The sequence below is a fragment of the Gillisella taibaishanensis genome (assembly GCF_001938985.1).
In the GTDB taxonomy this organism is placed as follows: domain Bacteria; phylum Pseudomonadota; class Alphaproteobacteria; order Rhizobiales; family Rhizobiaceae; genus Allorhizobium; species Allorhizobium taibaishanense.
Genome location: NZ_MKIN01000022.1, coordinates 1,201,902 through 1,259,572 on the forward strand (window position 1 = coordinate 1,201,902; position 57,671 = coordinate 1,259,572).

A 57,671-nucleotide genomic window follows, 5' to 3' on the forward strand; every position below is an offset into this window, starting at 1 on the left:
CTGGAACATGGCGAGCATGCGCCGCGTCACGAGGAAGCCACCGACGATATTGATCGTCGCAATCAGTACTGACAGAGCCGCCAGCAGCACCACCAGCCATTTGCTGGAACCGATCTGCAAGAGCGCGCCAAGAATGACGATGCCTGAAATCGCGTTCGTCACGGCCATCAGCGGCGTGTGCAGCGAATGGCTGACGCTCCAGATGACCTGAAATCCGATGAAGCAGGCGAGCACGAAGACGATCAGATGGCTCATGAAGCTCGTCGGCGCGAAAGCGCCAACCACCAGCAACACCACCGTCAGGGCCGCCAGCAGCTTGACCTGGTTTGCGGTCTGCGCCTTGAAGTCGGCCGTTTCCTTGGCGCGCTTTTCCTCAGGCGTCGGTTCCTTGACCTTTTCCTTGGGCTTGGCGGCGGCAATCGCCTGGATCTTCGGCGGCGGTGGCGGATAGGTGATCGCGCCTTCGAAGGCAACCGTCGCACCCCTGATAACGTCGTCTTCCATATTATGGTTGAGAACGCCGTCCTTGGCCGGTGTGAGGTCTGTCATCATATGGCGGATATTGGTGGAATACAGCGTCGAGGCCTGCGCCGCCATCCGGCTGGGGAAATCCGTATAACCGACGACGATCACGCCATTGTCGGAGACGACGCGCTGGTCGGCCACCGTCAGATCGCAATTGCCGCCACGCTCGGCGGCCAGGTCGATAATCACGGAACCGGGCTTCATCGCGGCGACCATGTCGGCCAACCACAGCTTTGGCGCATCGCGACCAGGGATCAGCGCCGTGGTGATGACGATATCGATCTCAGGCGCCAGTTCACGGAACTTCTTCAGCTGCGCTTCACGAAACTCCGGCGAAGACGGCGCGGCATAGCCGCCTGTGGCGGCGCCATCCTGCAGCTGTTCCTTGAAGTCGAGGAAGACGAATTGCGCGCCCATGCTCTCGATCTGCTCGGCCACTTCAGGGCGAACGTCGAAGGCATAGGTGATGGCGCCGAGCGACACGCTTGTACCAACTGCGGCAAGTCCGGCAACACCGGCGCCGACCACCAGAACCTTGGCCGGAGGGATCTTGCCCGCGGCCGTTACCTGTCCCGTAAAGAAACGTCCGAAATTGTTGCCGGCCTCGATCACGGCACGGTAGCCGGCGATATTGGCCATGGAAGACAATGCATCCATCTTCTGGGCCCGCGAAATGCGCGGCACCATATCCATGGCAATCACATTGGCGCCTTTGTCCTTGGCGCTTTCCAGAAGCTCTGTGTTCTGGGCGGGGTAGAAGAAGGAGATCAGCGTCTTGCCCGGTTGAAGCAAGGCGATTTCAGAGGGCTCCGGTGGCCGTACCTTGGCAATCACATCGGCCCCGGCATAGAGCGCCGCAGCCGTCTCGGCCACGGTCACGCCAGCGGCGCGATAGGCATCGTCGGAAAAGCCCGCCGCCTTGCCCGCGCCTGTTTCGATCAGGCAGGCATAACCCAGTTTTTGCAGTTGAACGGCGCTATCGGGCGTCATCGCGACGCGCGCCTCGCCAGCATATAATTCTTTTGGTGAGCCTATAATCAAACTCATAACGACCTCCTGACCCTCATCGAAGCATGGCCCTCATCAACGATGGGACGGCACCAACCTAATGCGCCGCCTACCCCTCGTCCCCGTGACATGATGACCTCATGCTCGCGGCATTTAAGGTGCGTCATGATTGCAAGACAAGCCTTTGTTAACGCTTTCGGTACGTTTCACTATCCGATATCGGCAGGTTCAGCATCAAACCCGAGGATTCACCAGTGCCACACTTCTGGCATTGCCATAACTCCCTCAGAATAAAGGGTATCAGCGCGTTACGAATTCTTGCAGAACGAGATCACGGAGCCGGGCAGCCAGCGTAGACATGCGCCGGTTCTTCATGCTGATCATGTGATAAGGCAGAACCACGATCGACCTGCGGATGTTAAGCCGGCAAAGCCCAGCCCCCGTGGTCTGCCGACAGAGCAGGTCGGAGACTTCGCGCGACAGCGGCGTGATCGCATTGGAGGCGGCGATCATGGCGATCATGACGAGCAGCGACGTCGTATTGACCACGTCAGCCGGCAACGCGGTGCCTGCATCGATAAAGGCATTTTCCACCGCCTGGCGCACCGGCGCGCCAGGCCCCTGCATAACCCAGGGGAAATGCAGGAGATCGGCCATGCCAAGCCCGGTGGAATTGGCCAGCGGATGGCTCTGATGCACGATCAGGTCAACCTCTTCCGTGCGGGCATGGGTGATCTCGAATTGGCGGGCATCGACCCCGACGGGGATGCGTCCCAGAACGAAATCGAACTGCCCCGAAACGAGATTGGAGATCAGGTTGCCGCTTGGCGCCACATCCACATGAATATCGGCCGTGCGGGCTTCCATCTTCAGGGCGCTGATTGCCGGCACGATATAGCCGAGCGCTCCGCCGGTGACCGCTCCGACGCTGACGGTGCCTGACGCCCCGCGCTTGATCGCATCCACCTCGCGCATTGCCTCACGCATTTCCTGCAGAAGGATTTCCGAGCGCCGCACCAGCGCCGCCCCGACTTCCGTCGCTTCCATGCCTTTTGGTGTGCGCAGGAAGACAGGCGCACCAACGATACGCTCGATTTCCGCGAGCATCCGCGAGGCCGCAGGCTGCGTCATCGACACCTGACCGGCCGCCAAGCTGAGCTGGCCAAGCTCGCCAACTGCCTTGATGAGAGTGAAATGTTTCGGCTGCAACCGGTTTGCGGGGGTATTGTTCATGCCCCACATATCAATATTGGTATGGGTAATGTCAAATAAATCATTTGAATGACATACGGGGACGATTAAGAGTCCGCGACGGATCGTGCATCGCTTAAATTAGCGACTGCCAGATTCTTTGCGGCGAACAGAAGGAGCTGGGGCCGCTTCTGCATGACGCGCTTGTCCGGACACGGTTTGGGGGCCGGATCATGCAGCGGATTGATATGGAAACCAAGGGAGGTTCCTCGTGAAGACACTCGTAAAACTTTTTGCGTCCATCGCTTTGGGCGCTGCCGTCATGACGTCGTCTGTGTTCGCAGCCGACAAGGGTACGGTTGGTATCGCAATGCCGACCAAGTCTTCGGCCCGCTGGATCGACGACGGCAACAACATCGTCAAGCAGCTGAAGGAAGCCGGTTACACGACCGACCTGCAGTATGCCGACGATGATATCCCGAACCAGCTCTCCCAGATCGAGAACATGGTCACCAAGGGCGCCAAGGTTCTCGTCATCGCCGCCATCGACGGCACGACGCTTTCCGACGTTCTCAAGAAGGCTCATGACGCCGGTATCAAGGTCATCGCTTATGACCGCCTGATCCGCGACAGCGGCAACGTCGACTACTACGCCACTTTCGACAACTTCCAGGTTGGCGTTCTCCAGGCTGGCACCATCGTTGACGGCCTCGGCCTGAAGGATGGTAAGGGTCCGTTCAACATCGAGTTGTTCGGCGGTTCGCCTGACGACAACAACGCCTTCTTCTTCTACAACGGCGCAATGTCCGTCCTGAAGCCTTACATCGACAGCAAGAAGCTGGTGATCAAGTCGGGCCAGGAAGGCATGGACAAGGTCGGTACCCTGCGTTGGGACGCCGCAACTGCCCAGGCCCGCATGGACAACCTGCTGTCGGCTTACTACACCGACGCCAAGGTCAATGCCGTTCTGTCTCCCTATGACGGCATCTCGATCGGCATCATCTCCTCGCTCAAGGGCGTAGGCTATGGTTCCAAGGACATGCCGCTGCCGATCATCTCGGGTCAGGATGCCGAAGTACCGTCCGTCAAGTCCATCCTGGCTGGCGAGCAGTATTCGACCGTCTTCAAGGACACCCGCGAACTGGCCAAGGTCACCGTCAGCATGGTCAACGCCCTGATGGAAGGCAAGCAGCCTGAAGTCAACGACACCAAGACCTACGACAACGGTGTCAAGGTTGTTCCGTCCTACCTGCTGAAGCCTGTTGCCGTCACCAAGGCCAACGTCGAAGACGTTCTGGTCAAGAGCGGCTACTACAAGGCCGACCAGCTGAAGTAAGCACTATCCCGGGACCGGTCTTTACGCCGGTCCCGGTTTTTTCTTGACGAAGGCGCGCCGCAGACGGGTAAAGACCGGTTTGACGGAGACGCGCTTGAAACGGTAGCTTAGATTGCGCGCGTCGGACGCCAGCGTCAGACCCAGCAGCGATCGAGTTTCGCCCGCCAGCTCAAGTGGCCGTGGCGTGGGATTTCATGATGACAGATACGATCCTTGAAATGCGGAACATCACCAAGACGTTCCCCGGCGTGAAAGCGCTATCGAACGTGAACCTGAAGGTTCGCCGTGGTGAAATCCATGCATTGGTCGGCGAAAACGGGGCCGGCAAATCGACCCTGATGAAGGTCTTGTCCGGCGTTTACCCGTCCGGCACCTATGAAGGCGATATCGTCTTCGATGGCGACGTGCGCAACTTCAAGGTCCTGAAGGACAGCGAAGAAATCGGCATCGTCATTATTCACCAGGAATTGGCGCTGGTGCCCCAGTTGTCAATTGCCGAAAACATTTTCCTCGGCAACGAAATCGCCTCCAAGGGCGTGATCAGCTGGGAACAGACCTATAAGCGTACGAAGGAACTCCTCGCCAAAGTTGGCTTGAAGGAATCTCCAAGCACGTTGGTGACCGATATCGGCGTCGGCAAGCAGCAGCTCACCGAAATCGCCAAGGCCCTCTCCAAGAGCGTGAAGCTGCTCATTCTCGATGAGCCGACAGCCTCACTCAACGAAAATGATTCTGATGCCTTGCTCAACCTGCTGATCGAATTCAGGAACCAGGGCATCACCTCGATCATCATCACCCACAAGCTCAATGAAGTTCGCAAGGTCTCCGACCAGATCACCGTCCTGCGCGACGGTCAGACGGTCAAGACGTTGAACTGTCATGAGGAAGAAGTGAGTGAGGATGTAATCATCCGCAACATGGTCGGCCGTGACCTGGAAGACCGCTATCCGCCGCGCTCCGTGCCGATCAGCGATGTCGTGCTCGAGGTCAAGAACTGGAACGCCTTCCATCACCAGCACCGCGAGCGCCAGGTCCTGCACGACATTGGCGTCACCGTGCGCCGCGGCGAAGTCGTTGGCATTGCAGGTCTGATGGGCGCAGGCCGCACCGAATTTGCCATGAGCGTCTTCGGCAAGTCCTATGGCCACAAGATTAGCGGCGACGTGTTCATCGATGGCAAGAAGGTCGATGTCAGCACGGTGCGCAAGGCGATTGATGCGGGTCTTGCCTACGTGACTGAGGACCGCAAGCATCTCGGCCTGATCCTCGGCGACAACATCCTGCACAATACTTCGCTCGCCAACCTGATGGGCGTGTCGACGGGCGGCGTGATCGACGACATCAAGGAAGCCAAGGTAGCGACAGATTATCGTTCGCGCCTGCGCATCCGCTCGCATGGCATCTACCAGGAAGCCGTCAACCTTTCGGGCGGCAACCAGCAGAAGGTCGTCCTGTCGAAGTGGCTGTTCTCCGATCCGGAAGTGCTGATCCTCGACGAGCCGACCCGCGGCATCGATGTCGGCGCCAAATATGAAATCTACAGCATCATCAACCAGCTTGCCGCCGACGGCAAAGGCGTTCTGATGATCTCGTCCGAAATGCCGGAACTGCTCGGCACCTGCGACCGGATCTACGTCATGAACGAAGGGCACATCGTTGCCGAGTTGTCGAAGGAAGAAGCAAGCCAGGAAAGCATCATGCGCGCTATCATGCGCTCAGGGGAGAAGAAATAATGAATTCGGTCAATCATCCCACCGAAGAGAAGCACGTGGTCTCCATCGCGTCCTACATTCGCTCCAACATCCGTGAATACGGCATGTTGATCGCGCTGGTCGCCATCATGGTCTTCTTCCAGATCTATACCGGCGGCATTCTCTTCAAGCCCGTCAACATCACCAACCTGGTGCTGCAGAACTCCTTCATCGTCGTGATGGCGCTGGGAATGTTGCTGGTCATCGTTGCCGGACATATCGACTTGTCGGTCGGCTCGATCGTCGGCTTCATCGGTGGCGTCTCCGCCGTGCTGACCGTGCAGCTCGGCATGGGCTTCCTGCCGGCGCTGATCATCAGTCTGATCGTCGGTGGCGTGATCGGCGCGGCCCAGGGCTATTGGATCGCCTATCACCGCATCCCGGCCTTCATCGTGACGCTGGCCGGCATGTTGGTGTTCCGCGGCCTGACCTATATCATCCTCGGCAACAAGAATATCGGCCCGTTCCCCTCGGACTTCCAGCTGATCAGCACGGGCTTCATCCCTGACCTGTTCGACATGGGCGGCCTGCATTCCACCTCGATCATCCTGACGGTGATCGGCGCTGTGACGCTGTTCGTGCTCGCTTGGCGCCGCCGCCAGGTCAACGTTGCCCACGGCATCGATGTCGAGCCATTCAGCTTCTTCCTCGTGCAGAACCTGATCGTCTCGGGCGCGATCCTGCTGCTCGGCTACCTGCTGTCGACCTATCGCGGCATGCCGAACGTGCTGATCGTCATGCTCGCGCTGATCATCTTCTATTCCTTCGTTACCCGCCGCACCACCGTCGGCCGTCGCATCTACGCCATGGGCGGCAATGAGAAGGCGACCAAGCTCTCGGGTATCAATACCGAACGCCTGACCTTCCTGACCTTCGTCAACATGGGCGTTCTCGCCGGTCTGGCCGGCATGATCGTTGCGGCCCGCCTCAATTCGGCTACCCCGAAGGCCGGCGTCGGCTTCGAACTCGACGTCATCGCGGCCTGCTTTATCGGCGGCGCCTCGGCCTCTGGCGGCGTTGGCAAGATCACCGGTGCCGTCATCGGCGCCTTCATCATGGGCGTGATGAACAACGGCATGTCCATCATCGGCCTCGGCATCGACTATCAGCAGATGGTCAAGGGCCTCGTCCTGCTCGCTGCCGTGTTCTTCGACGTCTACAACAAGAACAAGGCTGCCTGACACTTTTGGGCCGGAACGATCCGTCGGATCCGGCCCACCCATTTGACTGCATGATGACCGACAGCAATCGCAGAAACAGTGTGAAGCGGCGTTCTGGCCGATTGCGTTGAAGGAAGTGAGAGATCGTTTCGCCGCCTCGTTTGCACCATGAAACGTTCCCATGAACCGTACCAAGGACACTGGACAATGTATCTTTCCCAATTGAAGGCTGGCGGAGTGATCTGCCGTCAAGGCGAAACCGCGCGCATCGTGCCGGGCTTTTCCTCTACCTATGACCTCGCAAAGGCCGCGATTGCCGCAAATGCAAGCATCGCCGACCTGATCGGCAAGCAGGGCGCTGGCGAAACCGTCGACCTCCTGGCCCTCGTCGCCGGTGACAAGCTGGATTGTCCAGTGCGCCATCCCGATGCAGCCCACATGTTCCTGACAGGCACCGGCCTCACCCATACCGGCTCGGCTTCGGCGCGCGACAGCATGCATGCCGACACCGCAGGCATGAGCGACTCCATGAAGATGTTCCGCATGGGTCTGGAAGGCGGCAAGCCCAAGGCTGGCGAAACCGGCGTGCAGCCGGAATGGTTCTACAAGGGCACCGGCGTCAACGCGATCGCTCCCGGCGAAGGCCTGGAATCGCCGTCGTTCGCGCTTGATGGCGGTGAAGAACCGGAAATTGCGGGCTTCTATGTTATCGATAACGATGGCACACCCGTTCGCCTCGGCTTCTCGCTGGCCAACGAATTTTCCGACCATGTGACCGAGAAGATCAACTATCTCTACCTTGCCCATTCCAAGCTGCGCCCGGCCTCCTTCGGTCCGGAACTGCTGGTTGGTGACCTTCCGGCTGACATCGTCGGCACCTCGAAGATTCTGCGCGGCGGCCAAACGGTCTGGGAAAAGCCATTCCTGTCGGGCGAGGACAACATGTCCCACACCATCGCCAACCTGGAATATCACCACTTCAAATACGGCCTGTTCTGCCAGCCGGGCGACCTGCATGTGCATATGTTCGGCACCGCGACCCTATCCTTTGCAGATGGTTTCAAGACTGAGGCCGGCGACGTGTTCGAAGTCAGCGCACCCGCCTTCGGCTTGGCCCTGCGCAACCCCTTGGTCCTGGCTGCCGAGACGCCATTTACCGTCAAAACCCTCTGACCCCTCTGGTGCCGCTTTCCGCGGCATCAGCCTTCGCTGATTGACAATAGCGGCGTCTTAGCCGCTTGAACCAACAAAACACGGGAGAAACGCCATGAGTGGTTTCACACCAAAGGCTTGGCCTCGCAAACTGAGGTCGCAGGAATGGTACGGCGGCACCAGCCGTGACGTAATCTATCATCGCGGCTGGATGAAGAATCAGGGCTATCCGCACGACCTGTTCGATGGCCGCCCGGTGATCGGCATCCTCAACACCTGGTCCGACATGACCCCGTGCAACGGTCATCTCCGCGAACTCGCCGAAAAGGTGAAGGCTGGCGTCTGGGAAGCCGGCGGTTTCCCCATGGAAGTACCTGTCTTCTCGGCGTCGGAAAACACCTTCCGTCCGACCGCGATGATGTACCGCAACCTCGCCGCGCTGGCGATCGAGGAAACCATTCGCGGCCAGCCGATGGACGGCTGCGTCCTGCTCGTCGGCTGCGACAAGACCACGCCGTCGCTGATCATGGCAGCCGCTTCCGTCGACCTGCCGTCGATCGTCGTCACCGGCGGCCCGATGCTGAACGGCTATTTCCGTGGCGAGCGCGTCGGCTCCGGTACGCATCTGTGGAAATTCTCGGAAGCCGTCAAGGCCGGCGAAATGACGCAGGAAGAATTCCTCGAGGCCGAAGCCTCGATGAGCCGTTCCTCCGGCACCTGCAACACCATGGGCACGGCCTCGACCATGGCGTCGATGGCCGAAGCCCTCGGCATGGCGCTGTCGGGCAACGCTGCTATTCCCGGCGTCGATTCCCGCCGCAAGGTCATGGCGCAGCTGTCCGGCCGCCGCATCGTGCAGATGGTCAAGGACGACCTGAAACCATCCGACATCATGACCAAGGAAGCGTTTGAAAACGCCATCCGCGTCAATGGCGCCATCGGCGGCTCGACCAATGCCGTCGTGCATCTCTTGGCCATGGCCGGCCGTTGCGGAATCGACCTGACGCTCGACGACTGGGATCGCTGTGGCCGCGAGATTCCGACAATCGTCAACCTGATGCCATCGGGCGAATATCTGATGGAAGAATTCTTCTATGCTGGCGGCCTGCCTGTAGTGATCAAGATGCTGTCCGAAGCCGGCAAGCTGCATAAGGACGTGCTGACTGTCTCCGGCCTGACGCTGTGGGACGAAGTCAAGGACGTGCGCAACTGGAACGAAGACGTCATCCGTCCGTTCGACAAGGCGCTGACCCAGCATGGCGGCATCGCCGTTCTGCGTGGCAACCTGGCGCCGAAGGGCTGCGTGCTGAAGCCGTCTGCCGCTTCCGAGCATCTGATGAAGCATCGCGGCCGCGCCGTGGTGTTTGAAGACATCGACGACTACAAGGCCAAGATCAACGACGAGAACCTCGACATCGACGAGACGTGCGTCATGGTCATGAAGAACTGCGGTCCGCGCGGCTATCCCGGCATGGCCGAAGTCGGCAATATGGGCCTTCCGCCCAAGGTGCTGCGCAAGGGCATTACCGACATGGTGCGCATTTCCGACGCCCGCATGTCCGGCACGGCCTATGGCACGGTTCTCCTGCACACCTCGCCGGAAGCCGCACGCGGCGGTCCGCTTGCCATCGTCAAGAACGGCGATTTCATCGAGATCGACGTCGAGGCACGCCGGGTGCATCTGGATATTTCCGACGAGGAAATGCAGCGCCGCCTCGCCGACTGGCGCCCGAATGTCGAGCCGCCGGCCAGCGGTTACGCCCGCATGTTCCACGATCACGTGGAAGGGGCCGATACCGGCGCCGATTTCGACTTCCTCAAGGGCTGCCGTGGTTCTGCCGTCGGCAAGGATTCGCACTGATCCCTCCCCTTCTGTCGGGCGCGTCTTCGGGCGCGCCTGACACCGTTCAAAGACCATATCTGCCTTATTGAGTTTCCAACCAGGAAACAGGGACCAAGCCATGACCTCTTCTGACAATACCGGCGCACGGATCGCGCTCGCGCTCGCCGGCGTCGGCAAGATCGCCCGCGACCAGCACATTCCCTCCTGCGAAAACGGCAGCGATTTCACCATTGCCGCAGCGATCAGCCGTAACGGCAAGATCGAAAGCGCCGACAATTTCGAAAACTTCGACGCCTTCCTCGATGCCCGCAAGGACATCAGGGCAATTGCCCTCTGCACGCCCCCTGACGTGCGCTTTGCCATGGCCAAGAAGGCGATTGCACACGGCCTCGACGTTCTCATGGAAAAGCCGCCGGCTGCCACGATCGGCGAAGCCCAGGCACTGGCCGATCTTGCCCGCGACGCCGGCGTTACGCTGTTTGCCACATGGCACTCGCGTTTTGCCAATGGCGTCGAGCCGGCACGCGAATGGCTTGCCGACAAGACCATCACCGGCATTGAGATCACCTGGAAGGAAGATGTCCGCCGCTGGCATCCGGGCCAGGCCTGGATCTGGGAAGCCGGCGGTTTCGGCGTCTTCGATCCGGGCATCAATGCGCTCTCGATCCTGACCGCTATCATTCCCGGCCAGACCATCGTCGAAAAGGCATCGCTGTCCTTCCCAGCCAACCGTCAGCAGCCGATTGCCGCAAGCCTTGCCATGCGCAGCGCTGCCGGCGCGCCGATCAAGGCCGAATTCGACTGGCGCCAGGAAGGCCCCCAGACCTGGGACATCGTGGTGACGACCGAACAAGGCCGCTTGAGGCTCGCAAAGGGCGGCGCGGAACTCTATATAAATGACACGCTGACCGTTGAAGGTCCCGACCGGGAATATGCGCGGATCTATACGCGCTTTGCGCAACTGGTGCGTAGCCGGACGAGCGATGTCGACTTCCAGCCGCTGCGCCTGGTGGCCGATGCCTTCCTCAGCGGCGAACGTCATGAAGTGGAAGCCTTCTTCGATTAAGAGGAAGGCAAGCGCTCTTTAAATCAAAATGGCAGGACATCCCGGACATCCGGGGTGGCATCCTGCGGACCGAAATTGTTGAAAGGATACCCCATGACGCTGAATCTCACCGGAAAACACCTGATCGCCGGAGAATGGGTCGAAGGCTCCACAACCTTTACCTCCAGCCCCGCCTCGGGCGAGAGCCACACCTTCTTTGCTGGCTCCGCCGCTCTGGTGGATCGCGCCATGAAGGCTGCCGAAGAGGCCTTCGTCACCTATGGCTATTCCTCCCGTGAAGAGCGTGCCAAGTTCCTCGAAGCAATTGCCGAGCAGATCGATGCACGCGGCGACGAGATCACCAAGATCGGCTCCCAGGAAACCGGCCTGCCGGAAGCCCGCCTGGTTGGCGAGCGTGGCCGCACCACCGGCCAGTTGCGCCTGTTTGCAACCCACATCCTGAAGGGCGACTATCTCGACCGCCGCCATGATGCGGCCCTGCCCGACCGCCAGCCGCTGCCGCGCCCTGACATCCGCCTGATGCAGCGCCCGATCGGCCCTGTTGGCGTGTTCGGCGCCTCGAACTTCCCGCTGGCCTTCTCCACCGCCGGCGGCGACACCGCCTCGGCACTGGCTGCTGGCTGCCCGGTCGTCGTCAAGGGCCATGAAGCCCATCCCGGCACGTCTGAAATCGTCGCTCAGGCCATCGCAGCCGCGATCAAGAGCTGCGGTATTCATCCGGGCGTCTTCTCCCTGATCCAGGGCGGCAACCGCGAAACCGGCGAAGCCATCTGCCTGCATCCGCTGACCCGTGCCGTCGGCTTTACCGGCTCGCTTCGTGGCGGTCGCGCGCTGTTTGATCTCTGCGTACGCCGTGAAGAGCCGATCCCGTTCTTCGGCGAGCTGGGCTCGGTCAACCCGATGTTCCTGCTGCCCGCTGCCGTCTCCGCACGCGGCGAAACGATCGCCAAGGGCTGGGCCGGCTCGTTGACCATGGGCGCTGGCCAGTTCTGCACCAATCCCGGCATTGCAGTGGTCAAGGAAGGCGCGGAAGCCGACGCCTTCCTCGAAACCGCCAAGACCGCGCTGGCTGCCACCAATGCCCAGACCATGCTGACCGACGGTATCGCCAATGCCTATCGCGAAGGTGCAAAGCGCATCGAGGCGACGGAAGGCGTTCAGTCCGTGCTGACCACCACTTGCGACCTGCGCAATGCCACGCCTTACCTGTTTGCCACAACAGGTGAAAACTGGCTGGCCAACCACGTGCTGGGTGAAGAAGTGTTCGGCCCGCTCGGCGTTCTCGTTACCGTCAAGGATGAAGCCGAGATGGTGCACATTGCCGAAAGTCTGGTCGGCCAGCTGACCACGACGCTGCAGATGGACGATGCGGACGCGCCAATCGCCCGCAAGCTGTTGCCGATCCTGGAACGCAAGTCCGGCCGCGTGCTCGCCAACGGTTTCCCGACTGGCGTCGAGGTCTGCGATGCCATGGTGCATGGCGGCCCCTACCCGGCCACCACCAACTTCGGCGCGACCTCGGTCGGAACCATGGCGATCCGCCGCTTCATGCGTCCGGTCAGCTACCAGAACATTCCGGTGGCGCTGCTGCCGGAAGATCTGCAGTAAGCCGGGTGACGCAGCATGGCTGATATGGCGAAGACCGGCACGCCCTTCGTGGCTTTGGCCGATTGGGGCACGAGCAATTTCCGCCTCTGGTTGGTGGATGGCGACGGCGTGGTGCTGGGCGAACGCCAGTCGGCGGACGGCATGTCAGCCTGCGCCAAGGACAACCGCTTTGCGGCCGTTCTCGAAGAACATCTGGAGGCGCTTTCAGCGCCTCTCGATCTTCCAGTAGTGATCGCCGGCATGGCCGGCGCCCGCGCCGGTTGGCTAGAGGCACCGTATGTCGAGACACCGACAGCGCTCTCCGGCCTCCACCTGCGCACCGTCAGCCCAAAGGCGACGCGGCCAATCCACATCCTGCCGGGTGTCTGCCAGATCAACACCGGCCCATTCGACGTTATGCGCGGCGAAGAAACCCAGTTGGCCGGCGTTGTCGCTGGCGGCATTGCCTCGGGCGTGATCTGCATGCCCGGCACCCATTGCAAGTGGGTGGATCTTGAAGGCGGCGTGGTGCAGCGCTTCCGCACCGTCATGACCGGCGAATTGTTCGATCTGATCGCCAAGCAGTCGATCCTGCGTCTTTCGATGCCCCAGGACGGGCTGACGCAGACGGATGAGGCCGTCTTCATCGAGGCCGTGACCGAGGCGCTGGGCAGCAATTTCTCCCTGACCACCAGCCTGTTTTCGATCCGGGCCGCCGGCCTTCTCTCCACACCCGGCCCGCAGGATGCGGCAAGCCGGCTGTCTGGCCTGCTGATCGGCGCGGAAATCGCGGGCATGCGGGACTGGGTCAACGCCGGCAAAACCGTGCATATCGTCGGCTCGAAATCGCTTTCAGCCCTTTATGCCAAGGCCATTACCCTTGCCGGTGGCAGTGCCAGCAGTCTCGACGGCAGCGCCCTGGTGCGCACCGGCCTGTTTGCCGCAGCCCAGGCGCTTTTTCAAACCGCAGAGTAAGGACAGACCATGACCACCACCCATACGCCCTGGCCGCAGTTGAAGCGCGAACTGGTCGCCATCCTGCGCGGCATCGGTCCTGACGACATCGAAAGCGTCGTCGACGTGCTGCTCGAACAGGGTTTTGAAGCGATCGAAGTGCCGCTGAATTCGCCCGATCCGTTTATCTCGATCGAAAAAGCCCGCAAGCGCGCCCCTGAAGGCGTGTTGATCGGCGCCGGCACCGTGCTTGACCCCGCTGCGGTCGAACAGCTGCACAGCGTCGGCGGCAATCTTTTGGTCACACCCAATACCGATCCCGCTGTCATCGGCCAGGCTGCCCGGCTCGGCATGGTCTCCATGCCGGGCGCCTTCACGCCAACGGAAGCGCTTGCCGCCATCAAGGCCGGCGCCTCGGCCATCAAGTTCTTCCCGGCCAGCGTGCTTGGCCCAAGCGGCATCAATGCCATCAAGGCGATCCTGCCGGCCAATTTTCCGATCGGCGCAGTCGGCGGTGTCGGCGAGAGCAATTTCGGCGAATACCTCAAGGCCGGCGCCCGCGCCTTCGGCATCGGCACCAGCCTCTACAAGCCCGGCGACAAGGCCGATGTCGTCAAGGAACGCGCCGCCAAGCTAGTGGCCGCCTATGACGCGGCTGTCGCCGCCCACAAAGGCTGATTTCAGCCCGAGATTAAGAGTGCGGCCGGCAAATCGATGCCGACCGCAAAGCCGATATAGCTGTAAAGCTGATATCATCGGCAATCAGGAGGTCGGATGCGGCTTTTGATGCTCTGCCTCGGCTGGTTCTTCGTAGCACTCGGCGTCATCGGCATCTTCCTGCCGCTGCTGCCGACCACGCCCTTCATCATCCTGGCCGCCGGCCTGTTTGCCCGCTCCTCGCCGCGCTTCGAGCAATGGCTGCTCGATCATCCCCGTTTTGGCAAGCCGCTCACCGACTGGCGCCGCGAAGGCGCAATTTCTGGCCGAGCCAAGGGTGCAGCTGTGACTGTCATGGCGATCAGCTTTATCGTGATGATGATGTTTTCCTCCGCGCCGCTCTTCGTGCGGATCGGCACCGGCGTCATCCTTTTATGCTCAGCGGCCTTCGTGCTGACAAGGCCGACACCAAGAGGATGATGGTTTACCTTAGCGCATTTCCGGACGCAAAACCGCTACACACTTTTGCTGGAAATGCTCTATTCCGGCACCGCAGGCAGCACGGTCTCGGTCTTGTTCAGCCGCTTTTCGCGGAAGAAGATGAACAGGCCCGAGCCGATGATCAGTGCAGCACCGATCACCATGCTGGTGCGCGGCAGGTCGCCGAAAAACAGCCACCCGAACAGCACCGCCCAGAGCAGCAGCGTATATTGCAGCGGCGCGACGGCAGCGGCATCGGAGATTTTCAGCGCCCTGTTGACTAGCATATGCGCCGCCATGGCGACGATGCCGAGCAGGCCAAGCATGACGAGGTCCGTGGCTGACGCGATCGGCACCCAGTCGAAAGGCGCGAAGAACAGGCCGCCAAGCAGCGCCGCCGCCGCCTGGAACAGCACCAGCAGCTTGTCCGGCGTCGCCCGCAGCGACCGGCCCGACAGCATCATGAAGGCGAAGGCGGCGCTGCCGATAATCGAGATCAGCGCCGGCGCCGAAAACATCGCCCGTGATGGTTCCAGCGTGACGATGACGCCGGCAAAGCCAATCACAATTGCGGTAATCCGCCGCCAGCCGATGGTTTCCCCCAGCAGGAAGGGCGCCGCCGCCGCAACATAAATCGGCGCGGCGAGCCAATAGGTCATGACATCGGCGAGCGGCAGGTAGCTGACGGCGTAGTAGAAGGCGATGATCTCCACGGTGGAGCAAACAACGCGGGCCAGCTGCATCCACGGCCGTTCTACTGACAGAACAGGCGCTAGACCACCGCGCACCAGAAACGGCAAGAGGATCAGCAGAGCAGCCATGCTGCGCACCACCACCACCTGGCCAAGCCCGTAATGGGCCACCAGCGCCTTGGCCATCGCGTCATTCAGCGCAAACATCAGCATGCCCGCCAGCATGATGGCGGGGCCGGCAGTGCGGATATTCACGAGATGAGGGAAAGACACGGCGCGCAGGACCTTGAGGATGGATGAGAGAATGGCGCCGTCCCTACCACAGCCGACAGCCGCCGCCCATAACATTTGTGAGACATCAAATATACGAAACGTCCACGACAGCCATTGATAAAGTCATCGGATGACTTTATCAATTCCAGAATGCGACCTTTACAGAAAACCAATCTCGCCGACAGCGCGGCGGACCGGATCAGAACAGCACTTGCCGATGGCCTCTGGCGGATCGGCGAGAAATTGCCCAATGAGCAGGGCCTGTCGGACCAGCTGCAGGTCAGCCGCGGCACCATCCGTGAAGCGGTGCGGGTGCTGGTGGCGCAGGGCCTGCTGGAAACCCGGCAAGGCTCCGGCACCTATGTCGTCACCGATAGGGTCGTGCCGCAGCCGCTGGATCTTGCCCGTCGCACCAGCCTGCGCGATCGGCTGGAGGCACGGCTGGCGCTTGAGGTGGAAGGGGCAAGGCTGGCAGCGCAAAGGGCGAGACCGGCAGCGATCCGGCAATTGCACGCCCTGCTCGATCAACGCGGCCATTCCGCCGCCGAGCCGGATCGCGCCGCCTTTATTGCCCGCGACCTCGCCTTTCATCGGGCAGTGATTGCCGCCGGCGAGAATGCCGCGATGCTGGAGCTCTATGATTTCTTCACCCGCTCGATTACCGACACAATCGAGGCAACCACCGGCGGCTTGCTGCCGGAGCCGGATCTGGCGGCCCACCGCGCCATCGTCGAGGCCATCGCAACAGGCGATCCCGACGCCGCCGATCGCACCGTGCGGGCCTTCATGCGACCCGTGCTCGCCGCCCTGACCGAAAGTAGGCCGGGTTCGGATTGAACCCAGCGCTTTTGTTATCCTTCTGTTTTTGCTTTTCTTTTGGAAGAGCGAGCTTTCCGATAGGCTTTAAAGGACATGACCATGTCGCTCATCTCTTCAGAACCTGCTCATTCCGGGCACGGTCAAGACCTCGGCCTTGCCGACGAACTGCTGATCGATGCAGATCCGGACGATGCGCCAACCTCAGCACGGGCTAAGCCTCAGACGGCAGCGCAGCGGTCGTCTGTTGCGCGCATCATCCTCGGCATCAGTCTTGTGATGATCGCCTTCAATCTGCGGCCGGTATTTTCCAGCGCCTCGACGCTGCTGCCGGAGATCCGCGATGGGCTGGGGCTTTCGGCACTTGGCGCCAGCCTGCTCACTACCCTGCCGGTCCTCTGCCTCGGCGTCTTCTCGCCACTGGCGCCCAAACTGTCGGATCGGTTCGGCGCGGAAAAGACGTTGCTGGCGGTCATGGCGCTGCTGGCAATAGGCACCGCGCTGCGGGGCATCCCGAGCATTCCACCGCTATTTTTCGGCACCGCGCTCGCCGGTGCCTGTATCGCCGTCGGCAATGTGTTGCTGCCCGGTCTGGTGAAGCGCGACTTCCCCCAGCAAGCCGCGCTGATGACCGGCTTTTACACAATGGCGCTGTGCGGCGGGGCGGCGGCTGCCGCCGGGCTAACCCTTCCCATTGAGGCCGCAAGCGGCGGCTCGATGGCGATAGGGCTTGCCGTCTGGGCACTGCCGGCCGCCGTGGTCTTCCTGCTTTGGCTACCCCAGGCCTTTTCAGCCCATGGTCATCGCCCGGGCCTGCGCGTTCAGGTTCAGGGACTGTGGCGCGACCGGCTGGCCTGGAACGTCACCCTCTACACCGGCCTGCAATCGGCGCTCGCCTATTGCGTCTTCGGCTGGCTGGTGCCGATCCTGCGCGAGCGTGGGCTGGATGGCGTCACCGCTGGCGCTGTCGTCTCCGTGTCCGTCATGGTCCAGGCCGCCGCCTGCATTTTTGCGCCGCATCTTGCCGTGCGTGGCCGGGATCAACGGCTGGTCAATGCCGCTGTCGCCATTCTCGCTGTTATAGCGCTGTTCGGCCTGCTGTTTGCTCCGCTCTCTACCCTCTGGATCTGGGCGGTATTGCAGGGCATTGGCCAGGGCAGCCTGATTGCGCTTGCCATGACCGCAATCGTGCTGCGCTCCGGCAATCCGCAAATTGCCGCGCATCTCTCCGGCATGGCCCAATGCGTCGGCTATTGCCTTGCCGCCGTCGGTCCGCTGCTTGTCGGCCTCATCCATGGCTTTACCGGCAGCTTTGCCTGGTCGGGCCTGCTGTTCGCAGCTCTTGGTCTCGGAGCGGCCTGGCATGGATGGCGCGCCGGCCGCGACCTCCAGGTCAATGTCGTCCTGAGCGAAAAATCGCATTGACACCAAATGGTTAAATCAGAAGAGTAGAATGGTCGGCAGGAGGAGAAACGGATCGCCAGAGGACCCGTTTCCATTAAAATAATAGGGGACAACGATCATGGGTTTGCAACGGATTTTCGCCGCGACGGCGCTTGCGATCCTGTGTCTTGGCCAGCCTCTCTTCGCGTCTGACACCATGGCGGCCGATGCCGGCCGCAGCATCGCCCTGACGAAGGACAGCGATTACGCGGGCTTCGATCTGCGGACTCAACAGAATGTCACGCTTGATCAGTGCCAGGCGAGCTGTATCGACGACAAATCCTGCCGGGCCTTCACCTATAATGTCAAAGCGCGCTGGTGCTTTCTGAAGTCGGATTTCGGCCCGCTAAATCCTTTTGTCGGCGCCGTTGCCGGCCGCATCGTCACCAATACGAGCGAGCCTGACATCGGCGTTGCGCCAAAGCTCGACTTCGTTTCCGCCAGCGTGAACGGCCAGGCCCAAAGCTTTCGCGACCGCCTGATCAAGACGGGCACGACAAACGCACAAGGTCTCAGCCAGTCCATTTTGCGGGCAGAGATGGACCTCTCGGCAGGGCGCACCAAGGATGCCGTTGGCGGCTTTCTCGCTGCCGCAGCGCTCTCGCCCGACGATAGCTCGCTTTGGCTGCGTGCCGCCCGCGCCGCCAACCTGATCAAAAACGACAGCGAGGCGACGAGCCAGGGCCTCTATGCAGCCGTGATCGGCTATGACGTCAGCCGGACGACCAAGGTCCGGGCCGAGGCGCTGGCCGTCATGGCGAAGGCACTGGAAAAGAGCGAGAGCTATCGCCAGGCGCTGAGCGCCTACAAGGCCAGCCTCGAGATCTCAGCAGACAAGACCGTGCGCGCCGCCTATCTGGCGCTGAAGGCCACCAAGGGATTCCGCATCACCGGCAACACTGTCGATGCCGACGCCACCACCCCGCGCGCCTGCGTGCAATTTTCAGATCCCCTCGTGAAGCGCGGCGCCGATTACAGCGCCTTTGTCACGGTCAACGGCAAGCCGCCGAAGTCCGTCGAAGCCAAGGAGAGCCAACTCTGCGTCGAGGGGCTGGACTATGGCCAGCGCTATACGATCGGCCTGCGCGAAGGCCTGCCCTCCTCCGTCGATGAGCCCTTGCAGGCCCGTTCGGATATCGAGGTCTATATTCGTGACCGCAGCCCGGTGGTGCGCTTTACCGGCGACCGCTTCGTGCTGCCGGCAGCGATGCGGCGCGGCATTCCGCTGGTTTCGGTCAATACTGAAAAGGCCAATCTGAAGCTCTACCGCATCGGCGAGCGATCGATTTCGCCGCTAATGGCCAATTCGCGCTTTCTCAGCCAGTTGAGCGGCTATACTGCCGCGCGCATCGAGCAGGACAATGGCGAACTGGTCTGGCAAGGCACGCTAGACATCGCCAGCGAGCTTAACCGCGAAGTCACCACCAGTTTCCCCGTGGATCAGGCACTGCCGGAGCGCAAGCCCGGCATCTATGTGCTGACGGCCTCGGCCACCGGCGGCAAGAGCCAGGAATGGGATGATCAGGCCACCCAATGGTTCCTGGTTTCCGATATTGGTCTTTCCACTTTTGCCGGCACCGATGGGCTGCATGTCTTTGCCCGCTCGCTGAACACTGCCAAGCCCATTGCCGGTGTCGAGCTGAAGCTGCTCGCCCGCAACAACGAGATCCTCGGTACGGCGACCACCGACGACCAGGGCCGCGCCACGTTTTCGGCGGGCCTGATGCGCGGCGGTGCGGGCCTTGCCCCGACAGTGCTGACGGGAGAGATCAAGGCCGATGGCAAGGCCGCCCCGGATGGGAAGGCGGCCCCCGATGGGAAGGCGACCCAAGCGGATTTCGTCTTCCTCGACATGACCAAAGCGGGCTTTGACCTTTCCGACCGTGGCGTCACCGGCCGTGCCGCCCCCGGCGCCATCGACATCTTCGCCTGGACCGAGCGCGGTATCTACCGCCCGGGCGACACCGTGCATGTCGGCGCGCTTGCCCGCGATATCGATGCGGAAGCCATCGATGGCCTGCCGCTCACCTTCATCTTCACCCGGCCCGATGGCGTCGAATATCGCCGCATGGTCAGCACAGGCGCCGGCCTCGGCGGCCATGTCCTCGACCTGGCTCTCGACAAGAGTGTCATGCGCGGCACCTGGACGCTTGGCATCCATGTTGATCCGAAAAAGCCGGCGATTGCCGAACAGACCTTCCTCGTCGACGATTTTCTGCCTGATCGGATCGAGTTCGACATGAAGGCGCAGGCCGGCGTGCTGAAACCGGGTACGCCGCTGTCGGTCGATGTCGATGGCCGCTATCTCTACGGCGCCCCTGCGGCTGGCCTGACGCTCGAAGGCGAGATGCTGATCAAGCCGGTCAGGACGCGCGACGACAAGCCGGGCTTCCTGTTCGGCCTTGCCGACGAAGAGGCTGGCGAATCAAACAGCGTGACCCTCGATGACCTACAGCCACTGGACGACAAGGGCCACGGCACGATCGATTTGCAGCTCGGCGACCTGCCTTCCACTACCCAGCTGTTGCAGGCGGAACTGTCGGTGCGGCTCAAGGAAGGCGGCGGCCGCGCCGTGGAAAGGCAGCTGACGCTGCCGATCAACAATGGCCAGCCTGCCATCGGCATCAAACCCGGTTTTTCAGGTTCGCTTGCCGAAAACAGCACCGGCCATTTCCAGCTGATCGCCCTGGATGGTGAAGGCAAGGCCCAGACGCTCTCGGGCGCCAAATGGAAACTGGTGCAGCTGGACCGGAACTATCAATGGTACCGCGATGGCAATTCCTGGCGCTATGAACCGGTTACCTCGACCAAGCTCGTTGCGTCAGGCACAACAGACATCGGCACTGACGGCACCGACCTCTCCATGCCGGTCGGCTGGGGCCGTTTCAGGCTCGAAGTCGACGCACCCGGCGTCGATAGCGCCGCATCCAGCGTGGAATTCGATGCCGGCTGGTTCTCCGCCGGCGGATCGAGCGACACGCCCGATGCCCTGGAAATCGCGCTCGACAAGCCAAGCTACAAGGTGGGTGAAACCGCAAAGCTGAAGATATCACCGCATTACGCTGGCGAAGTTCTGGTCACCATCGGCTCTGAAACCCTGGTTGCTACGGAAACCGCAAGCTTGGCTGCGACCGGCGGCGAGATCGATATCCCCGTCACCGACAGTTTCGGTGCCGGCACCTATGTCACCGCGACGCTTTACCGGCCGGGCGAAGGCCAGGAAAGCCGGATGCCGATGCGCGCCATCGGCGTCACCTGGCTTGGTGTCGATCCGGCCGCCCGCAAGCTGGCGATCAAGCTCACGCCGCCCGCCCAAATGGAGCCGCGCCGAAAGCTGACCGTACCGGTCGCCGTGACCGGCGGCGGCAATGACGCCTATGTCACCGTCGCGGCCGTCGATGTCGGCATCCTCAACCTGACGCGCTATCAGGTGCCGGATCCCGACGGCTGGTATTTCGGCCAGCGCCGACTCGGCATCGAAATGCGCGACCTCTATGGCCAGTTGATCGACGGCTCGCTTGGGGCGTCGGGCACTCTTCATACCGGCGGCGATGGCGGCATGAGCTCGCTCTCGGCAAGCCCGCCCAAGGAAAAGCTGGTGGCGCTGTTCTCCGGCCCCGTCCATCTCGACCATAATGGCAAGGCGCAAATCAGCTTCGACATTCCCCAGTTCAATGGCACTGTCCGGCTGATGGCGGTCGCCTGGAGCCGCACCGGCATCGGCCATGCGCAAACCGATGTCATCGTGCGCGATCCCGTCGTCATCACACCGTCGCTCCCGCGCTTCCTCGCACCGGGCGACAATGCACGGCTGCAGCTTGATCTTGCCTCCACCGATGCGCCTGACGGCGACTATCTCCTCTCCGTCAAGGGCAACAACTCCGTCGGCATCGAGCCCGGCAAGCAGCAGATCCCGCTGAAGTTGAAGGCTGGTGCCAAGACAAGCCTGGACATCGGGCTGACAGCACTCGCCCCCGGCGATAGCAGCCTGACCGTGACATTGGCCGAACAACCGAAACCAGGCGCAGGCAATGGCGCTCCGGCAGACGCAACACCGGCCACGCCGCCCGCCCGCCAGCCGCTGACGCTCACCCGTGTTCTCGATCTTCCCGTGCGTCCTGCGGCTCTGCCGCTCACCACCCGGCGCGAATTGCCGCTTGGCCCGGGCAAGAGCCTGATCGTGGATGAAAACCTGCTGGCCGATAGCATCCTGTCTGGCGCCTCCATCAGCCTCTCGGTCTCGCGTGGCCCGAGCTTCGACATTGCGGCGCTGCTGACCAGCCTCGACCGCTACCCCTATGGCTGCGCCGAACAGACCACCAGCCGAGCACTGCCGCTGCTCTATTTGAACGAGTTGGCATCGGTTGCCGGCCTGCCGGATGATGCCGCGATCAGCAAGCGCATTCAGGATGCCATCTACCGGGTGTTGTCCTACCAGGCGTCGCAAGGCAGTTTCGGCCTTTGGGCGCCCGGCTCCGAGGACCTGTGGCTGGACGCCTATGTCAGCGATTTCCTGACGCGGGCACGCGAAAAGGGTTTTGACGTGCCCGACGCCGCCATGGTGCAGGCTCTGGATAACCTTGCCAACAAGCTGTCCTATGAGACGGATGTCGAAAGCCAGGGCAACGACATCGCCTACGCGCTCTACGTGCTCGCCCGCAACCGCCGCGCCGCGATCAGCGATCTGCGCTACTACGCCGATACGATGCTCGACCGCTTCCCGACACCGCTGTCGAAGGCGCATCTAGCCGCTGCCCTGTCGCTCTATGGCGATCCGGCGAAAGCTGGTACGATTTTCGAAAAGGCGGCTGCGGATGTCCAGAAGGGGTCGGTCACACCGGTCAGCCTGTCGCGTTCGGACTATGGTTCGCAGCTGCGCGACGGCGCTGCCATCCTGGCGCTTGCCGCTGAGGCCCGGCCCGTACCGCCGATCGTCTCAGCCTTGAGCCGCACGGTGATCAGCGACTGGAATGCCAAGACCTATACCAGCACCCAAGAAGAAAGCTGGATGCTGCTGGCCGCCCGCGCGCTCGACAAGAGCAATGCCGGCCTGACAGTCAGCGTCAACGGCAGCCAGAAGACTGATGGCTACCGGGCGCGGATTGAGGGTGAAGAGCTGCTGCGCCAGCCCGTGACGCTCACCAATCCCGGCACGGAAGCCCTCACCGCGACAGTGACGACCGTCGCCGTGCCAACCTTTCCGCTACCGCCGTCCGCCCAGGGCTTTACCATCGAGCGCAGCTATTATGCGATGGATGGCACGCCGGTAAACATCAGCGAAGCCAAGCAGGACCAGCGTTATGTCGTGGTGCTGAAAGTGGCCCAGACCGAGGACATGCCGACCCAATTGCTGGTGACGGATCTGTTGCCCGCCGGTCTCGAGATCGACAATCCGGCACTCGTCGGCAGCGCCGATCTGGATAATTTCAGCTGGGTTGGCAAGACGAAGCCCGCCCATCTGGAGTTCCGCGACGACCGCTTCGTGGCTGCCATCGACACGGAACACAGCCAGGCGACATCGGATGATGACGCTGACTCCAGCAGCGCCGATGATACCGACGACACCGACAATGGCGACATGGTGCTTGCCTATGTGGTGCGCGCCGTCACGCCAGGTGTCTATGATCATCCCGCCGCAACTGTTGAGGACATGTACCGGCCGCAGCGTTTTGCGCGCACGGCGGTTGGGCGCATGGAGGTCAGGGCTGAACAGTGATCCGGCGTGGTACGGCAATCGGTCTCGTTGTTGCGGCCTGCCTGTCAGTGGGCGCGGCCTGGCTGGGGCTTGGCGCGCTAGACCGGGCTTTCCCGCCACCACTTGAGGCCGCCGGCAAACCTTCGGCCGAGCTGCTGGATGCCGATGGCAGGCTGTTGCGCGCCTTTGCCACCCGCGAAGGCCGCTGGCGGCTGAAGACCCATGAGGCCGATGTCGATCCGCTGCTGGTGAAAATGCTGATTGCCTACGAGGACCGGCGTTTCTACAGCCATGCTGGCATCGACAGCCTGGCGCTCGGGCGTGCCGCACTGCAATTGGTTGGCCGTGGCCGGATCGTGTCCGGCGCATCTACGTTGTCGATGCAGGTGGCACGGTTGATCGAACCCCGACAATCGCGGTCTTTTCTCGCCAAACTGCGCCAGGCGGCACGTGCCGTGCAGATCGAGCGCCGGCTGGATAAGCACGCCATTCTCGACCTTTATCTCACCCATGCGCCCTATGGCGGCAATCTTGAAGGCGTGCGGGCGGCATCGCTTGCCTATTTCGGCAAGGAGCCGATCCGCCTGACACCAGCGGAAGCAGCGCTACTGGTGGCCCTGCCGCAATTGCCCGAACGGCGACGCCCCGACCGCTTTGCCGGCAATGCTCTGGCTGCCCGAGACCGGGTGCTGGCCCGCATGGAAAAGGCCGGCGTTATCTCATCGCAGGATCGGCAGACGGCCGAAATGGCGCCCCTGCCGAAGCGCCGGCTGGAGTTGCCGATGCTTGCCGCCCACCTCGGCGATGCCGAACGGCGCCGCCAGCCGGATGCGCTGACCTATCCGACCCGGCTGAAAAAGGATGTGCAGGCGGCGCTGGAAACGGTGGCGCGCCAGGCCGCCCAGCGGCTTCCCCCAAAGGTCGCGGTCGCCATCATCGCCGCCAATATCGGCAGCGGCGACATCATCGCTCGCGTCGGCTCCGCCGGCTATCTCGATGCCAGCCGCTCCGGCTGGATCGACATGACCCGTATCAAGCGTTCGCCGGGTTCGACCCTGAAGCCGATGATCTACGGGCTGGCCTTCGAACAGGGAATGATTGCCCAGGACACCGTCATCGAGGACCGGCCTGCCGATTTCGCCGGCTACAGGCCGAAGAATTTCGACACGCATTACCAGGGCGACATTTCGATCCGCAACGCGCTGCAGCTTTCGCTGAACGTGCCGGCGGTCCGGTTGCTGGAAGCGGTCGGGCCGCTGCAGATGCTGACGCGGTTAAAGGCGGCAGGCATCAGGCTAGATCTGCCCCAGGCCGGTACCCCGGGCCTCGCCATCGCGCTTGGCGGCGTCGGCACGACGCTGAAGGATCTGGTGGCGATGTACGCGGCCTTGGCGCGACAGGGCGAAGCGATCAGCCTGAATGATAGCTTACCATCGGACACCGCACGGCCAGATCCTGTCCGGCTGCTGGAACCGGCCGCGGCCTGGAATGTCAGCGATATTCTCTCAGGTGTAGCACCGCCAGCCGGCGCACGAACAGGACGGATTGCCTACAAGACCGGCACCAGCTACGGCTACCGGGATGCCTGGTCGATCGGCTACGATGGCCGCACCGTCATCGGCGTGTGGATTGGCCGGGCCGACAATGGCGCGGTGCCGGGCCTGACCGGCTATGGCAGCGCCGCACCAGTCCTGTTTGAAGCCTTCGCACGCTCTGGTCTTGCCCCATCAGCCTTGCCGACAGCACCGTCAGGCACGGTTCGGCTCGCCAAAGCCGAGCTTGGTCCCAGCCTCCGGCGCTTTTCGCGCGAGACAAGCGGGCTGATTGCGGTTAATTCCGGCGACAAGCCGCCGGTGATCGTCTTTCCACCTGAAGGCGCGCATGTAGAACTCGACCGCACGGCCGAAGGCTCCACCATGCCGCTGACGCTGAAACTGCAAGCGGGCCGCGCACCCTTCCGCTGGCTCGCCAATGGCAAGACGCTGCCCGATCTCGCCCGCACCCGCACGACGCATTGGCTTCCTGATGGCGACGGCTATTCGACCCTGACGGTGATCGACGCGGCCGGACGCAGTGCGACTGTCGGGATCTTTCTTCGCGAGAATTAAATCTAACTTATGTAGTTGATTTTGATATACCCTTGATAGAAAGGGGAAAAATCAGGATTTAAGGCCATCTTAACAAACAGCTTCTAAAGTGACGGTTCGACGATGACGTCGCTCGACCGCCAGCGCTTGCACAATGATTGTGAGGGGCCTGACATTTCCGGATGCCGTGCCGCAGTCTCTAAGCTTGAGACGCAAAACCGAGCATCGGAAACAGCTTTGCATGTGCAGCCCCTTGCTCGACCCTCGCTTGAAGCTTGGCCGGGCCAAAGGGCTTTGGAGGAGCCGGAACCATGTCCATCGATCGTTTGCTCTCGCGTTTCCGCATCCAGACAAAGGTCTTGATTTTTATCCTGCCCTTTGTCGTCACCATCGGTGCGGTCGGCTTTACTGGGCTCTATGCGTCTGGATTGCTGCAGGGACGGATCGAAATATCCAATAGCGTGCTGCAGTCGCTGAGCGGCTTCCGCGACGTATCCGCCGCCATGGCCGACTTCCTCGACAAGACCACAGAGCAGAGCCGCAACGCGGTGACCGACAAACTGAAGCAACAGCAGCAGGTGCTGAAAAGCACGCTCAGTCAACTCGGCCCCGATGCCGAAGGTCGTGGCGAGCTCGAAAAAGCTTCAACCGCCGTGGACGGCGTCGTCAACCATATGAGCACGCTCTGGTCTCTGCATGAGACGGAGGCCGGCCTGATCAAGAACATGCAGCAGGGCACAGCCGCTGTCGTCTCCGCCCAGAACGACCTCACCGAGGCCCTGAAGAAGATCACCATGTCGATCCAGGCTGACGAGACCGCCGCCAAGCAGATGCTGCGCGACGCCGACAAGATCGCCCTGACTGCAACCTTCCTGACAGATACAAACCGCAAATTCGGCAGCCTGCAGACGCCGGAAGAAAAATTCGACTTTGTTGCCGCCAGCCTGCCTGAGATGAAGGTGCGCCATCCGGCGCTTGCCGCGGCCTTGCCGGAAAAGAATAAGTCCGCCGCCCGTACGATCGAAGGCATCATCAAGGATCTCGGCGATATGGTAACGGCCGGCGACAAGTCGCCCGAGGTCGCCGATGCCATGGCGACCAAATTGCGCAATTTCGTCCAGCTGTCCGCCTATCTGGGCCTCGCTGCTCAACAGAAAATGAAGGAAGCCACTGCCCGCTTTGGCGAAATGGACGTACCGCTCGAAAAGGCCCAGGCCTTGCTGTCTGACGGCCGTCAGCTGATCGACGCCGCCTACGTCTTTCAGATCACCACGGCGAGCTTCATGCTTGCACCGACCAACGAGAACCTGACGAAGCTGCGCCGCGACCTCAACGGTTTGCGCACCACCTTGGACGCCCTGAAAAACACCTCCGGCTCCTCGGACATCTATACCTCGCTTGAGGCCAAGCTGACCCCAGCCATCGCTACGATGGACAAGGCTGGTGGCGATCTCGTCAAGATCAGTCAGGACCGCGTGTCAAATTTCGAGACCGCCGGCAAGGACCTCGATAATATCTGGCAGCTGCTGACCTCTTTTGCCGAAATGCAGAAGGTGAGCGCAGGTGAAGAACGCCGCGACGCAAACTCGATTTCGATCGGTGCCATGACGCTTGGCCTTCTGATCTCCCTCTTTGCCGGCATCGGGCTGGTCTTGACCTTCAAGGGACCGATCGGCCAGATCACGGCCGCCATGCGCCGGCTCGCCGATGGCAAGCTCGATACCGGCATCCAGGGCGAGGCCCGCGTTGACGAAATCGGCGAAATGGCCCGTGCACTCGGCGTCTTCAAACAGAACGCCCTGTCGAAGATCGAAATCGAACAGCGCAGTGAGGAAGAACGGGCGCAGGCAGAAGAAGAACGACGCCGCAACGACGCCGAAAAGCAGGAGACCGACCGGCAGATCGAATTTGCCGTCAACGCCCTCGCCTCAGGACTCGGCCGGCTTGCGACAGGGGATATCTCGGCAATGATCGATACGCCCTTTACCGGTCGCCTCGAGCAGTTGCGCCGGGACTTCAACACTTCGCTGGAGAACCTGCAGCAGACCATGCGCCAGATCCGCTCCAATACGTACATGATCCAGCGCAATGCCGGTGAAATGACCGCGGCCGCCGACGATCTCGCCAAGCGCACCGAGCAGCAGGCCGCTTCGCTGGAGCAGACGGCAGCGGCCGTCGACGAGATCACCGTGACGGTAAAATCCTCCGCCGAACAGGCGCAGGAGGCCAATACGATCGTGTCCGAAACCAAGACGGCAGCCGATACCTCCTCCAAGGTCGTCGCCAGCGCCATCGATGCGATGGGCCGGATCGAGAACGCCTCAGGCCAGATCGTTCAGATCATCGACGTGATCGATGAAATCGCCTTCCAGACCAATCTGCTGGCGCTCAACGCCGGCGTTGAGGCCGCGCGTGCGGGTGAGGCCGGCAAGGGTTTTGCGGTTGTTGCCCAAGAAGTGCGCGAACTGGCCCAGCGTTCGGCCAATGCAGCAAAGGACATCAAGTCTCTGATCCATACATCGAGCACGGAAGTTGCCGCAGGCGCCAAGCTGGTGCAGCGCACCGGCGAAGTCCTGACGGAAATCTCCACCAAGATCGTCAGCGTTTCCCAGCGTGTCGAAGCCATCGCGCTGGCCAGCCTCGACCAGTCGACGGCGCTCGGTGAAGTCAACTCAGCCGTTAACGGCATGGACCAGATGACCCAGCGCAATGCCGCAATGGTCGAGGAAACCAATGCCGCAACCCGCCAACTGGCCGACGAAGCCGATACGCTGATGAGCCTGGTCGATCAGTTCAAGCTCGGCACCGAAGACACGTCCCGCCGCAGAGCTCACGCGGCCTGACCCTGAGCCAAAACGTGCAACGACTGCGTGAACCGGCGGGCAACCGCCGGTTCACGCATTTTAAGCCTCTGTTTCAGGCTTTTACCGTGCATCCCGCCCCTGCCCTCACTTCAACAGAAACTTGGCCTTGACTTGGCTTCGCCGCAGCGCCTTAACACTGTGGCTTCCTCGATCGGAAAAGTGAGTTCTCCCTTGCGCTATTTCATTACCGGCACCGCAGGTTTCATCGGTTTCCATCTCGCCCGCCGCCTGCTTCAGGAGGGTCATACCGTAACCGGCTTTGACGGCATGACCGCCTATTACAATCTGCGCCTCAAGGAAGCACGCAATGCTGCTTTGGCGCAATTTGGCAATTTCACCGGGGTCACCGCCATGCTGGAGGATCGGGCCGCGCTGGAAAAGGCGGCAGAAGACGCCAAGCCCGACGTCATCATCCATCTCGCCGCCCAGGCGGGTGTGCGCTACAGCCTGGAAAATCCGCGCGCCTATCTCGATTCCAACCTGATCGGCTCCTGGAATATCGTCGAGATCGCCAGGCAAATGCAGATCAGCCATCTCATGCTGGCCTCGACGTCTTCGATCTACGGTGCCAACCCGCAAGTGCCCTTCCGAGAAACCGACCGGGCCGACGAGCCGATGACCTTCTATGCGGCCAGCAAGAAGGGCATGGAGCTGATGGCCCATAGCTACGCGCATCTCTACAAGGTGCCGACCACGGCCTTCCGCTTCTTCACGGTCTACGGTCCGTGGGGCCGGCCGGACATGGCGCTGTTCAAGTTCATGAAGGCGATGCTGGCGGACGAAGCCATCGAGATCTATGGCGAAGGCAAGATGAGCCGCGACTTCACCTATATCGATGACCTCATCGACAGCATCATTGCGCTCTCGGCCATAGCTCCCGGTGAAGACAACCGAGTGCGCGAGCCTGATGGCCTCGACACGCTGTCGCACAATGCGCCCTTCCGGGTGGTCAATATCGGCGGCGGTCAGCCCATCGCGCTGATGGATTTCATCAAGACCATCGAGACCATGATGGGCCGCCCGGCCAAGAAGAAAATGCTGCCGATGCAGCAGGGCGACGTGCCCCGCACCTTCGCCGCCCCCGACCTCTTGGTGGCGCTCACAGGCGCAAAGCCGACGACGACACTGGATATCGGCGTCAAGGCGACCATGGATTGGTATGTGGAGCATCACACGCAGTTGGGGCTTTAACCCGCCATCTCTGCGCACACATCTCTGGTGTCAGCGAAGCCTGAACCGGGCCTCGCTGACCAGATTCAACGCTTTTGCGCGAGGTCCTTGACCAGCCTGGCCGTTTCCGCAGCACCATTCAATGAAATTGCCAGGGTCTCGGGAAAGCGCAAGGAAACGGCGCCCGCGATTGCCTTCGCCATCGCCTCGCCGTTCAATCCGTCCTCGAGCACGACAGCAGCAAGGCCAAGGGCTTCCAACTTTTCGGCCCGCACCGTCTGTTCGGTCTCGCCACCGGCGGCAAAGGGCACGAGCAAGGACGGACACCGCGCCCGCAAGAGATCGCAGACCGTGTTATAGCCGGCTTGCGAGATCGATAATCTGGCCTTGGGCAACAGCGCCGGAAAGTCAGGACGGAACCGGTAAAGCGCCACTGCGGGCGGCGCGCGCTGGCTGAAGCGCTCGAAATCGGCTTCAGGTAAGTTGGGGCCGGTGATCAGGCACCAGCGCAAGCGCTCGCCGAGACTGTCGCCCAGGATTGCTTGCGCGTCCATGGCCGCCTCGATCAGCGCGGCACCGACCGCCCCTCCTCCGGCAGAGACAACGATATCGAATTCTTCTTCGGCCGGCTCCGGCTCGGGCGCGGCAACAAGTCCGGTGTAATACAGCTTGTCGGAGAGTGTCTTGGCGAGCGGAAACGTGTCTTCCAGCGAACAGAAGTGTGGATCGCCATGCACAAGCACGCCGTCGAAATGCTCGCTCACGAGATCAGCGGTTTCCTTGTCGCGACCAGGCTTGCGGTTCTCCTGGAGGATGTCGCGCACCGAACTCAAAAGCAGCGGCTTGGGATGGGTTGCCTTGATCGCATCAAGCAGCGGCAGAAGCTCGAAACGGACCTGACGGCGGCCAAACGGAAAGGCCTCGACAACAACCACATCCGGCTGCACCGCCTCGAATGCGGCCAGCAGCAGGGCCGCGCGGTTGGTTTCGAAATCAGCATCGACAGGATTGCCGACACTGTCGACCAGACCGGAAAAACCCGAGGCCGCCAGCACCGCCGGCAATTGCACATGTTCGATGCCCGGCCCTGGAAAACCCTTGACCGGTGCGCCACCGGTAACCAACGTCACCGACAGGCCAGACGCAACCATGGCATCCGCCAGCCGGCTGGCGCGGGCAAGATGGCCAATGCCAAGCAGGTGCTGCACATAGAAGAAGACCCTGATCGGGCGATGGCTCATGCACGTGGCTCCAAAGATAAGGCAGTCGCCAGACTGCATCCGCCCTGGGATAGATCGGATGCTGCACTGCGCTGACCATTGCATATTTGCCGAAACCAGGGTCGGCGCAAGCGATTATTGCGATCTGGAAAATAGCACCGTCAGATCGCGGATGCTGTTGCGATAATCAAAATCCCGCCGCACCCTCTGCTCAGCCGCCGCTCCGAGCCGCGTGCGCAGATCAGGATCGCTCATGGCCCGGGCCAGCGCCGAGGCCAGGGCTGCGACATCGTCAGGCTCGACCAGCAACCCGTTTTCGCCATCCACAAACAGTTCAGAAATACCTGAAACCGTCGTCGATACCGGCATCAGCCCCTGGCTTGCCGCCTCGACCAGCACATTCGGCAACCCGTCCCGGTCACCGTCGGCGGTGATCCGGCAGGCAAGCGCGAAGAGATCGCTTTCGCGGTAGTGGGTCAGCACGTCGCGCTGGTCCATTGCCCCTTTCCAGGTGATGCGATCGGCAATCGCAAGTTCGCTTGCCAGCGCCTTTAACCGCGACAGCTCATCGCCACCGCCGATATGGGTAAAGCGCCAGTTGAGCATGGCCGGAAGCGCCGCCAATGCCTTGAGCAGCGTGTCATAACCCTTTTTCTTCACCGCCCGTCCCACCGACAGAAGTTGGATCGGATCGGCAGGATCGGTACCATCTCGCGCCGGCCGCTGCCCGTCGAAGGGCGGAAAGCGGTCGAGATCAAGTCCGTGATAGCTCAAATGCACCCGGCCCGGCCGGTCGGCCAGCGCGCTCAGCCTGTCGAAGCCGACCTTGGTGCAGGTCACCACCCAGGCGGCATGGGCAAGTTTGTCGGCAAGATCCCAATCCTTCGATGTCCAGATATCCTTGGCATGGGCCGAGACGCTGAAACCCCGACCGGAGAGAAGGCTGGCATAGAAGGCGACGGAGGCCGGCGTATGGATGAAATGCGCGTGCAGCCAATCCGATTGATCAGGCCATTCGGCCACCAGCACCATGGCCTGCCCCAGCCGACGGAATCGGTTGCGCGAGAGATCGCGCGGCAAATCCTTGAAGAACTGCGCCATGACCGTGCGAAAACCGGGCAGGCTCTTCACCCGCCAAAGGGCTTTCAGCACCCGAAACGGCTCTTCATGCAGATATTCCGGCAGGTAATGCACCGGCGCCTGGATCTCGTCATGAACGGGATGGCGCTTCTTGTCGGTCGGGCGGCGCATGGCTACCAGTTCCAGCGCAAAGCCGGCCCGCTCCAGGCCTAGTAGTTCCTGAGCGATAAAGGTCTCGGACAGGCGCGGATAGCCCTTCAGCAGGACCGTGATTTTCTTGGGCTTTAGCACGCTCTATCCCTGCACCACCGACAGACGACCGGCACCACGCTCTTCGAGACAATCGGCGACGATCCCCGAAATGGTCGGCAGCCCCTCGAGATGCATGCCCGGCGCGCTGACCGATGGCGCATCGCGTTTCAGCACGTCCTTGATCGCTTGGGCAAAGGCCAGGCTGTCGCTCGACTTATCAGGCGTCACCATGCTGACCAGGCCGAGTTCGCAGGCGCGGGTGGCACGGATCAGCTGTTCCTGGCGTGGCTCGGTGCGCGGCACGATCAGTGCCGGCTTGTCGAAGGACAGGATCTCGCAATAGGTATTGTAGCCGCCCATGGCGACCACGGCCTTGGCGCCGGCAATGAGATCTTCCATCCGGTTATCGAATTCGATGATCCTGAGCTTGGGATGACGCGAGCCCGCCTCCATGAATTTCTGACGCAGATCCGCCGGCATGTAGGGGCCGAGCACCACCAGCGCCGGATGGTCGAGCGTGGGATCCGCCTCATAGGCGGCAATCACGTCGCGCACGAGATCGGCGCCGTCACCGCCGCCACCTGTCGTCACCAACAGATAGTCCTCAAGCGGCGCATGGTCCGAGCGATTGCCTGACAGGGCCGCACGCTGCAGAAAACCGACGAAGCGCATCTTGGCGCGTAGCGCCGGCGGTGCGTCGATGCCGGTCAGCGGATCATAGAAATCAGGCGGGCCATAGACCCAGACATCGTCATAAAGCTTGGCGATCTTGGCCAGCACGTCATTGCGCTTCCATTCCGCTTCCAGCAGATGCGGCGCATCCATGACATCGCGCAGACCAAGCACCAGCCGCGTGCCTCGGGTCTTGAGGTAAGTCAGGGTATCCTCGACCTCGCCGCGCAGACCGAGCGGCTCCTTGTCGATGATGAACATGTCAGGTTCGAAGCTTTCGGCCGTGTGGCGGATGATCGACTGGCGCATTTTCAGCGTCTCATGCAGATCGATATGCCGGTCCATCGACGTATACTCGCCGTTGCGCAGCTTGATGACGCTGGGGATCTTCACGAAATCGACCCGGGCGCGATAGTCGAAGGCGCCGGCAATGGTCGCACCTGATATGATCAGCACCTGCAGGCCGCGGTAATCCTCGACCAGCGAATGGGCGATGGTGCGGCAGCGGCGCAGATGGCCAAGACCGAAGGTGTCGTGGCTATACATGAGGATGCGGGCTTGCCCCAGGCGTCTCGTCATGTCGTCAATGTCTCCGAGATAGTTCACCGGACCGTCCTTTGGGAGAGGAACGGCGGCAGGACGCGGGCCCCACGTTTCAGCTGGCTGATCATTTATATGGATCTGCGGCATCCCTTAGACCATCCCCTAGAAAATTGAAGGCGAGAATGATCACGATGACGGGAATGACCGGGAACAGCAGCCATGGGTAAAGCGCGATCACATTGACCGAGCGCGCCTCGGTCAGCAATACACCCCAGCTGGTAATTGGCGGCCTTAGCCCAAGCCCAAGGAAACTCAGGGTTGTCTCACCGAGAATCATGCCTGGAATGGTCAGCGTGGCACTGGCAATCAGATGCGACATGAAGCCGGGTATCAGATGCCGGCCGATGATACGCGCACTGCCCGAGCCCATCATCTGGGCGGCGAGAACATAGTCCTCCTCGCGCAGCGCCAGAAGCTTGGAGCGTACCGCCCGCGCCAACCCCGTCCAGTCGAGCAGACCGAGAATGAAGGTGATGCCGAGATAGACCACCAGCGGGCTCCAGTCCGGCGGCATGATCGCCGCCAGCGCCAACCAGAGCGGAATGCTCGGAATGGAATGCAGGACCTCGGTGATGCGCTGGACGATCAGGTCGAACCAACCGCCCCAATAGCCGGCCAGGCCACCGATGACGATGCCGAGCACGAAGCTGGTCATCACGCCTAAAAGTCCAATCGTCAGCGAAATCCGAGCCCCGTAAAGAATGCGTGACAGCACGTCGCGCCCAAGCCGGTCCGTTCCGAGCAGGAAGAATTGGCCGCCATCTGCGGGACAGACGAGATGGAAATTGCTCTCCAAGAGCCCCCAGAAGCGATAGCCATCGCCGCCACAGAAGAAGCGGAGCTTCTGCACCTGGGTCGGCTCCTCGGTATAGACCCGTTTCAGCGTGTCCATGTCGAGGCTCATCGTGCGGCCATAGACGAAGGGACCGACAAAGCCCTTGTCGTCGAACAGATGAACCGCCTGCGGCGGTGCGTAGATCCAGTCGACATTGCGGGTGTGAACGTTGTAGGGCGCCAGAAACTCGATGAAGGCGATCGTGACATAGGCGGCGAGCAACAGCACACCGGAATAGAAGGCCAGCTTGTGGCGCTTGAACCGCCACCAGGTCAGCCGCCATTGCGAGGCCTGGTCTTTCGCCGAGCCGCGTCCGCCTGTCTCATCCTCTATGGCATAGGGATCGAAGGGATCAGGCGAGACGTAATGCGGCATAGGTCCGGAGGCGGGGCTTAGGTCGTTGCTCACTTGCTACGCCCTCCCTGCAAGCGGATGCGCGGATCGAGCAGCGCCAGCGCAATGTCGGAGACGAGAACGCCGATAACAGTCAGGATGGCCAGGAACATCAGGAAGGAACCGGCCAGATACATGTCCTGGTCCTGCAACGCCCGGATCAGCATCGGACCCGTGGTTTCCAAAGACAACACGACGGCGGTGATTTCCGCGCCCGAAATGATCGTCGGCAGGATCGAGCCGATGTCGGAGATGAAGAAGTTCAGCGACATGCGCAGCGGATATTTGATCAGCACCCGGAACGGATGCAGACCTTTGGCCCGCGCTGTCATCACATATTGCTTGTGCAGCTCATCGAGCAGATTGGCGCGCACGCGGCGCACCATGCCGGCCGTCCCCGCCGTGCCGATGATGATGACCGGAATCCACAGGTGCTCGAGGATCGACTTGAACTTGTCCCAGCCCATCGGCTGACCAAGAAAGCGCTGGTCCATGAGATGGCCGATCGATATCCCGAACCAGATATTGGCGAAATACATCATGACAAGCGCCAGGATGAAATTCGGTACGGCAATGCCGACCAGGCCCAGTAGCGTCAGACCATAATCACCCCAGCTATATTGGTGCGTGGCGGAGTAGATGCCGATCGGAAAAGCGAGAAGCCAGGTGACCGCGATGGTAACGGTCGACACGAGGATGGTCAGCCACACCCTGTCGCCGACCACATCAGCAACCGGCATCCGGTATTCGAAGGAATAGCCGAAATCTCCGTGTACGAAGCCGGTTATCCAGTTGAAATAGCGGATCGGCGCCGGCTTGTCGAAACCGTAGCGCGCTTTGAGCTCTTCGATTTCCTGCATGTCGGCCTTCTCGCCGATCGCCCGCATTTCCTCGACATAGCTCTCGAAATAGTCGCCTGGCGGCAGCTCGATGATGGTGAAAACCAGCATGGAGATCATGATCAGGGTGGGGATCATCACGCCGATGCGCCAAAGAATGTACCGGATCATTGCGCATCCTCGTCGTACCAGAAGGTATCAGGCATATAGACGCCGAGTTGGGAGGTCGGAGCAAAGCCGAACAGACCTTCGTCCGGCAGGTTCCTGAGCTTTTTCGCCCGGACCACAGGCTGCAGAGCCCCATTGACGATGCCGATGGTAAACACCTCCGACGTATAGAGCTTCAGCATATCGTGCCAGATCGCCGTGCGCTCCTCCAGCTCGTCCGAACGGCGCCAAGCTTGGAAAAGATCAAGCAAAGCGCGGGCTTCCGGAATCTCGGGCGCCCGGCCGTCACCACCGCCCGATAGCGTATGCAGACCCCAGAGTGGCCACTGGAGCTGGTCGTCGCTGGTCGGCGCCAGCTCGCGCGGCGACATGTCGGCCGTCGGCACGCCATTGTCCAGCCCCTGCCAGATGGCCATGACCGTCTCACCATTGGTAATGCGCCGGCGAAACAGTTCGCGGTGTGAAACATGCACGAACAGCCGGAACCCGATCTTGCGGAAATGGTCCGTGATCAGTTCCAGCACGTCGGAATCGAACGAACTTTCCCCCGTCGTCTCGACAATCAGCACCGCTTCGCGGCCATCGGGCAAAAGTCGCGTGCCGTGCCGGTCCGGCCGGGGCAGACCTGCCGCCTCCAGCAGGGCATTGGCCTGATCGGGATCGTAATTTGCCCAGGCATCGCGGTATTCCGGCTTGAACAGCGGGCTTTCCGGCAGGATGCTGTTGGCCGCAGGCTGGGCAAGGCCGAAAAACACCGCCTTGTTGATCTCGTCGCGGTTGATCGCCAGCGACAGCGCCCGGCGCACCCGCACATCCAGCAGCACCTGGCGCCAGACCAGATCCTTGCAATTGAGATTGGGCATCAGCGCCACGCGCGAACCCTGCGTGCGCTTCCAGAGATCGACCTTGATCGGATAGCGCTTCTCAGCGTTTTTCAGGAAGGTGTAATCGGCAAAATCCAGGTTGGTAAATTGCAGGTCGCTCTCACCCGTGCCTGTCTTGGCCGGAATAAGATCGCCCGAGCCGACCCCCATCACCACCCGATCGATATAGGGCAATTGCAGCCCGTTTTCGTCGACGCGGTGGAAGAAGGGATTGCGCTCGAAGATGAATTGGCCAGACGGCGGCGCGGTACGCGGGATCCAGCCGTCCAGCGTCGGCAGGTCAGGATTCTCGGGCCGCACAGTGCGCGACATCTTCTGGTGCAGCGTCACCCAATCCTGCACACCATTCTGCTTGATCAGGTCCTCAAGCTTTTCCTTGGTCTGGTATTTGCGATGAAACTGCTTGAGATAAGCCGCCGGCATCATCAGACGAGTGGCTGTCGGCGCGGCAAGTTCGGCAAGAAAATCCGGATTGGGATCGTCCCAGGTGTAGCGCACCGTCAGCGGATCGAGCACCTCAAAGACCGGCTCCTTGCCCTCAACGCGAAACACGATCGGGCTGCCGCCCTTGTAGAGCTTCTTGTCCTGGAACATGTCCTGCCAGACATAGCGGAAATCTTCCGCCGTGAACGGCGAGCCGTCAGACCAGCGATGTCCCTCGCGCAGATGGAAGGTGAAGATCCGCTCCTCGACCACCTCGAACCGTTCCAGGAGATCCGGCTGGAAATTGAAGTTGAGATCATAGCCGACCAGCCGGCAGTAGCAATTGATCGGCATATATCTGATATCGCGCTGGCCGCCGATCAGCATACGGACGGTGCCGCCATAGCGGCCGGGTGCGCGCTGTGGCCCGGACAAGGCAATGACGCGCGGCACTTTCGGCAGGCGGTCAGCCATCGGCGGCAGCTGCCCGGCCTCGACCTTGGCTTTCAGAAACTCCGGCTCCATCACCTGGCCCGGTGCAGCGATAGCGGCAAGCGGCCGAGCCAGAAAAGTCGCGGAAATCAGGCCTAACGCCTGACGGCGGGTAACGAGCGACCGGACAACCCTTGAGCCGCTCACGTGCGCAGCTCCCGCGCATCGACATTGCGCCGCGCCAGCACCAGATGACCGCCGCCGAGATCGGCATGGGCCAGCGTTGTCGGATCGCCCTCGTCATGAAAATGCCTGGCCCAGCGCTTCTTCGCCGCCAGCGACGGTTCGCCGATCAGGTTGAAATCGAGCGGGTGGTCGAGATTAGGCAGCGGCACCGCCGCCAGGAGCTTCTTGGTATAGGGATGTACGGGGTCGCGCATGATCACCTCGCAAGGGGCAATCTCGACGATGCGGCCGGCATACATTACCGCAACCCGGTCAGCCATGTAATTGATCACGGCCAGATTGTGGGAGATGAACAGATACGTGAGGCCAAGCTCTGACTTCAGATCTTTCATCAGGTTGAGGATCTGCGCCTGCACCGACACATCGAGCGCCGAGACCGGCTCGTCGCAGATAACCAGATCAGGCCCAAGCGCGAGCGCCCGGGCAATGCCGATCCGCTGGCGCTGACCGCCGGAAAAACTGTGCGGGTAGCGACCAAGTGCCGTCTCCGGCAGGCCGATGGCATGGATCAGCCGCTTGACCAGATCGAGCCGGCCGGCGCGGCTGCCGCGCTCATGAATTTCCAGGGGTTCGCTGACGATGCCGCGCACCGTCATGCGCGGCGACAGCGACGAGACCGGATCCTGGAACACCATCTGGATACGGGTGCGCAAGGACTGGAGTTCCTGACCCTTCGCGTTGAGGAGATCGACAGGACCATCGGCGCCCTGGTAGATCGCCGTGCCCTGATCGGCGGTAATACCGCGCATCAGGATCTTGCTGAGCGTGGTCTTGCCGCAGCCGCTTTCTCCGACCAGACCCAGAGTCTCACCGCGATGGATGTCGAAGGACACATCGTTGACGGCGAGCGTCGGCGGCACGGCTACCGAAAAGAAGCCGTTCGATCCCTTTGTCTGGAAGGACTTCGAAATGTTGCGGACGCTGAGAAGAACATCCCCTGCCCCTTCGGGCGCCCGACACTTATCCATCAACTGCGCCGTATCGACCCGGATTTCCCGCAGCGGCTTCAGCCGTGCTGCGCGGTCCATGTCGAAATCGGGCACGGCCTGCATCAGCCCCTTGGTATAGGCATGCTGCGGCGAACCAAAGATCGCCTCGACCGGACCGGATTCCATCACTTCACCGCGATAGATCACCACGACTTCATCGGCAAGGCTCGCGACGACGCCGAGATCATGGGTGATCAGCAGGACCGCCATGCCAAGCTTTTCCTGCAATTCCTTCAGCAGCTTGAGGATCTGCGCCTGGATCGTCACGTCGAGCGCCGTGGTCGGTTCGTCGGCAATCAGCAGCGCCGGATTGCAGATCAGCGCCATGGCGATCATCGCCCTCTGGCGCATGCCGCCCGACAGTTCGAACGGGAACATGCCATAGACCCGGGCCGGATCATTGAAGCCGACAAGGCCGAGCATTTCCTCGACCCGCGCCTGGCGCTCGCGCGGCGTCATGACCGAATGAACCTTCAGCACTTCCTCGATCTGATTACCGACCGTATGAACCGGCGAAAACGAGGTCATCGGCTCCTGAAAGATCATACCGATGCGATTGCCGCGGATCTGGCGGATCTGGCGCCCGTCATAGGGCAAGGACAGGAGATCGACCGAGCCTGCTCCGGCCGACAAAGCACTCGATTTTTGCGGATCGTTGAAGAGAACCCGACCGCTGATGTCGGCCAGATTGGATTCGATGCCCATGATCGAGCGTCCAAGCACGGACTTGCCCGAACCGGATTCACCGACAAGCGCCGTGACCTTACCCGGGCGCAGCCGCATGCTGAACGACTTAACCGCCTGAATGCGGCCACTCATCAGGGGAAAAGACACACTAATATTATCCACATAAAGCAGATCTGCGCATTCTGCCATGCGTCTATTGCCCCGAGCCAGTATCTGGTTTTGCTGCACCGTAGCCGAGCATATGTGACATGTCTATGATGATAGTCTTGAATAATTCAACGCCCGCTTTCGTGCAGAATCTTGAGGCGGTTAGGCAGGATAGATTAAAGGCGCGCACCGATCCTGCTGGCGGTCAACGATGGAAGCGACTTTTACTTGCTTGGCATGCGCAGGCTGCGCCACTGCCAGCGCCGCAAAAAACGCAAAACAACGCTTTTCATCCCCAGCCCTGCATGTGAAAAAGACTTCTGATACTCGACGTCAGCTATTCCGTTTTCATATGTGCATTCATGGAATGCACATCAGACAATGCTTCCCCAACTCGGCCGATGGACCCCGTGGACGACATCAAATCCGCAAGACAAACAAGCCGGACGGCCATCGAGGCCAGTCTGGTCGAGGCGAAAAACGGTAACCTGAGCAAAGCGAGAGCGCTGCTTGATGCCGTCCGCCAAGACGAGGCGCTGCTGCGCGACGGCGATCTCGGTCCCCTCACCGTGCACGGGCTGCCGCGCAAGCTGCATTCGGCCTATCTGAAGCTGGCAAAAATCGAAAAAGACAGGATCGATGTTCTCGGCCTGCAGCAGACGGCCGTGCCGCCACCGGAACTGCTGCTGCCTTTTTCCCGATTTTCGACAGAGGAACGGCGCTCAATTACCGCGCTGAACCGTGAGCCGGTGCCGCCGGTGCTGCACCAGATATGGCTCGGCCCCCTGCCGCAGCCACCGGCCTGCGCGGCTTGGGCCGAGCACGCCGCACGCCACGGGCTGACCTATCGGCTGTGGCGTGAAGCGGATGTCGAGGCCGAAGGACTGGAAGGTGACGACAGTTTCCGTGCCATGCTGGCAGCCGGTGATTATCCGGGCGCGGTCGATGCCATGCGCTACCTCATCCTCCAGCGGTATGGCGGCATCTATCTGGATTGCGACTTCTACCCGGCGCGCGACGATCTGAGTTTTGCCGATCTCATGCCGCTGATCGGCCTTACCGCCATGGCCGAGGACATCGCCCGGCAGACAGGGCTTGGTAATCTGCTGCTTGCCAATTCCTTCATTGCGACGCCGCCGGGCCATCCCGTTTTCGACAGGCTTATCGACGCCATGCCCAAGGCCATAGCACTGCTGCCCGGTGCGCCTGCCTGGTGGACGACAGGGCCGCTGCTGTTCAGCGTCATTGCCCGAAGTGCCAGCGTCTCGCTGGCCGGCGGCGGGCTGGTGGCGGCAAGCCTTGCCCGCAAGGCACCATTCAGCGCCGTCGAGGCTGCCCGCGCCACGGTGCAGGACCGGCATGGCGGGCTGCTGATCCTCTGGAAATCATGGTGAAGCGAGAAGCTCCCGCACACCCATCCATTGGCAGGCCGGATGCCCTGATGTGAGGGAAAACAGCCGCTCCAGAAACGTCCAGACAGCGGCATCATGCACGAGATGGTGGGTGAGGATGCCGACCGCGCCAAGCGGTTCTCCTCCTTCGGCAAGCCAACCGGCAATCTCAGCAAACAGCACGTCAGCATCGCGGCCGCCGCGCGTACCATGCCAATCCATTACATCCACATGGGTGTTGAGACAGGCGAGCGATAGCGTCTGATCCTCGCGCCCGAACACCGACAGCGCCCGGTAGCCAAGATCAGGCAGCGCTGGCAACAGCGCCGCATCGACCCTGTTCCAGGGTGGCACCAGCATCGGCTGGAAGCGCGGCCCGTGCAGGGCGCTGAGCTTGTCGAACCCGTCCTTGAGTTCGCCTAGCACCACCGATGCCGGACGATGGAGGCCGAGTTCGCGCTTCTTTTCGCCTGGAGGTGCATAGCTGCGGTGGCTCCAGCCATGCACGGTGACCGTAACATGGTCCTGTGACCGCAGGTGATCCGCCAGCACCTCGCCTGTGGGTTCCGGAATGACAGCCAGCGCCAGGGGCACGCGAAAGCGCCGGGTGAGCGTGAGCAGCTGGTCGAGTGCTGGCGTCGGTTCGACCGCATCGTCGTCACGCAGCCAGAACTGTACGGTGCGTCCGTTTACGGCCAAAGCATTGAGCCGCGCTTTCAGCAGGGTTTCAGACATGCCGGGTCTCCCTTGCATCTTCCTTTACAAAATCGCCGAGCTGCGCCGAAAGCCTGGCGCTAGCCGCAGCAAGCGAGCGCTGTTCCCGCACCATCTGCCGGGCAGCCACAGCCATCGCCTCGCGCCTGGCGGAATCAGTCAGCAGCGTGCGGATTGCCTCAGCAAAAGCTGGCGCATCGCCAGGTGGCGTCAACACCCCGGTCACCTCAGGCGTCACCACTTCAGGCACACCGGCCACGGCTTCGGCCACGACAGGCAGGCCCGCCGCCTGAGCCTCGAGATAGGCAAGACCATAGGCCTCGCCATGGCCCGGCCAGACATAGAGGCTGGCCCTGGACAGCACCTCGGCAACACCATCAGGCGACTGCTCGCCCAGGAAGGTCACGCGGCCAGCCGCAAATTGCGAAAACAACCCCTCGACCTCACCACGGCACGGCCCGTCTCCAACCACCTGCAATTGCCAATCGAGATCGGGCAGCAGGGTGAGCGCCTTGGCAAGCGCCGTATAACTCATCAGCTTGTCGCCCGGCCGCATCATCGCCACAACAGCGAGCACGCCTGGCTGCGGCACCGGTTCGCGCGCCAGAAAGGCTGTCGCATCGATAAAGGGGGGAAGTCTGGCATAGTTCGCGTCAGGCGCCACCGCCTGCAACCCAGCTAGATCGCGGCCGGTCAGGCAGAGATTGAGCGCCGCAGTCTCGACATTGGCGAGCAACATGGCCTGAAATTCAGCCCAGACACCGAGATTGCGGCGCTTGGAATAGGACGCCTCGGCCGTGACATAGGGCACCGAGAATTGCTTGCAAAGCTCCGGCCCAATCAGATCAGGCGCCTTGTAATAAGGATGATAGCAAAACCACAGATCCGGCGGCCCCTCCTCGGCATAGAGCGCCGATAACCGCGCAATTTCCTCCCACGCCACCAGCTCCAGATCCGGCAACACCGTCTCCGGCGTGGCGTGAAAGCTGCGCAGATCAGAGGCGACGTGAACCGTGTGTCCCGCCAGGCGTAGCGCCTGCAACAACAGCCGTGCCATCAACCGGTCGCCCGATGGCACGGGATGATCAGGCGATTTCAACGGCGCATAAAAAGCAATTTTCATGACCCGCACTGTGCAGAGACCTTTGCCTGTTGCAAGGGGGCGCAGTGAATTTGACCCGCAATCCCATAGACGATCACATCAGTGTTCATGGACGATCAATATTTCAGCTTACCCTTGACATCCCAAGGTATGGACCGCAACTGAGGCTGAGACCGAAACGCCTGCGGAGCTTATCGAGCCATGTCCCATCATCCCCTTGCCGCCGAATTGCTATCGGCCATCGAGTCGCGCCGCGCCAAGGCTGCGGTTATCGGGCTCGGCTATGTTGGCCTGCCGCTAGCCATCAGCATTGCCCGGGCCGGCTTCACGGTGATGGGTTTCGACATCGATGCGAGCAAGATCGACGCCATCGACGAAGGCAAAAGCTATATCGAAGCCGTGCCGGAACCGATCCTGCGGGCCGAATGTGAGGCAGGCCGCTTTGCCGCCACCACCGATTTCCTGGCGCTGGCCGATTACGACGTGATCGCCATCTGCGTGCCGACGCCGCTGACCAAGAACCGCGATCCCGATCTTTCCTATGTCGAAAACACCTGCCGGCAAATTGCCAAGTCACTGCGCCCCGGCCAGTTGATCGTGCTGGAATCAACCACCTATCCCGGCACGACCCAGGATGTGGTCAAGCCGATCCTCGAACAGTCTGAACTCAGGGCCGGCGAGCATTTCTTCCTCGGCTTTTCGCCGGAGCGGGAAGATCCCGGCAACCGCGAATTCGAAACCTCGACCATTCCGAAGATCGTTGCCGGCGACGGCGCCGAGGCCTCGGCTTTGATGCAGGCCTTCTACGGCGCCGTGGTCATGACCGTCGTGCCTGTCTCATCCACCGCCACGGCAGAAGCCGTCAAGCTCACCGAAAACATCTTTCGCGCCGTCAACATCGCCTTAGTCAATGAGCTGAAACTGGTCTACGACGCCATGGGCATTGACGTCTGGGAAGTGATCGACGCGGCCAAGACCAAGCCTTTCGGCTATATGCCCTTCTATCCCGGCCCCGGTCTTGGCGGCCACTGCATCCCGATCGACCCCTTCTATCTCACCTGGAAATCGCGCGAATACGACCAGCCGACCCGGTTCATCGAGCTTGCGGGCGAGATCAATACCTTCATGCCGCATTACGTCCTGGAAAAGCTGGCAGAGGCGCTGGACCGCAAGGCAGGCAAGGCGCTGAGCCGCTCGCGCGTGCTGATCCTCGGTCTTGCCTACAAGAAAAACGTGCCTGATATCAGGGAAAGCCCCTCGCTGAAGCTGATGGAACTGATCCTGGAGCGCGGCGCCGAGGTGGCCTATCACGATCCCTTCCTGCCGGAAATTCCGCGAACCCGCGAATATGGCCACCTCAAGGGTCGCCGCAGCGTCGAGTGGAGCGCAGACACTCTTGCCGGCTTCGACGCCGTGCTGATCGCCACCGATCACGACACGATCGACTACCAGCAACTGGCGGACTGCTGCCCGTTGATCGTCGACACCCGTAACGCCATGGCGCGTCGTGGCATTGCCGGCGAAGGCCTCGGACAAAGCAATGGCCCTGACGGGTCCGCCGCCAACCATCCAACCATCGTCAAGGCATGATCCCATGAGCCGTCTCGACAGTTTCATCAACCGCATGAGTGCGCAGCGCGATCTTCTCAACCATGTGCGCGACGCCTATCCGCTGCCCGAAGGTCCGGTGCTGGAAATCGGCCTTGGCAATGGCCGCACCTTCAGCCATCTGCGGGAAAATTTCCCTGGCCGCCGCATCGTCGCCTTCGACAGGCAGCTTGGCGCCCATGGCAGCTCTATCCCGCCACAAGAAGATCTGGTCCTCGGGGAAATCGTCGAGACCGGACAAACCTTCATCGGCGCTGAGGCAGCCTTCGTCCATGCCGATATCGGCACCGGCTATCCAGACAAGGATGCGGTGACGCTGACCTGGCTGCCTGATATGGTGGCGGGAATGCTGCGGCCGGGCGGCTACGCGCTGAGTGGCCTGCCACTTGAACACCAGGCCCTGCAACCACTGCCGATCCTCGAACACATCGAAAAGGATCGCTATTTCTTCTATCGCCGTCTGGCTTGAAGACAGCGGGACATCTGCGGGTGTTTTTGAACAGAACTAAGCACTTGCAGCAATTGCCTCAAATCCGCCGGAAACGACAGAGATAGAAGGGGTGCTTAGCGAGTACCGCTATTCGACCAGGGAAAGCTGCCTGTTGCGGATGGTGTCGAGTTCCGACGTGGTAGCACGAAGACGCTCCGCAAGGGCGCGGCTGAATTCCATGCTCATGCGTGGGCTGTCGGCCATGACCTTGCCAAGACAGTCCTTGGCGATGCGGAGAACTTCGACATTGGTTATAGCGCGTGCGCTCATTCGGCGGGGTCTGTTGCAGAGCAACGACATCTCACCAATGATCGATTGGCTTTCCGCCTCACCAACCATCGCCTCGCCGTCAGGGGTATTGGTCACGAGATGAACTTTTCCAGATAGAATGACATAGGCAGCGTCGCCACTATCACCCTGCTGGAACAACATGTCGCCAGCGCTATAGGTCGCGCGTTGCGAGGCAAAGGCCAGAAGCTTCAATTTACACGGATCAACCTGCTTAAAATACGGGATATTCCGTAAAAGCTGAACTTCGTCCTTCAACAACATGCCTGCCACCCACTTCCCGGTTTTCGGTGGCCTGTCCCCTCATGCCACCAGCGACTTGAAAATATCATTTTCATTGCCCAAAGCCTCGAACGAGCCGTCCGCAGCCAAGGAACCGTTGTCGAGTATCAGAACACGATCAAAGTTTTTTGACAATGACATGTTCGATAAAACCCAAAGGATTGAGGGATCATTGTCCTGCTCGCGCAAAAATGCAAGCACATCCTTAACAATATCCTCTTGAACACGGGCATCCAGCCCAGGCAGTGCCTTGTTGAAGATATAATAGTCGCAACGGCGCACCAGCGCCCGCGCGAGGTTGAGCTTGTGACGCTGGACGATCGTCAGTCTCCGTCCACCGCTGCCGATGTCAAACTCGAGGCCGAGCGCCAGAAAGCGCTCACGCAGACCTTTCTGCGCGCTGAGTTGGCCGGCGAGGTCCCGGAACTGGCCCAGCGCCTCTGGATTGCGATGGACGAGCTTGCCGAAAATCACGTTCTCGCGCAGCGTCGCCGCCGCCATGTAGCGATGCGGATCGTAGCGCTCGATGCTGCGGCGGAGGTCCGACGATAGATTGTCGTGGAACAGGTCGCGCGCCGCCACGATCTTGTCCATCACATCAGGTGTCAGCACGCCCAAACGATAGCGCGGCTCGACATAATTGAAGGACAGCCGGATCATTGCACGCTGCTCTTCTTCCGTCGGCTCCGGCCGAGCGCGGCTCTGCAGGCGCTGGAGGATCTGCTGGTAGAAGATCACATCGTCCGAGTTGAGTACGTCGAGCTGCTGGAAGAACGGATGATCGGCCGGGAGGCCGCCGAAGATTTCCACCAGGTTCTCGGCAATCATGAAGCCCATTTCATAGAACAGGCTGAGCAGGTTGGCGCGCTCAAGCACGTCGTAGAAGTAATCGCTTTGATGCACAAAAACAGGCCCTTCCGAGAGGGGCCGCATCGTGCCGAACAGCAGGTTTTCGCCCACCGTGGCCTCGGCATTGTAAGCACTGGGATCGAAATGCACCACGAGATTGGCCATGCCCCTGCGCTGCAACTCGTCGCGCAGGGCCAGCCGCAGTTCCACCACCTTTTCCGTCAGATCGGGGTAGTCGTGGGGATCGACAACGGAATGCAAGGCAAGTTCCATGACGTCCTGGGTCAGCTGCACCGCATCCAGCGCCGTCAGGATCGAGTTTTTCAGATCGGTCGGTTCGCCGCTCAGTACCGACGTCGCGCGCCGGTCGATCCAGTCGGCATTGGTATCCAGGTCACTGTTGTCAGACAGTTGTGCTTCCTTGAGGTCCCAGCGACGCCGGATCGCCTCGCGCCCGGAATAATGAACCGAATTGGTCGGCGCATGCTTCAGGCCGTAGATCAGGTTTTCCTTGAGACTGCCGTGGAAGAAATAACCATCGGCCGAGACGTAGGAGATCGTCCGCCCAGTCACCGATTCTGGCAATTCCAGCAGGTCCACATCGCCAAGGGTCACCTTGCCCGACACCGGCCAATTCAGTCGGCCAATCGCTTCCGCCATAATCTCAGCGCCGACGCCATGATTGTCGATAGCGGCTATCGTCTCACCAGGGCCGATCTTCAGATTGAAATTCTCAAGCACCTTGGCGCCACCACCGTCGAGCAGCGTCACGTTCTGGAAGACGATCTGGCCGGGATGAGCTGTCGGGCCGGGCGGCGCCATCGCCTGCAGGGCCGGCTCGATCATTTGGGCTGGCTCGAACTGTTCGAGCACCTGTTCGTATTTGACCTGAACGTCCTGACGCGACTGATCCCAGTCGATCAGTTCCTTGAGGGGACCGGGTAGGTCCTTGTAGGCATTGATAACAGCGACCAGCTGGCCGACGTCAAGACTGCCTTTCAGCGCAAAATAGCCGCCGATGGAATAGAACAGAAACGGCGTCAGCTGCGAGAGGAAGTTGTTGAAGAATTTGACGAAGAACTTCCAGCGGTAAAGCTCGTAGCGGATCTTGAAGATCTCGCCGAGCCTGCGTGAAATATCGGCTCGCTCATAGTTGGAGGTGTCGTAAGCGTGGATCGTACCGACACCATCGACGATCTCGCCGACCTTGCCAGCCAATTGCCGGGCCTGGAGCTGGCGCTGGCGACCGAGGATCAGCAGGCGCCGACGCATTTTCGGAATAATGCCGATTTGCAGGCCGACCATGGCGCCGGCGATCATGCCGAGCCAGAAGCTTTGCAGAAAAATGAAAAACAGCGCCGCCAGCGCCTGCCCGCCCAGCATGGTCGGCTGCACGAAGGCATCACCGGTAAAGCCGCCGAAAGGTTCCACCTCGTCGCGAACCATGGTCGAGACTTCGGAGGAGTGGATCTGCTTCACATAGCTTGGCGGGAAGCGCAGGACCCGGTCGACCAGTTCGTAACGGATACGGCGCAGCAGCCGCTCGCCGAGCCGGCCCTTGTAGGTATTGATGTAGAATTTGAACAGGCCGTTGATGATGACGAGCAACAGGAAAACGCCGCTCAGCGCCATCAGGCTCGACATTCGGTCAAGCGGAATGCCGCCGAAGTTCAAGGACCAATCGGTGAAAGGCACGGTCCAGTTGAAGGCAAACAGCGACTGGTGGGCATCGGGCGACTCGAAGCCGCTCCCCTGGATCGGTCCGTTGATAATGCGCTTGGGCAGATCGAAAGCCAGAAAGTAGGGAACCATCGACAGCAGAACCACCGCCAGAACCCAGATCTGCTGCTTGCGCGTATGCCGCCATATGTAGAGGAGTAGGCTTTTTTCCATCAGCTGCTAATCACGCGGGACCACGGTTCGTGCCGGAGAGCGCCTGGCGCCGTCCATTCAAGAGAGTTGTTTATAAGGACAAGCAGCGCTGCCGGAAAGCCACCCTGCCCACCAGTCTAGCAAAAAAACCGCCGCACTGCACAAAAGTGATGATCGGTGACCACCAAACAGGCATTACCACCCATCTCCTCCCCGCAATGAGCGCGGGATAAGCCTCTGCGCACGTGCTTTCGCCTGGAGCAGAATATCATATGCCGCTAGAACGAAGGACATGAAAATGAGCCGGATTGCAACCTCATGAAAATCCTTCATACAGCCGACCTGCATCTCGGGCGCCAGCTGAACGGTTTGTCGCTGGAGGAGGATCATGCCGTCATTCTCGACCAGATCCTGGACGCGCTGATTGCTACACGCGCGGATATTCTGATCATTGCCGGCGATATCTTTGACCGCGCAGCGCCACCGGCAACGGCCGTACGCCAGTTCAACCACTTCCTGTCACGGGTTGCGAGCGAAACGGAGGCTGCCGTTGCGATGATTGCCGGCAATCACGATTCTGCCGACCGCATAGGCTCCATGGCCGTGATGACCGACCGCCGCCGCGCCCTGATCCAGGGACCGCTGCTGCGTGCTGCCCCTCCCCTCGTGCTGGAGGATAGCCACGGACCGGTGGCATTTTCCGCCCTGCCCTTTGCCTATGAATATGCCGCCCGCGACTGTTTTTCCGATCCGACCATCGCCATGCCCCAGGATGTGCTGTCCGCCCAGATAGCCGACGCCCGCGCCCTCCTTCCGGCTGGTGCCCGCTGGGTGGTGATCGCCCATGCCTTCGTCGCCGGTGGCGAAAGCGGCGAGAGCGAGCGGCCGCTTGCGCGTGTCGGCGGCATCGAGACCGTCTCGCCCGAGACCTTCGCCGGCGCCCATTATGTGGCACTCGGCCATCTGCACCGGCCACAGACGGTGGGCGGCGACCACATCCGCTATTCCGGCTCGCCGCTCGCCTTCAGCTTTGGCGAGGCCCACGAGCAGAAATCGATGACGGTGGTTGATCTCGATGGCGGGGGCAAGGTCCAGACCGAGATCATTGCTTTCAGCCCGCCGCGCGCCGTACGCCTGCTGCGCGGCACGCTGGCCGAACTGCTCATGCAGCCGCCGTCTCACGACATCATCAAAGCCGTGCTGACCGATACCACCCCGCAGATCGACCCGATGCGGCGGCTGCGCGAGGTGTTTCCCAATGCCTGCCAGCTCAGCTATGCCAGGGACGAGCGGGCGCCGGAGCTGAAATTCGCCATCAGTCATGCAGCGCCCGCCGATCCCATGCAGGTGATTGCCGATTTTGTCGAACAGGTCCGTGACGAGCCTCTTTCGAATGCCGAAACCGACCTGGTGAAGGTGGCGCTCGCCGATCTCGATACCGAGGAGAATGCCGCATGAGACCTGTCCGTCTGGTGTTGCAGGCTTTCGGCCCCTATGCCGGACGCCAGGTGATCGACTTTCAGGAAGCCGTCGCAGCTGGCCTGTTCGGCATCTATGGCCAGACCGGATCGGGCAAATCGACGATTTTCAGCGCCATGAGCTTTGCGCTGTTTGGCGAGGCGGCGCGGTCCGAGCAGGAAACGATCTCACTGCGCTCCGACCACGCCGCGCCCGACCTGCCGACCGAAGTCGAATTCGTCTTCGAACTCGGCGAGCGCCGCTATTTCATCCGCCGCCGTCCCGACCAGATGCGGCCGAAACAGCGTGGCGGCGGCGAAACCCGCGATGCCCATGAGGCCTGGTTGTTCGATGCCACCGGTCTGCCGCTTGCGGATATCGGCGCCGACAAACCCGGCAAGCGTCTTGCGGAAAAGAAGGTCGGCCTGGTACGCGAGGCCGTCACCAACCTGCTCGGCTATGGCCCCGAGCAGTTCAAGCAGATCGTGCTGTTGCCGCAGGGACGGTTTGAAGCCTTTCTTGCCGCCAAGACCCAGGAGCGCCAGGATATCCTTGGTGCCCTTTTCGATGTCTCACTGTATCGCAGGCTCGCGGGCAAGCTGAAGACCGAGGCAGAGGTCGCCGAACGCCAGGTGCGTGACGAACGGGCCGTCTGCCTTGGCCGCCTTGCCGCCGATGGTTTCGAGAGCATGGCGGCACTCGACCAAGGCATTGCCGAGGCCGCTGCCCAATTCGACGAAAAGCTGCAGACCGAGCAGCATCGCCGAGCTGATCTCGCCGCTGCCCAAGCGCAACTGCATGAGGCCCGCGCCACCGACGACCTGTTCAAGGCCGCCGCTCAGGCTCGACAGGCACAACAGCGCAGTCTCGACCGCGCGCCAGAAATTACCGCCCTCAAGGCGCAAGTGACGGCGGCCGAACGCGCACGCGTGCTGGCCGAAAACGAAGATCGGGTCGTCGAGGCCGAGCGCGAGTGGAACGCGGCAAAGACCAGTCTCGAAAACCTCAAGACACTGGAGACCAGGGCATTCGACAAGGCGCAGCAGGCCAGTGATCTCCATCGCCAGCATCTTGCCGGCAGGCAAGAGATGGACGCCCTCAGGCGCAGCATCGAGCAATTGCAGCGTGACCGTGACATGCTGGCGAAAGCAGCCGGGCTTGCCGGCGAACTCGAGGCGGCACAGCGCTACACCGGCGAAATCAAGGACGCATTCGAGACGCTTGAAACCGATCTCGCCCGGCGGATCGCCAAGCGGCAAGGCGAGGAACAGGCTCTGAAACAGGCGCGCCTTGTCCAGGACCAGCGCCAGGTGCTGACAGCAAGGCTTGCGACGCTGGAGCGCGATTTGAAGCAGGCAGAAATGCTGGAGCGCGCCGAACGGGATCTCACCCAGGCGCGCCGTCGCCAACAAGACGAAATGCACCGTCAGGCCGAGCGCCAAAAGGCCAGTGCCGAGGCGGCTACCCAGTTCGAGGCCGCCGAACGCCGGCTGGCCTCGGCCCAGGCCCTGCACCTCGCGGCAAAGCTTGCGCCGGGCGCCCCCTGCCCGGTCTGCGGCGCCACCGACCATCCGCAGCCCGCCGAGGGCGACAGCCGCCACGCCGGCCTCGACCAGGCATTCCGCCAGGCAAAGCAGGCGATGGACGCCGCCTATCGCGACGAACAAACGGGGGCAGCAAACATCGCTTCGGCAGATGCGACCATCGTCGAGCGGGAACGGCAGCTATCGGAATTGGAGCGGCCGGAACGCGATACCCAAGCGCTGCGTCAGGACTGGGAGGAGACCGGCGGCGCGCTGAAGGCGCTGGGACCGGCAATCGACATCGCCATGGCAGAAGCCCGCCTGGAGGCCTTTGCAAAAAACATTGCCGAAGCCGACGCCGAATTGCACAGGCGCCGCGATCTGCTTGCCACCTCGAAAACCGAGACGAGCACGCTGCAAGCGCGACTGGCCGACATGCTTGACGGTATCGATCCTGTCTTGCGCGATCCCGCCGTGCTGGACCGCCGGTTGCGGCAATCTACAGAGCTGCTGGCGAACAGGGAAAAGGCCCTCCTCCAAAGCGAGCAATCCGCTACCGAAACTCGCGAGGCAGCCCTTGCGGCCCGCAAGGACCGCGAAGCCGGCGAAAACCGGCTCACTGACCGGCAGGAGCGGATGCAACGGGAAATTACAATTTTCGAGACCCGGCTCACAGAGGCCGCGTTGACCCGCACCGATCTGCAGCGACTGAAACCGGCCATTGCGACACTCGACCGTGACAAGGGAGTGATCGAGGAACATCAACGGGAACTGCATCGGATCGGCGAGCGGCTCGCGGAGCTGGAAACAGCGCTTGTCGGCAAGGAGCAGCCTGACATTGCGGCCCTCGAGGCCGGACGCGCTGTCGCGGAGGCCGCGTTGAAGGCGGCCTCCGATGAGCGCGCGGCGACGGCCGCCCGCGCCCAACATTTGCAGCGGCTGCGTCAAGACTTGTCGGATATCGCCCGCCGGCTGGACGAGGCCGAAGCCGCATCCGGCCCCTTGCGCGAAATGTCAGCGCTGTTCGATGCGCAGAACCGGCAGAAGCTGAAGCTGGAGACCTTCGCCATCGGCACCATGTTCGAACAGGTGTTGCGCGCCGCCAATCTGCGACTGGGTCCGATGACCAATGGTCGCTACAGGCTGGAGCGGGATATCGAATCCGGCGGACGCGGCAAGCGTGGGCTCGGCATCCTCGCCTTCGACGTCCATACCGGCAAGGCACGCCCGACTGCGACCCTGTCCGGCGGCGAGACCTTTATTGCAGCCCTGGCGCTTGCGCTCGGCCTTGCCGATGTGGTGGAAAGCGCCAGCGGCAAGGTTCGGCTCGATACGATTTTTCTTGATGAAGGCTTCGGCTCGCTCGACACGGAAAACGGCTCCGGCACGCTCGATCTGGTGTTGCAAGCGCTCAACAGCCTCGCCAGCCAGAACCGATCCGTCGGCCTTATTTCGCATGTGCCGCTGGTGCAGGAAGCCATTCCCAATGGCTTCTACGTCCGTAAGGACCGCGACGGCAGCCATATCGAGACGCGCAGCATGATGTGACCGCGGTGACCGCGCTTGCCGCGATACGCGTTTTGATCAGTGGATCGCCATGCTGACTGGCCGATAGGGATGGGCCGCCTGGAATTCAGAGAGCATGGCGGCCGCCTGTTCCAGGACCTGTTGCGAAGCATCCACATCGTCACGAGCCAGTTCATCGGCATTGAACCGGATAGCATTGGCCATATTACTTGAGATGGTTGCGAACTGCCGGTCGCCTTCGACGAAGGCCTCGCGGGCCGTCCCTTCCAGCAGCCTGGCCATGTCGACCAAAATCTCCTCGCGTTCCTCGATGCTCAAATCCCTGATGGTCCCAATCTTTTCTTCCATTGCCATACTCCACAAATTCCATGTCCCAGTACATGCGGACACAAAGGTCTTCTCGCCGAGCTCATCAAGCCTCGGCGGGCGCAGACTGCGCCCTGCTTAGCAATTAGGAAGTCGAAAACCGCCGTTCAAGACCGGGCGAGCAAGTGGAACAAGACCTCAGTGAACCTGGAATTCCCCATCGATCTGGCGCCACTCGTTTGGGCCGATCAGGCGCTTGTGGCTGTAGCGGATCGAATGCAAAGGGCCGTCGAGATTGGCCTGCCAGAAATCCAGGAATTTGCGCATCTCGGGGAAGTCAGGGGCAAGGTCGTAATCCTGCCAGACATAGGTCTGCAGCACGGATTCGAAATCGGGAATGCGGTAGAGAATATGGGCGGTGGTCAAGCCATACCCGTTGAGCTGTCGCTCCAGATCTGATGAAAATCGCATGCAAGATCTCCGTTTTGTGACAACCATCAAGGCTGACTCAAACAGCGCGGAATTTCAACGAAAAACACCATCCCCAAAAATTTTTGTCATTTCTTTTCATGATGTTAGCAGCCAAAATCCGCGAGTGCTGATTTTTTTGCGCTGATCTCTTGAATAGCGATTTCACCGAAACCAAATCTTGCGCCGCCGATCGCTTCGCATGGAGGATCGGCGCCCGCTCCGGACTGGTCTCCCGGTCCGGACGATGGAACGGTTTGCGTTGAGAAAACTGTTTCAGGGGAACTATTGATCATCATCGTTTGTCCATGGAGGAAAACATGACGTTCCGACCGCTTCATGACCGCATTCTCGTCCGCCGCGTCGAATCCGAGCAAAAGACCAAAGGCGGCATCATCATTCCCGACACAGCAAAGGAAAAGCCGCAGGAAGGCGAAGTGATTGCCGTTGGCTCCGGTGCGCGCAACGAGGCCGGCCAGATCCAGCCGCTCGACGTCAAGGTTGGCGATCGCATCCTGTTTGGCAAATGGTCCGGCACGGAAATCAAGATCAACGGCGAAGAACTGCTGATCATGAAGGAAAGCGATGTCATGGGCATTATCGAAGCCCAGGCCCAGCTGAAGAGCGCTGCTTGAGTCAGGTATTGAAGACCATCAGTCAGATAGCTGCCTATTGAGGAGTTAAACGAAATGGCTGCAAAAGAAGTCAAATTCCACACCGATGCGCGCGAACGCATGCTGCGCGGCGTCGACGTTCTCGCCAATGCCGTCAAGGTCACGCTCGGTCCCAAGGGCCGCAATGTCGTGATCGACAAATCCTTCGGCGCGCCGCGCATCACCAAGGATGGCGTTTCAGTCGCCAAGGAAATCGAACTGGAAGACAAATTCGAGAACATGGGCGCGCAGATGCTGCGCGAAGTGGCCTCGAAAACCAATGACCTCGCCGGCGACGGCACCACGACCGCAACGGTTCTGGCCCAGGCCATCGTGCGCGAAGGCGCCAAGGCGGTGGCCTCGGGCCTGAACCCGATGGACCTTAAGCGCGGCATCGATCTTGCCGTCGACGCCGTCGTCAAGAACCTGAAGACCAATGCCCGCAAGATCTCCAAGAACTCCGAAATCGCCCAGGTTGGCACGATTTCCGCCAATGGCGATGCGGAGATTGGCCGTTATCTCGCCGAGGCCATGGAAAAGGTCGGCAATGAAGGCGTAATCACCGTCGAAGAGGCCAAGACCGCAGAGACCGAGTTAGAAGTGGTCGAAGGCATGCAATTCGACCGTGGCTATCTCTCGCCCTATTTCGTCACCAACCAGGACAAGATGCGGGTCGAACTGGAAGATCCCTATATCCTGATCCATGAGAAGAAGCTCTCCAACCTGCAAGCCATGCTGCCGGTACTGGAAGCCGTGGTGCAGTCGGGCAAGCCGCTGCTGATCATCGCGGAAGATGTCGAAGGCGAAGCGCTCGCCACCCTCGTCGTCAACAAGCTGCGCGGTGGCCTGAAGATCGCTGCCGTCAAGGCTCCCGGCTTCGGCGATCGTCGCAAGGCGATGCTGGAAGATATCGCCATCCTGACCGGCGGTACCGTCATTTCCGAAGACCTCGGCATCAAGCTCGAAAACGTCAGCCTCACCATGCTTGGCCGCGCCAAGAAGGTGGTGATCGAGAAGGAAAACACCACGATCATCGACGGTGTCGGTTCCAAGGCCGATATCGAAGGCCGCACCGCCCAGATCCGTGCTCAGATCGAAGAAACCACCTCCGACTATGACCGCGAGAAGCTGCAGGAGCGCCTGGCCAAGCTCGCTGGCGGCGTTGCCGTGATCCGCGTTGGCGGCTCGACGGAAGTCGAAGTGAAGGAAAAGAAGGACCGGGTCGACGATGCCCTGCACGCCACCCGCGCTGCCGTCGAAGAAGGCATTTTGCCCGGTGGTGGCGTCGCTCTGCTGCGGGCAACCAAGGCACTGGACAGTCTGACCTTTGCCAATGACGACCAGCGCGTCGGCATCGACATCATCCGCCGCGCCATTGAGGCACCGGTGCGCCAGATCGCGGAAAATGCTGGCGCCGAAGGCTCGATCATTGTCGGCAAGCTGCGTGAAAAGGAAGAGTTCTCCTTCGGCTGGAATGCACAGACCGGCGAATATGGCGACCTCTTCACCCAGGGCGTGATCGACCCGGCCAAGGTGGTGCGGACCGCGCTGCAGGACGCTGCGTCCGTTGCCGGTCTGCTGGTCACCACGGAAGCGATGATAGCCGAAAAGCCAAAGAAGGAAGCGACGACCACCCCTGCCCTGCCGGCCGGCGCTGGCATGGACTTCTGATAGGCTTTATGACCTGCGCTCAATTGATGAATGGTCCGCCCTACGGGGCGGGCCATTTTTTCTGTCAAGACGACCCGACCCCCGGCCCCCTGTGACGTGAAGCAAGCGAATAGCTCCCGTCAAAATTGCTGAATTTTTGTGCATTAATTTCAATTCATGTCTATGTGCTAATCAAATCTCAACCGCTTACCCCTAAAAACATACTGAAAATTGATTTTTATCAAGCTTGCCGGAGTCCGAGCTGCTTGAGAACAGTTAGGGTGAGACCAAGTTGAATATGATCGGTAATTTGAAAATCGGCACGCGTATCGTCATTGTCGCAGCCATCCCATCCATCGCCCTGCTTGGCGCCGTCGTACAGGATAATGTTAGACGGCTCGACATCGTGTCCCAGGCCAAATCGGTTGCTGACATTGCGGCGATGGCGCCCGTAATTGGTGGTCTTGTCCATGAAATCCAAAAAGAGCGCGGCGCATCTGCCGGCTTTATCGGCGCGAATGGTCAGGGCGAATTTGCAACCTTGCTGGAAAAGCAGCGGGCACTGGTCGATGCAGCAACCCAGCGCTTCAATGCACTCAACCTGACGGCAGCCGACGCGGCCGGTGGCCCGGCCCTGCGCGACATGGCACGCGACACAAAAGCCAAGCTCGACCGGCTGACGACCATGCGCAGCGATGTCTCATCGCTGAAAGCAACGGTGCCTGAGGTTGCCGCCTATTTCGCCGACACCATCGGCAGCCTGATCCAACTGATCGAATCCATGAGTGCGTTGACTACCGACAGCCGCATCTCAAACCGCATCGTTGCCTATTCCGCCCTGTTGCAGGGCAAAGAGCGTGCCGGCCAGGAAAGAACCGTCGGAACCGCGGCCTTTGCCAGTGGCACGTTTAGCCCCCTCGGCTATCAGCAGTTCGTCAAATTCGGCGCCATGCAGAATACCTATTTCGCGGTGTTCAACAGCTATGCCAATGCCGCCGAGCGCAAAGCACTGCAGGAGGCCTTGACCGGCGAAGCCGGCAAACAGGTGGACCGCCAGCGGACCGTCGCCCTCAACAGCCCCTTCGGCGGTTCGTTGCAGGAGGTCAAGGGGGAAGACTGGTATAAGGCGGCAACCAATCGCATCAACGCCTTGAAGACCGTCGAGGACCAGACCGGCGCCGAACTCAGCGCCTTTGCAGAAGAAACCGCTGCCTCCGCCCGCAGCGGCCTGATCCTCTCGGTCCTGGCCTCCCTCGGCGCCTTGGCGCTCGTTGCCCTCCTTGCCGCCATTGTCACCCGCTCGATTACCGGCCCGGTCGGCCGGATTGTCGCGACGATGCGCCGACTTGCCTCCGGCGATGCCGACGCGCCGCTTGATATTGCCCCTGATAGTAGCGAAATCGGCGAGATGGTCCGCTCCGTCGCCGTGTTCAAAGCCAACGCCCAAGAGCGCATCCGGCTCGAGGCCGATGCCGAAACCAATAGGTCGATGACAGAACGGGAACGGCTTGAGCGCGAACGGCAACAGGCCGAAGAAGCAGCGGAGGTCCAGTTTGCCGTCGATACACTGGCAGCCGGCCTTGGCGCGCTGGCACAGGGCAAACTGAATTACCGGATCAACGAAGCCTTCGCCGCCCGCTTGGACAAGATCCGTGTCGATTTTAATGGCGCGGTCACGCATCTTGAAGACGTCATCGTGCAGGTGAGCGGCAATGCCCAGGCGATAGCCGCCGGCTCCAGCCAAATCCGCGCCTCGGCCGATGATCTGGCAAAGCGCACCGAACAGCAGGCGGCCTCGGTCGAGGAAACCGCTGCGGCGCTGGAACAGATCACCACCACCGTCGCAGACACCACCCGCAGGGCTGAAGAA

41 protein-coding genes (2 of these 41 cut by a window edge) are annotated in these 57,671 nt (G+C 61.2%); 24 read left to right on the plus strand and 17 right to left on the minus strand.

The window, feature by feature from the left end:
• Both BJF91_RS16580 and BJF91_RS16585 read right to left on the minus strand, forming a co-directional pair.
• Positions 1-1,566, minus strand: partial view of a Re/Si-specific NAD(P)(+) transhydrogenase subunit alpha gene (locus BJF91_RS16580; RefSeq protein WP_075615715.1) — the 5' portion only. 9 nt of this gene lie to the left of the window's left edge; 1,566 of the gene's 1,575 nt are visible here — the first part of the coding sequence; its start codon is at positions 1,564-1,566; the stop codon falls past the left edge of the window.
• Positions 1,567-1,833: 267 nt separating this feature from the next.
• Positions 1,834-2,766, minus strand: a complete 933-nt coding sequence (locus BJF91_RS16585) for a LysR family transcriptional regulator (RefSeq protein ID WP_075615525.1) — start codon at positions 2,764-2,766, stop codon at positions 1,834-1,836.
• A gap of 280 nt (positions 2,767-3,046) precedes the next feature.
• On the opposite strand from BJF91_RS16585, the gene chvE reads away from it, so the two are divergent.
• The 10 genes from chvE (at position 3,047) to BJF91_RS16635 (ending at position 14,710) form a co-directional block, all read left to right on the plus strand.
• The gene (gene chvE / locus BJF91_RS16590) at positions 3,047-4,060 is read left to right on the plus strand and encodes a multiple monosaccharide ABC transporter substrate-binding protein (protein WP_210288987.1); all 1,014 of its coding nucleotides are present in this window, start codon (positions 3,047-3,049) and stop codon (positions 4,058-4,060) included.
• A gap of 197 nt (positions 4,061-4,257) precedes the next feature.
• Positions 4,258-5,793 carry a multiple monosaccharide ABC transporter ATP-binding protein gene (mmsA, locus tag BJF91_RS16595; protein WP_075615716.1) on the plus strand — a complete coding sequence of 512 codons (1,536 nt, stop codon included), beginning with the start codon at positions 4,258-4,260 and terminating at the stop codon, positions 5,791-5,793.
• Positions 5,793-6,992, plus strand: a complete 1,200-nt coding sequence (gene mmsB, locus BJF91_RS16600) for a multiple monosaccharide ABC transporter permease (protein ID WP_075615527.1) — start codon at positions 5,793-5,795, stop codon at positions 6,990-6,992. Before mmsA ends, mmsB begins: the two co-directional genes overlap by 1 nt.
• Before the next feature lie 186 nt (positions 6,993-7,178).
• On the plus strand, positions 7,179-8,144 hold the full coding sequence (gene araD1, locus BJF91_RS16605) for an AraD1 family protein (RefSeq protein WP_075615528.1): 966 nt from the start codon (positions 7,179-7,181) through the stop codon (positions 8,142-8,144).
• A 94-nt stretch (positions 8,145-8,238) separates the two neighbouring features.
• Positions 8,239-9,984, plus strand: a complete 1,746-nt coding sequence (araD, locus tag BJF91_RS16610) for an L-arabinonate dehydratase (RefSeq protein ID WP_075615529.1) — start codon at positions 8,239-8,241, stop codon at positions 9,982-9,984.
• A 100-nt stretch (positions 9,985-10,084) separates the two neighbouring features.
• Positions 10,085-11,032, plus strand: coding sequence for a Gfo/Idh/MocA family protein (locus BJF91_RS16615; RefSeq protein WP_075615530.1), 948 nt, complete (start codon positions 10,085-10,087; stop codon positions 11,030-11,032).
• A 93-nt stretch (positions 11,033-11,125) separates the two neighbouring features.
• Positions 11,126-12,640, plus strand: a complete 1,515-nt coding sequence (locus BJF91_RS16620; RefSeq protein ID WP_075615531.1) for an aldehyde dehydrogenase (NADP(+)) — start codon at positions 11,126-11,128, stop codon at positions 12,638-12,640.
• Between the two features lie 15 nt (positions 12,641-12,655).
• Positions 12,656-13,594 carry a 2-dehydro-3-deoxygalactonokinase gene (locus tag BJF91_RS16625; RefSeq protein WP_234801637.1) on the plus strand — a complete coding sequence of 313 codons (939 nt, stop codon included), beginning with the start codon at positions 12,656-12,658 and terminating at the stop codon, positions 13,592-13,594.
• Between the two features lie 9 nt (positions 13,595-13,603).
• Positions 13,604-14,251 carry a 2-dehydro-3-deoxy-6-phosphogalactonate aldolase gene (locus BJF91_RS16630; RefSeq protein WP_075615532.1) on the plus strand — a complete coding sequence of 216 codons (648 nt, stop codon included), beginning with the start codon at positions 13,604-13,606 and terminating at the stop codon, positions 14,249-14,251.
• A gap of 96 nt (positions 14,252-14,347) precedes the next feature.
• A complete protein-coding gene (locus BJF91_RS16635) occupies positions 14,348-14,710 on the plus strand; it encodes a YbaN family protein (protein WP_075615533.1) in 363 nt (120 codons plus the stop codon).
• Between the two features lie 59 nt (positions 14,711-14,769).
• On the opposite strand, the gene BJF91_RS16640 is transcribed toward BJF91_RS16635, so the two are convergent.
• Positions 14,770-15,627: a DMT family transporter gene (locus BJF91_RS16640; RefSeq protein WP_075615718.1), complete on the minus strand. Its 858-nt coding sequence runs from the start codon at positions 15,625-15,627 to the stop codon at positions 14,770-14,772.
• 198 nt (positions 15,628-15,825) lie between these two features.
• On the opposite strand from BJF91_RS16640, the gene BJF91_RS16645 reads away from it, so the two are divergent.
• The 6 genes from BJF91_RS16645 (at position 15,826) to BJF91_RS16670 (ending at position 29,771) form a co-directional block, all read left to right on the plus strand.
• Positions 15,826-16,512: a FadR/GntR family transcriptional regulator gene (locus tag BJF91_RS16645; RefSeq protein WP_075615534.1), complete on the plus strand. Its 687-nt coding sequence runs from the start codon at positions 15,826-15,828 to the stop codon at positions 16,510-16,512.
• Between the two features lie 81 nt (positions 16,513-16,593).
• Positions 16,594-17,916: a CynX/NimT family MFS transporter gene (locus tag BJF91_RS16650; RefSeq protein WP_075615719.1), complete on the plus strand. Its 1,323-nt coding sequence runs from the start codon at positions 16,594-16,596 to the stop codon at positions 17,914-17,916.
• Between the two features lie 97 nt (positions 17,917-18,013).
• Positions 18,014-23,650, plus strand: a complete 5,637-nt coding sequence (locus BJF91_RS16655; RefSeq protein WP_075615535.1) for an alpha-2-macroglobulin family protein — start codon at positions 18,014-18,016, stop codon at positions 23,648-23,650.
• Positions 23,650-25,737, plus strand: coding sequence for a penicillin-binding protein 1C (gene pbpC, locus BJF91_RS16660; protein WP_139310751.1), 2,088 nt, complete (start codon positions 23,650-23,652; stop codon positions 25,735-25,737). The genes BJF91_RS16655 and pbpC overlap by 1 nt, the downstream gene beginning before the upstream one ends.
• 290 nt (positions 25,738-26,027) lie before the next feature.
• Positions 26,028-28,559 carry a methyl-accepting chemotaxis protein gene (locus tag BJF91_RS16665; protein WP_075615537.1) on the plus strand — a complete coding sequence of 844 codons (2,532 nt, stop codon included), beginning with the start codon at positions 26,028-26,030 and terminating at the stop codon, positions 28,557-28,559.
• Between the two features lie 192 nt (positions 28,560-28,751).
• A complete protein-coding gene (locus BJF91_RS16670) occupies positions 28,752-29,771 on the plus strand; it encodes an NAD-dependent epimerase/dehydratase family protein (RefSeq protein WP_075615538.1) in 1,020 nt (339 codons plus the stop codon).
• A 65-nt stretch (positions 29,772-29,836) separates the two neighbouring features.
• On the opposite strand, the gene BJF91_RS16675 is transcribed toward BJF91_RS16670, so the two are convergent.
• The 7 genes from BJF91_RS16675 to BJF91_RS16705 all read right to left on the minus strand — a co-directional run bounded on the left by BJF91_RS16675 (position 29,837) and on the right by BJF91_RS16705 (position 39,662).
• Positions 29,837-30,991 (minus strand): glycosyltransferase family protein, encoded by a 1,155-nt coding sequence (locus BJF91_RS16675; RefSeq protein WP_075615539.1) that lies wholly within the window; start codon positions 30,989-30,991, stop codon positions 29,837-29,839.
• Positions 30,992-31,105: 114 nt separating this feature from the next.
• On the minus strand, positions 31,106-32,341 hold the full coding sequence (locus BJF91_RS16680; RefSeq protein ID WP_075615540.1) for a glycosyltransferase family 4 protein: 1,236 nt from the start codon (positions 32,339-32,341) through the stop codon (positions 31,106-31,108).
• Positions 32,342-32,344: 3 nt separating this feature from the next.
• The gene (locus BJF91_RS16685) at positions 32,345-33,553 is read right to left on the minus strand and encodes a glycosyltransferase family protein (protein WP_075615720.1); all 1,209 of its coding nucleotides are present in this window, start codon (positions 33,551-33,553) and stop codon (positions 32,345-32,347) included.
• A gap of 88 nt (positions 33,554-33,641) precedes the next feature.
• Positions 33,642-34,787, minus strand: coding sequence for an ABC transporter permease (locus tag BJF91_RS16690; protein WP_075615541.1), 1,146 nt, complete (start codon positions 34,785-34,787; stop codon positions 33,642-33,644).
• Positions 34,788-34,816: 29 nt separating this feature from the next.
• Entirely contained in the window at positions 34,817-35,815 is a 999-nt protein-coding gene (locus tag BJF91_RS16695; protein ID WP_075615542.1) for an ABC transporter permease, read from the minus strand.
• The gene (locus BJF91_RS16700) at positions 35,812-37,644 is read right to left on the minus strand and encodes an ABC transporter substrate-binding protein (RefSeq protein ID WP_234801653.1); all 1,833 of its coding nucleotides are present in this window, start codon (positions 37,642-37,644) and stop codon (positions 35,812-35,814) included. Before BJF91_RS16700 ends, BJF91_RS16695 begins: the two co-directional genes overlap by 4 nt.
• Positions 37,645-37,754: 110 nt before the next feature.
• On the minus strand, positions 37,755-39,662 hold the full coding sequence (locus BJF91_RS16705; RefSeq protein ID WP_075615544.1) for an ABC transporter ATP-binding protein: 1,908 nt from the start codon (positions 39,660-39,662) through the stop codon (positions 37,755-37,757).
• Positions 39,663-40,072: 410 nt separating this feature from the next.
• Here BJF91_RS16705 and BJF91_RS16710 point away from each other — a divergent pair, with 410 nt between their 5' ends.
• Positions 40,073-41,014 (plus strand): glycosyltransferase, encoded by a 942-nt coding sequence (locus BJF91_RS16710; RefSeq protein ID WP_407639895.1) that lies wholly within the window; start codon positions 40,073-40,075, stop codon positions 41,012-41,014.
• On the opposite strand, the gene BJF91_RS16715 is transcribed toward BJF91_RS16710, so the two are convergent.
• Together BJF91_RS16715 and BJF91_RS16720 are read right to left on the minus strand one after the other, a co-directional pair.
• Positions 41,006-41,746 carry a polysaccharide deacetylase family protein gene (locus BJF91_RS16715; protein WP_075615546.1) on the minus strand — a complete coding sequence of 247 codons (741 nt, stop codon included), beginning with the start codon at positions 41,744-41,746 and terminating at the stop codon, positions 41,006-41,008. The two genes, BJF91_RS16710 and BJF91_RS16715, sit on opposite strands and share 9 nt — an antisense overlap.
• On the minus strand, positions 41,739-42,848 hold the full coding sequence (locus BJF91_RS16720; RefSeq protein WP_075615547.1) for a glycosyltransferase family 4 protein: 1,110 nt from the start codon (positions 42,846-42,848) through the stop codon (positions 41,739-41,741). Before BJF91_RS16720 ends, BJF91_RS16715 begins: the two co-directional genes overlap by 8 nt.
• A 180-nt stretch (positions 42,849-43,028) precedes the next feature.
• Between BJF91_RS16720 and BJF91_RS16725 the strand changes: the two genes are divergently transcribed.
• Together BJF91_RS16725 and BJF91_RS16730 are read left to right on the plus strand one after the other, a co-directional pair.
• Entirely contained in the window at positions 43,029-44,417 is a 1,389-nt protein-coding gene (locus BJF91_RS16725; protein WP_075615548.1) for a nucleotide sugar dehydrogenase, read from the plus strand.
• 4 nt (positions 44,418-44,421) lie between these two features.
• Positions 44,422-44,904 (plus strand): class I SAM-dependent methyltransferase, encoded by a 483-nt coding sequence (locus BJF91_RS16730; protein WP_075615549.1) that lies wholly within the window; start codon positions 44,422-44,424, stop codon positions 44,902-44,904.
• Positions 44,905-45,012: 108 nt separating this feature from the next.
• Here BJF91_RS16730 and BJF91_RS16735 read toward each other — a convergent pair whose 3' ends face one another.
• Both BJF91_RS16735 and BJF91_RS16740 read right to left on the minus strand, forming a co-directional pair.
• The gene (locus BJF91_RS16735; protein WP_075615550.1) at positions 45,013-45,477 is read right to left on the minus strand and encodes a Crp/Fnr family transcriptional regulator; all 465 of its coding nucleotides are present in this window, start codon (positions 45,475-45,477) and stop codon (positions 45,013-45,015) included.
• A gap of 39 nt (positions 45,478-45,516) precedes the next feature.
• Positions 45,517-48,237: an ABC transporter transmembrane domain-containing protein gene (locus BJF91_RS16740; protein WP_075615551.1), complete on the minus strand. Its 2,721-nt coding sequence runs from the start codon at positions 48,235-48,237 to the stop codon at positions 45,517-45,519.
• 297 nt (positions 48,238-48,534) lie between these two features.
• Here BJF91_RS16740 and BJF91_RS16745 point away from each other — a divergent pair, with 297 nt between their 5' ends.
• Both BJF91_RS16745 and BJF91_RS16750 read left to right on the plus strand, forming a co-directional pair.
• A complete protein-coding gene (locus BJF91_RS16745) occupies positions 48,535-49,674 on the plus strand; it encodes an exonuclease SbcCD subunit D (RefSeq protein ID WP_075615552.1) in 1,140 nt (379 codons plus the stop codon).
• Positions 49,671-52,745: an AAA family ATPase gene (locus BJF91_RS16750; protein ID WP_075615553.1), complete on the plus strand. Its 3,075-nt coding sequence runs from the start codon at positions 49,671-49,673 to the stop codon at positions 52,743-52,745. Before BJF91_RS16745 ends, BJF91_RS16750 begins: the two co-directional genes overlap by 4 nt.
• Positions 52,746-52,781: 36 nt before the next feature.
• Here the strand turns inward: BJF91_RS16750 and BJF91_RS16755 are convergent, their stop codons facing one another.
• The 3 genes from BJF91_RS16755 to BJF91_RS24830 form a co-directional block, all read right to left on the minus strand.
• Positions 52,782-53,072, minus strand: coding sequence for a hypothetical protein (locus BJF91_RS16755; RefSeq protein ID WP_075615554.1), 291 nt, complete (start codon positions 53,070-53,072; stop codon positions 52,782-52,784).
• Positions 53,073-53,228: 156 nt separating this feature from the next.
• Positions 53,229-53,501 carry an usg protein gene (locus BJF91_RS16760; RefSeq protein WP_075615555.1) on the minus strand — a complete coding sequence of 91 codons (273 nt, stop codon included), beginning with the start codon at positions 53,499-53,501 and terminating at the stop codon, positions 53,229-53,231.
• Positions 53,502-53,605: 104 nt separating this feature from the next.
• Positions 53,606-53,797, minus strand: coding sequence for a hypothetical protein (locus BJF91_RS24830; RefSeq protein ID WP_139310719.1), 192 nt, complete (start codon positions 53,795-53,797; stop codon positions 53,606-53,608).
• A gap of 21 nt (positions 53,798-53,818) precedes the next feature.
• Here BJF91_RS24830 and groES point away from each other — a divergent pair, with 21 nt between their 5' ends.
• The 3 genes from groES to BJF91_RS16775 form a co-directional block, all read left to right on the plus strand.
• Entirely contained in the window at positions 53,819-54,133 is a 315-nt protein-coding gene (gene groES, locus BJF91_RS16765) for a co-chaperone GroES (protein ID WP_075615556.1), read from the plus strand.
• 54 nt (positions 54,134-54,187) lie between these two features.
• Positions 54,188-55,822 carry a chaperonin GroEL gene (gene groL, locus BJF91_RS16770; protein WP_075615557.1) on the plus strand — a complete coding sequence of 545 codons (1,635 nt, stop codon included), beginning with the start codon at positions 54,188-54,190 and terminating at the stop codon, positions 55,820-55,822.
• Positions 55,823-56,099: 277 nt separating this feature from the next.
• A protein-coding gene (locus BJF91_RS16775; RefSeq protein ID WP_075615558.1) for a methyl-accepting chemotaxis protein crosses the window boundary here: on the plus strand, positions 56,100-57,671 show its 5' portion. It continues 639 nt past the right edge of the window; only the first 1,572 of its 2,211 coding nucleotides appear in the window; its start codon is at positions 56,100-56,102; its stop codon lies off the right edge, out of view.

What these genes read in the sequence shown, in the direction of transcription:
- BJF91_RS16585 (WP_075615525.1), bottom strand. Translation starts at nt 2,766, where the DNA reads ATGAACAATACCCCCGCAAACCGGTTGCAGCCGAAACATTTCACTCTC.
- chvE (WP_210288987.1), top strand. Translation starts at nt 3,047, where the DNA reads ATGACGTCGTCTGTGTTCGCAGCCGACAAGGGTACGGTTGGTATCGCA.
- mmsA (WP_075615716.1), top strand. Translation starts at nt 4,258, where the DNA reads ATGACAGATACGATCCTTGAAATGCGGAACATCACCAAGACGTTCCCC.
- mmsB (WP_075615527.1), top strand. Translation starts at nt 5,793, where the DNA reads ATGAATTCGGTCAATCATCCCACCGAAGAGAAGCACGTGGTCTCCATC.
- araD1 (WP_075615528.1), top strand. Translation starts at nt 7,179, where the DNA reads ATGTATCTTTCCCAATTGAAGGCTGGCGGAGTGATCTGCCGTCAAGGC.
- araD (WP_075615529.1), top strand. Translation starts at nt 8,239, where the DNA reads ATGAGTGGTTTCACACCAAAGGCTTGGCCTCGCAAACTGAGGTCGCAG.
- BJF91_RS16615 (WP_075615530.1), top strand. Translation starts at nt 10,085, where the DNA reads ATGACCTCTTCTGACAATACCGGCGCACGGATCGCGCTCGCGCTCGCC.
- BJF91_RS16620 (WP_075615531.1), top strand. Translation starts at nt 11,126, where the DNA reads ATGACGCTGAATCTCACCGGAAAACACCTGATCGCCGGAGAATGGGTC.
- BJF91_RS16625 (WP_234801637.1), top strand. Translation starts at nt 12,656, where the DNA reads ATGGCTGATATGGCGAAGACCGGCACGCCCTTCGTGGCTTTGGCCGAT.
- BJF91_RS16630 (WP_075615532.1), top strand. Translation starts at nt 13,604, where the DNA reads ATGACCACCACCCATACGCCCTGGCCGCAGTTGAAGCGCGAACTGGTC.
- BJF91_RS16635 (WP_075615533.1), top strand. Translation starts at nt 14,348, where the DNA reads ATGCGGCTTTTGATGCTCTGCCTCGGCTGGTTCTTCGTAGCACTCGGC.
- BJF91_RS16640 (WP_075615718.1), bottom strand. Translation starts at nt 15,627, where the DNA reads ATGCTGGCGGGCATGCTGATGTTTGCGCTGAATGACGCGATGGCCAAG.
- BJF91_RS16645 (WP_075615534.1), top strand. Translation starts at nt 15,826, where the DNA reads ATGCGACCTTTACAGAAAACCAATCTCGCCGACAGCGCGGCGGACCGG.
- BJF91_RS16650 (WP_075615719.1), top strand. Translation starts at nt 16,594, where the DNA reads ATGTCGCTCATCTCTTCAGAACCTGCTCATTCCGGGCACGGTCAAGAC.
- BJF91_RS16655 (WP_075615535.1), top strand. Translation starts at nt 18,014, where the DNA reads ATGGGTTTGCAACGGATTTTCGCCGCGACGGCGCTTGCGATCCTGTGT.
- BJF91_RS16665 (WP_075615537.1), top strand. Translation starts at nt 26,028, where the DNA reads ATGTCCATCGATCGTTTGCTCTCGCGTTTCCGCATCCAGACAAAGGTC.
- BJF91_RS16675 (WP_075615539.1), bottom strand. Translation starts at nt 30,991, where the DNA reads ATGAGCCATCGCCCGATCAGGGTCTTCTTCTATGTGCAGCACCTGCTT.
- BJF91_RS16685 (WP_075615720.1), bottom strand. Translation starts at nt 33,553, where the DNA reads ATGACGAGACGCCTGGGGCAAGCCCGCATCCTCATGTATAGCCACGAC.
- BJF91_RS16690 (WP_075615541.1), bottom strand. Translation starts at nt 34,787, where the DNA reads ATGCCGCATTACGTCTCGCCTGATCCCTTCGATCCCTATGCCATAGAG.
- BJF91_RS16695 (WP_075615542.1), bottom strand. Translation starts at nt 35,815, where the DNA reads ATGATCCGGTACATTCTTTGGCGCATCGGCGTGATGATCCCCACCCTG.
- BJF91_RS16700 (WP_234801653.1), bottom strand. Translation starts at nt 37,644, where the DNA reads ATGGAGCCGGAGTTTCTGAAAGCCAAGGTCGAGGCCGGGCAGCTGCCG.
- BJF91_RS16705 (WP_075615544.1), bottom strand. Translation starts at nt 39,662, where the DNA reads ATGGCAGAATGCGCAGATCTGCTTTATGTGGATAATATTAGTGTGTCT.
- BJF91_RS16715 (WP_075615546.1), bottom strand. Translation starts at nt 41,746, where the DNA reads ATGTCTGAAACCCTGCTGAAAGCGCGGCTCAATGCTTTGGCCGTAAAC.
- BJF91_RS16720 (WP_075615547.1), bottom strand. Translation starts at nt 42,848, where the DNA reads ATGAAAATTGCTTTTTATGCGCCGTTGAAATCGCCTGATCATCCCGTG.
- BJF91_RS16725 (WP_075615548.1), top strand. Translation starts at nt 43,029, where the DNA reads ATGTCCCATCATCCCCTTGCCGCCGAATTGCTATCGGCCATCGAGTCG.
- BJF91_RS16730 (WP_075615549.1), top strand. Translation starts at nt 44,422, where the DNA reads ATGAGCCGTCTCGACAGTTTCATCAACCGCATGAGTGCGCAGCGCGAT.
- BJF91_RS16735 (WP_075615550.1), bottom strand. Translation starts at nt 45,477, where the DNA reads ATGTTGTTGAAGGACGAAGTTCAGCTTTTACGGAATATCCCGTATTTT.
- BJF91_RS16740 (WP_075615551.1), bottom strand. Translation starts at nt 48,237, where the DNA reads ATGGAAAAAAGCCTACTCCTCTACATATGGCGGCATACGCGCAAGCAG.
- BJF91_RS16745 (WP_075615552.1), top strand. Translation starts at nt 48,535, where the DNA reads ATGAAAATCCTTCATACAGCCGACCTGCATCTCGGGCGCCAGCTGAAC.
- BJF91_RS16750 (WP_075615553.1), top strand. Translation starts at nt 49,671, where the DNA reads ATGAGACCTGTCCGTCTGGTGTTGCAGGCTTTCGGCCCCTATGCCGGA.
- BJF91_RS16755 (WP_075615554.1), bottom strand. Translation starts at nt 53,072, where the DNA reads ATGGAAGAAAAGATTGGGACCATCAGGGATTTGAGCATCGAGGAACGC.
- BJF91_RS16760 (WP_075615555.1), bottom strand. Translation starts at nt 53,501, where the DNA reads ATGCGATTTTCATCAGATCTGGAGCGACAGCTCAACGGGTATGGCTTG.
- BJF91_RS24830 (WP_139310719.1), bottom strand. Translation starts at nt 53,797, where the DNA reads ATGATGATCAATAGTTCCCCTGAAACAGTTTTCTCAACGCAAACCGTT.
- groES (WP_075615556.1), top strand. Translation starts at nt 53,819, where the DNA reads ATGACGTTCCGACCGCTTCATGACCGCATTCTCGTCCGCCGCGTCGAA.
- groL (WP_075615557.1), top strand. Translation starts at nt 54,188, where the DNA reads ATGGCTGCAAAAGAAGTCAAATTCCACACCGATGCGCGCGAACGCATG.